50 protein-coding genes, 4 pseudogenes and 1 riboswitch (1 of these 55 only partly in view) are annotated in these 50,732 nt (G+C 35.7%); of the genes and pseudogenes, 39 read left to right on the plus strand and 15 right to left on the minus strand.

All coding sequences use genetic code 11. The features are described 5' to 3' along the window. On the plus strand, positions 1 to 829 hold the final stretch of the coding sequence (gene pflB, locus HMPREF1117_RS04330; RefSeq protein ID WP_000260650.1) for a formate C-acetyltransferase. Its footprint begins 1,496 nt before the window's first position; the window shows 829 of its 2,325 coding nt (coding positions 1,497-2,325); the start codon falls outside the window, past its left edge; it ends in the stop codon at positions 827 to 829. 242 nt (positions 830 to 1,071) lie between these two features. Here the strand turns inward: pflB and HMPREF1117_RS04335 are convergent, their stop codons facing one another. Together HMPREF1117_RS04335 and trkA are read right to left on the minus strand one after the other, a co-directional pair. Continuing rightward, positions 1,072 to 2,511 carry a TrkH family potassium uptake protein gene (locus HMPREF1117_RS04335; protein ID WP_001043424.1) on the minus strand — a complete coding sequence of 480 codons (1,440 nt, stop codon included), beginning with the start codon at positions 2,509 to 2,511 and terminating at the stop codon, positions 1,072 to 1,074. A 3-nt stretch (positions 2,512 to 2,514) separates the two neighbouring features. Then, positions 2,515 to 3,864: a Trk system potassium transporter TrkA gene (trkA, locus tag HMPREF1117_RS04340; protein ID WP_000691704.1), complete on the minus strand. Its 1,350-nt coding sequence runs from the start codon at positions 3,862 to 3,864 to the stop codon at positions 2,515 to 2,517. Positions 3,865 to 4,051: 187 nt separating this feature from the next. On the opposite strand from trkA, the gene HMPREF1117_RS04345 reads away from it, so the two are divergent. The 16 genes and pseudogenes from HMPREF1117_RS04345 to rpsI all read left to right on the plus strand — a co-directional run bounded on the left by HMPREF1117_RS04345 (position 4,052) and on the right by rpsI (position 19,010). After that, positions 4,052 to 4,900, plus strand: coding sequence for an SAM hydrolase/SAM-dependent halogenase family protein (locus HMPREF1117_RS04345; protein WP_001063606.1), 849 nt, complete (start codon positions 4,052 to 4,054; stop codon positions 4,898 to 4,900). 15 nt (positions 4,901 to 4,915) lie between these two features. Next, positions 4,916 to 5,461, plus strand: a complete 546-nt coding sequence (locus HMPREF1117_RS04350; protein WP_000795926.1) for an ECF-type riboflavin transporter substrate-binding protein — start codon at positions 4,916 to 4,918, stop codon at positions 5,459 to 5,461. Between the two features lie 169 nt (positions 5,462 to 5,630). Further along, positions 5,631 to 7,313 carry an ABC transporter ATP-binding protein gene (locus tag HMPREF1117_RS04355; protein WP_000656514.1) on the plus strand — a complete coding sequence of 561 codons (1,683 nt, stop codon included), beginning with the start codon at positions 5,631 to 5,633 and terminating at the stop codon, positions 7,311 to 7,313. Then, a complete protein-coding gene (locus HMPREF1117_RS04360; RefSeq protein WP_001148095.1) occupies positions 7,298 to 8,128 on the plus strand; it encodes an energy-coupling factor transporter transmembrane component T family protein in 831 nt (276 codons plus the stop codon). Before HMPREF1117_RS04355 ends, HMPREF1117_RS04360 begins: the two co-directional genes overlap by 16 nt. A 192-nt stretch (positions 8,129 to 8,320) precedes the next feature. Next, a complete protein-coding gene (locus tag HMPREF1117_RS04365; RefSeq protein WP_000181369.1) occupies positions 8,321 to 8,824 on the plus strand; it encodes a tRNA (cytidine(34)-2'-O)-methyltransferase in 504 nt (167 codons plus the stop codon). A 53-nt stretch (positions 8,825 to 8,877) separates the two neighbouring features. Next, a riboswitch (FMN riboswitch) is annotated at positions 8,878 to 9,095 on the plus strand. 164 nt (positions 9,096 to 9,259) lie between these two features. After that, positions 9,260 to 9,823, plus strand: a complete 564-nt coding sequence (locus HMPREF1117_RS04370) for an ECF transporter S component (RefSeq protein WP_000185834.1) — start codon at positions 9,260 to 9,262, stop codon at positions 9,821 to 9,823. Next, complete coding sequence (locus tag HMPREF1117_RS04375; RefSeq protein WP_007556347.1) at positions 9,813 to 10,463, plus strand: phosphatase PAP2 family protein; 651 nt, start codon at positions 9,813 to 9,815, stop codon at positions 10,461 to 10,463. Before HMPREF1117_RS04370 ends, HMPREF1117_RS04375 begins: the two co-directional genes overlap by 11 nt. Positions 10,464 to 10,490: 27 nt before the next feature. Continuing rightward, positions 10,491 to 10,910 carry a hypothetical protein gene (locus HMPREF1117_RS04380; protein WP_000867288.1) on the plus strand — a complete coding sequence of 140 codons (420 nt, stop codon included), beginning with the start codon at positions 10,491 to 10,493 and terminating at the stop codon, positions 10,908 to 10,910. Continuing rightward, positions 10,885 to 11,364: a GNAT family N-acetyltransferase gene (locus HMPREF1117_RS04385; protein ID WP_000809631.1), complete on the plus strand. Its 480-nt coding sequence runs from the start codon at positions 10,885 to 10,887 to the stop codon at positions 11,362 to 11,364. The genes HMPREF1117_RS04380 and HMPREF1117_RS04385 overlap by 26 nt, the downstream gene beginning before the upstream one ends. 271 nt (positions 11,365 to 11,635) lie before the next feature. After that, positions 11,636 to 12,682 carry a phenylalanine--tRNA ligase subunit alpha gene (gene pheS, locus HMPREF1117_RS04390; RefSeq protein WP_000103749.1) on the plus strand — a complete coding sequence of 349 codons (1,047 nt, stop codon included), beginning with the start codon at positions 11,636 to 11,638 and terminating at the stop codon, positions 12,680 to 12,682. Beyond that, a pseudogene (locus tag HMPREF1117_RS04395) lies at positions 12,682 to 13,130 on the plus strand (GNAT family N-acetyltransferase). Before pheS ends, HMPREF1117_RS04395 begins: the two are co-directional and overlap by 1 nt. Positions 13,131 to 13,206: 76 nt before the next feature. Further along, positions 13,207 to 15,612 carry a phenylalanine--tRNA ligase subunit beta gene (pheT, locus tag HMPREF1117_RS04400; RefSeq protein ID WP_000961517.1) on the plus strand — a complete coding sequence of 802 codons (2,406 nt, stop codon included), beginning with the start codon at positions 13,207 to 13,209 and terminating at the stop codon, positions 15,610 to 15,612. Between the two features lie 235 nt (positions 15,613 to 15,847). Further along, positions 15,848 to 16,741 (plus strand): ABC transporter ATP-binding protein, encoded by an 894-nt coding sequence (locus tag HMPREF1117_RS04405; RefSeq protein ID WP_000895281.1) that lies wholly within the window; start codon positions 15,848 to 15,850, stop codon positions 16,739 to 16,741. Continuing rightward, positions 16,738 to 17,937: an ABC transporter permease gene (locus tag HMPREF1117_RS04410; RefSeq protein WP_001245387.1), complete on the plus strand. Its 1,200-nt coding sequence runs from the start codon at positions 16,738 to 16,740 to the stop codon at positions 17,935 to 17,937. Before HMPREF1117_RS04405 ends, HMPREF1117_RS04410 begins: the two co-directional genes overlap by 4 nt. Before the next feature lie 215 nt (positions 17,938 to 18,152). Next, positions 18,153 to 18,599: a 50S ribosomal protein L13 gene (gene rplM / locus HMPREF1117_RS04415; RefSeq protein WP_001044624.1), complete on the plus strand. Its 447-nt coding sequence runs from the start codon at positions 18,153 to 18,155 to the stop codon at positions 18,597 to 18,599. An 18-nt stretch (positions 18,600 to 18,617) separates the two neighbouring features. Next, positions 18,618 to 19,010, plus strand: coding sequence for a 30S ribosomal protein S9 (gene rpsI, locus HMPREF1117_RS04420; protein ID WP_000075976.1), 393 nt, complete (start codon positions 18,618 to 18,620; stop codon positions 19,008 to 19,010). Positions 19,011 to 19,141: 131 nt separating this feature from the next. On the opposite strand, the gene HMPREF1117_RS04425 is transcribed toward rpsI, so the two are convergent. Both HMPREF1117_RS04425 and HMPREF1117_RS04430 read right to left on the minus strand, forming a co-directional pair. Next, positions 19,142 to 20,296, minus strand: coding sequence for a tyrosine-type recombinase/integrase (locus HMPREF1117_RS04425; RefSeq protein WP_000022154.1), 1,155 nt, complete (start codon positions 20,294 to 20,296; stop codon positions 19,142 to 19,144). Between the two features lie 51 nt (positions 20,297 to 20,347). Continuing rightward, positions 20,348 to 20,866 carry a helix-turn-helix domain-containing protein gene (locus HMPREF1117_RS04430; protein WP_000181350.1) on the minus strand — a complete coding sequence of 173 codons (519 nt, stop codon included), beginning with the start codon at positions 20,864 to 20,866 and terminating at the stop codon, positions 20,348 to 20,350. A gap of 147 nt (positions 20,867 to 21,013) precedes the next feature. On the opposite strand from HMPREF1117_RS04430, the gene HMPREF1117_RS04435 reads away from it, so the two are divergent. From HMPREF1117_RS04435 to HMPREF1117_RS04450, 4 genes are all read left to right on the plus strand, one after another. After that, positions 21,014 to 21,295 (plus strand): hypothetical protein, encoded by a 282-nt coding sequence (locus HMPREF1117_RS04435; protein WP_000005472.1) that lies wholly within the window; start codon positions 21,014 to 21,016, stop codon positions 21,293 to 21,295. Positions 21,296 to 21,303: 8 nt separating this feature from the next. Further along, positions 21,304 to 22,143, plus strand: coding sequence for a phage replisome organizer N-terminal domain-containing protein (locus HMPREF1117_RS04440; RefSeq protein ID WP_001014722.1), 840 nt, complete (start codon positions 21,304 to 21,306; stop codon positions 22,141 to 22,143). Positions 22,144 to 22,502: 359 nt separating this feature from the next. Continuing rightward, positions 22,503 to 22,835: a hypothetical protein gene (locus tag HMPREF1117_RS04445; RefSeq protein WP_001220782.1), complete on the plus strand. Its 333-nt coding sequence runs from the start codon at positions 22,503 to 22,505 to the stop codon at positions 22,833 to 22,835. Continuing rightward, positions 22,816 to 23,010: a hypothetical protein gene (locus tag HMPREF1117_RS04450; protein WP_000469564.1), complete on the plus strand. Its 195-nt coding sequence runs from the start codon at positions 22,816 to 22,818 to the stop codon at positions 23,008 to 23,010. The genes HMPREF1117_RS04445 and HMPREF1117_RS04450 overlap by 20 nt, the downstream gene beginning before the upstream one ends. 460 nt (positions 23,011 to 23,470) lie before the next feature. On the opposite strand, the pseudogene HMPREF1117_RS12075 reads toward HMPREF1117_RS04450, so the two are convergent. Then, positions 23,471 to 23,833, minus strand: a pseudogene (locus HMPREF1117_RS12075) (hypothetical protein). Positions 23,834 to 24,084: 251 nt separating this feature from the next. After that, the gene (locus tag HMPREF1117_RS11965) at positions 24,085 to 24,258 is read right to left on the minus strand and encodes a FanG protein (protein WP_071788300.1); all 174 of its coding nucleotides are present in this window, start codon (positions 24,256 to 24,258) and stop codon (positions 24,085 to 24,087) included. Positions 24,259 to 24,286: 28 nt separating this feature from the next. Here HMPREF1117_RS11965 and HMPREF1117_RS04455 point away from each other — a divergent pair, with 28 nt between their 5' ends. Both HMPREF1117_RS04455 and cadX read left to right on the plus strand, forming a co-directional pair. After that, complete coding sequence (locus HMPREF1117_RS04455) at positions 24,287 to 24,901, plus strand: CadD family cadmium resistance transporter (protein WP_000615750.1); 615 nt, start codon at positions 24,287 to 24,289, stop codon at positions 24,899 to 24,901. An 11-nt stretch (positions 24,902 to 24,912) separates the two neighbouring features. Next, positions 24,913 to 25,251 carry a Cd(II)/Zn(II)-sensing metalloregulatory transcriptional regulator CadX gene (cadX, locus tag HMPREF1117_RS04460; protein ID WP_000711088.1) on the plus strand — a complete coding sequence of 113 codons (339 nt, stop codon included), beginning with the start codon at positions 24,913 to 24,915 and terminating at the stop codon, positions 25,249 to 25,251. Between the two features lie 503 nt (positions 25,252 to 25,754). On the opposite strand, the pseudogene HMPREF1117_RS11500 reads toward cadX, so the two are convergent. Together HMPREF1117_RS11500 and HMPREF1117_RS04465 are read right to left on the minus strand one after the other, a co-directional pair. Then, positions 25,755 to 25,868 (minus strand): annotated as a pseudogene (locus HMPREF1117_RS11500) (site-specific integrase); the annotation flags it as partial. A gap of 48 nt (positions 25,869 to 25,916) precedes the next feature. Continuing rightward, entirely contained in the window at positions 25,917 to 26,213 is a 297-nt protein-coding gene (locus HMPREF1117_RS04465) for a hypothetical protein (protein ID WP_000611953.1), read from the minus strand. A gap of 837 nt (positions 26,214 to 27,050) precedes the next feature. On the opposite strand from HMPREF1117_RS04465, the gene HMPREF1117_RS04470 reads away from it, so the two are divergent. The 4 genes from HMPREF1117_RS04470 (at position 27,051) to HMPREF1117_RS04485 (ending at position 31,513) form a co-directional block, all read left to right on the plus strand. Beyond that, positions 27,051 to 27,395 carry a helix-turn-helix domain-containing protein gene (locus HMPREF1117_RS04470; RefSeq protein ID WP_000393504.1) on the plus strand — a complete coding sequence of 115 codons (345 nt, stop codon included), beginning with the start codon at positions 27,051 to 27,053 and terminating at the stop codon, positions 27,393 to 27,395. Between the two features lie 59 nt (positions 27,396 to 27,454). Further along, positions 27,455 to 29,092, plus strand: a complete 1,638-nt coding sequence (locus HMPREF1117_RS11880) for a phosphoribosyltransferase-like protein (protein WP_000353381.1) — start codon at positions 27,455 to 27,457, stop codon at positions 29,090 to 29,092. A gap of 194 nt (positions 29,093 to 29,286) precedes the next feature. Continuing rightward, positions 29,287 to 30,246, plus strand: coding sequence for a retron St85 family RNA-directed DNA polymerase (locus HMPREF1117_RS04480; protein ID WP_001104602.1), 960 nt, complete (start codon positions 29,287 to 29,289; stop codon positions 30,244 to 30,246). 409 nt (positions 30,247 to 30,655) lie between these two features. Continuing rightward, positions 30,656 to 31,513 carry an ImmA/IrrE family metallo-endopeptidase gene (locus tag HMPREF1117_RS04485; protein WP_025171570.1) on the plus strand — a complete coding sequence of 286 codons (858 nt, stop codon included), beginning with the start codon at positions 30,656 to 30,658 and terminating at the stop codon, positions 31,511 to 31,513. A gap of 182 nt (positions 31,514 to 31,695) precedes the next feature. On the opposite strand, the gene HMPREF1117_RS04490 is transcribed toward HMPREF1117_RS04485, so the two are convergent. Next, on the minus strand, positions 31,696 to 32,916 hold the full coding sequence (locus HMPREF1117_RS04490; protein WP_000073887.1) for a DNA cytosine methyltransferase: 1,221 nt from the start codon (positions 32,914 to 32,916) through the stop codon (positions 31,696 to 31,698). Between the two features lie 116 nt (positions 32,917 to 33,032). On the opposite strand from HMPREF1117_RS04490, the gene HMPREF1117_RS04495 reads away from it, so the two are divergent. Then, positions 33,033 to 33,797, plus strand: coding sequence for a hypothetical protein (locus tag HMPREF1117_RS04495; RefSeq protein WP_000957119.1), 765 nt, complete (start codon positions 33,033 to 33,035; stop codon positions 33,795 to 33,797). Positions 33,798 to 33,864: 67 nt separating this feature from the next. On the opposite strand, the gene HMPREF1117_RS11510 is transcribed toward HMPREF1117_RS04495, so the two are convergent. Both HMPREF1117_RS11510 and HMPREF1117_RS04500 read right to left on the minus strand, forming a co-directional pair. Next, on the minus strand, positions 33,865 to 34,062 hold the full coding sequence (locus tag HMPREF1117_RS11510) for a hypothetical protein (RefSeq protein ID WP_007556348.1): 198 nt from the start codon (positions 34,060 to 34,062) through the stop codon (positions 33,865 to 33,867). 184 nt (positions 34,063 to 34,246) lie between these two features. Next, entirely contained in the window at positions 34,247 to 34,609 is a 363-nt protein-coding gene (locus HMPREF1117_RS04500; RefSeq protein WP_000732926.1) for a hypothetical protein, read from the minus strand. Positions 34,610 to 34,769: 160 nt separating this feature from the next. On the opposite strand from HMPREF1117_RS04500, the gene HMPREF1117_RS04505 reads away from it, so the two are divergent. Further along, positions 34,770 to 35,465, plus strand: coding sequence for an ADP-ribosyltransferase (locus HMPREF1117_RS04505; RefSeq protein WP_196793356.1), 696 nt, complete (start codon positions 34,770 to 34,772; stop codon positions 35,463 to 35,465). 466 nt (positions 35,466 to 35,931) lie between these two features. On the opposite strand, the pseudogene HMPREF1117_RS04510 reads toward HMPREF1117_RS04505, so the two are convergent. Beyond that, positions 35,932 to 36,245: pseudogene (locus HMPREF1117_RS04510) on the minus strand (tyrosine-type recombinase/integrase); the annotation flags it as partial. 716 nt (positions 36,246 to 36,961) lie between these two features. Here HMPREF1117_RS04510 and HMPREF1117_RS04515 point away from each other — a divergent pair. From HMPREF1117_RS04515 to HMPREF1117_RS04525, 3 genes are all read left to right on the plus strand, one after another. Then, complete coding sequence (locus HMPREF1117_RS04515; RefSeq protein WP_007556393.1) at positions 36,962 to 37,252, plus strand: CFI-box-CTERM domain-containing protein; 291 nt, start codon at positions 36,962 to 36,964, stop codon at positions 37,250 to 37,252. A gap of 231 nt (positions 37,253 to 37,483) precedes the next feature. Then, positions 37,484 to 38,908 carry a hypothetical protein gene (locus HMPREF1117_RS04520; protein WP_000924802.1) on the plus strand — a complete coding sequence of 475 codons (1,425 nt, stop codon included), beginning with the start codon at positions 37,484 to 37,486 and terminating at the stop codon, positions 38,906 to 38,908. Continuing rightward, positions 38,909 to 40,024, plus strand: a complete 1,116-nt coding sequence (locus HMPREF1117_RS04525; protein ID WP_000586841.1) for a hypothetical protein — start codon at positions 38,909 to 38,911, stop codon at positions 40,022 to 40,024. A 105-nt stretch (positions 40,025 to 40,129) separates the two neighbouring features. Here the strand turns inward: HMPREF1117_RS04525 and HMPREF1117_RS04530 are convergent, their stop codons facing one another. Continuing rightward, on the minus strand, positions 40,130 to 41,083 hold the full coding sequence (locus HMPREF1117_RS04530; protein ID WP_000686777.1) for a hypothetical protein: 954 nt from the start codon (positions 41,081 to 41,083) through the stop codon (positions 40,130 to 40,132). A 167-nt stretch (positions 41,084 to 41,250) separates the two neighbouring features. Here HMPREF1117_RS04530 and HMPREF1117_RS04535 point away from each other — a divergent pair, with 167 nt between their 5' ends. Next, a complete protein-coding gene (locus HMPREF1117_RS04535; RefSeq protein WP_000836982.1) occupies positions 41,251 to 42,315 on the plus strand; it encodes a DUF6287 domain-containing protein in 1,065 nt (354 codons plus the stop codon). A gap of 297 nt (positions 42,316 to 42,612) precedes the next feature. Here the strand turns inward: HMPREF1117_RS04535 and HMPREF1117_RS04540 are convergent, their stop codons facing one another. Further along, on the minus strand, positions 42,613 to 43,821 hold the full coding sequence (locus HMPREF1117_RS04540; RefSeq protein ID WP_001106635.1) for an ATP-binding protein: 1,209 nt from the start codon (positions 43,819 to 43,821) through the stop codon (positions 42,613 to 42,615). 972 nt (positions 43,822 to 44,793) lie between these two features. Here HMPREF1117_RS04540 and HMPREF1117_RS04545 point away from each other — a divergent pair. The 6 genes from HMPREF1117_RS04545 to HMPREF1117_RS04570 all read left to right on the plus strand — a co-directional run bounded on the left by HMPREF1117_RS04545 (position 44,794) and on the right by HMPREF1117_RS04570 (position 50,103). Then, positions 44,794 to 46,203, plus strand: a complete 1,410-nt coding sequence (locus HMPREF1117_RS04545; protein WP_442852124.1) for a peptide MFS transporter — start codon at positions 44,794 to 44,796, stop codon at positions 46,201 to 46,203. 262 nt (positions 46,204 to 46,465) lie between these two features. Next, positions 46,466 to 47,152, plus strand: a complete 687-nt coding sequence (locus HMPREF1117_RS04550) for an XRE family transcriptional regulator (RefSeq protein WP_000284883.1) — start codon at positions 46,466 to 46,468, stop codon at positions 47,150 to 47,152. 3 nt (positions 47,153 to 47,155) lie between these two features. Further along, complete coding sequence (locus tag HMPREF1117_RS04555; protein ID WP_000119797.1) at positions 47,156 to 48,571, plus strand: Y-family DNA polymerase; 1,416 nt, start codon at positions 47,156 to 47,158, stop codon at positions 48,569 to 48,571. Next, positions 48,568 to 48,933, plus strand: a complete 366-nt coding sequence (locus HMPREF1117_RS04560; protein ID WP_000567205.1) for a hypothetical protein — start codon at positions 48,568 to 48,570, stop codon at positions 48,931 to 48,933. The genes HMPREF1117_RS04555 and HMPREF1117_RS04560 overlap by 4 nt, the downstream gene beginning before the upstream one ends. Further along, a complete protein-coding gene (locus HMPREF1117_RS04565) occupies positions 48,926 to 49,219 on the plus strand; it encodes a DUF5960 family protein (RefSeq protein ID WP_000196994.1) in 294 nt (97 codons plus the stop codon). The genes HMPREF1117_RS04560 and HMPREF1117_RS04565 overlap by 8 nt, the downstream gene beginning before the upstream one ends. A gap of 95 nt (positions 49,220 to 49,314) precedes the next feature. Further along, positions 49,315 to 50,103 carry an ADP-ribosylglycohydrolase family protein gene (locus HMPREF1117_RS04570; RefSeq protein WP_000899998.1) on the plus strand — a complete coding sequence of 263 codons (789 nt, stop codon included), beginning with the start codon at positions 49,315 to 49,317 and terminating at the stop codon, positions 50,101 to 50,103. A gap of 139 nt (positions 50,104 to 50,242) precedes the next feature. Here HMPREF1117_RS04570 and HMPREF1117_RS04575 read toward each other — a convergent pair. After that, positions 50,243 to 50,732 (minus strand): LPXTG cell wall anchor domain-containing protein (locus tag HMPREF1117_RS04575; RefSeq protein ID WP_000316417.1); only part of this gene is annotated, 490 nt, incomplete at its 5' end.

Consider the following 50,732-nt stretch of genomic DNA (forward strand, 5'->3'; position numbering starts at 1 on the left):
CCACTACATGACTGATAAGTACAACTACGAAGCTGTTCAAATGGCCTTCTTGCCAACTAAACAACGTGCTAACATGGGATTCGGTATCTGTGGATTTGCTAACACTGTTGATACATTGTCAGCTATCAAATATGCTACAGTTAAACCAATCCGTGATGAAAATGGTTACATCTACGATTATGAAACAATCGGTGAATACCCACGTTGGGGTGAAGATGATCCACGTTCAAACGAATTGGCAGAATGGTTGATCGAAGCTTACACAACTCGTCTACGTAGCCACAAACTTTACAAAGATGCAGAAGCTACAGTTTCACTTTTGACTATCACATCTAACGTTGCTTACTCTAAACAAACTGGTAACTCACCAGTCCACAAAGGTGTATACCTCAACGAAGATGGTTCTGTGAACTTGTCTAAACTTGAATTCTTCTCACCAGGTGCTAACCCATCTAACAAAGCTAAAGGTGGTTGGTTGCAAAACTTGAACGCACTTTCTAGCCTTGACTTTAGTTATGCAGCTGATGGTATCTCATTGACTACACAAGTATCACCTCGTGCTCTTGGTAAGACTCGTGATGAACAAGTTGATAACTTGGTAACAATCCTTGATGGTTACTTTGAAAACGGTGGACAACACGTTAACTTGAATGTTATGGACTTGAACGATGTTTACGAAAAGATCATGTCTGGTGAAGACGTTATCGTACGTATCTCTGGATACTGTGTAAACACTAAATACCTCACTCCAGAACAAAAGACTGAATTGACACAACGTGTCTTCCACGAAGTTCTTTCAATGGATGATGCATTGGATGCCTTGATCTAATCAAGTTCTTGAATAATGAAATAAGTAACCCTCGGTCTATTGATTGAGGGTTATTTTTATAATATTAATGGATAATTTTAAATAAAGTTACTATCTTTTTCATAAACATTATCAGTTTTTTTGAAATTGTTAGCTATATTTTTAGTTTTCTAGGGTAAGTATTTTAGAAGGTTATTAATTATATTGATTTGCTAAACTGTATAAAAAATACCACACTGCAATAAGCCAGTGTGGTTATATCATTATCTCTTAGACCAAGTTCTCTTCATAAACAGAAGTAAAATGGGATAAATCTCTAAACGACCTGCAATCATAGCGAATGAAAGGAGAAGTTTTGAGATAGGACTAAAGATTGAAAAACTGGATGTTGTTCCTAGGATAGGTCCTATGTTGTTGAAACAGCTAAAGACAGCACTAGTAACAACTAGAAAATCATTACTGTCGAGGCTAATAATAAATATTAGTGAGAGTAAAATCATCGCATAAATGACAAAGTATTTTAGAATTTTGTGCTGAGTATCCTTATCAATCACTGTCTTATTAACATGGAGAGTTAATACTCGGTGAGGTGATAGAATAGATAAAATCTGATTTTTGGCAATTTTTGATAGAATCAGTCCCCGAATTACTTTAAGACCACCAGCAGTGGATCCGGCAGAACCACCGATTCCCATGAGGAAGAGGAGGATAAACTGCGAGAAAAGAGGCCAGTTGGTAATATCTCCATAGCCAAAGCCGGTTGTTGTAATGATGTTTGAAACTTGGAAGAGAGCCATCTCAAAACTTTTAGAAAAACCTTGATAGAGATGGAGTGTATTGAGGGCAATTAGACCGGTAGATACTAGTACGATAAATACATAAGTTCTTAGTTCTTCATCTCCAAAGAAGGCTTTGACTCGTCGGAGCATCAGATAGTAGTAGAGGTTGAAGTTGACACCAAAAACTAGAACTCCGATACTAACCAGATAGGTAATCAGTGAGCTACCATAGTGGGCAATTCCGTCGTTATAGACTGTGAAACCTCCTGTGCCTGCTGTTCCCATAGCGATAACAAAACTATCAAACAAGGGCATGCCAGCGAGATAGTAGATGACCACAAAGAGGGAAAAGAGTCCTAGGTAAAGCAGATAGAGAATCTGGGCAGTGTTTTTCAACTTGGAAACAACCTTACCAAAGACAGGACCTGGGACTTCAGCCTTCATAACTTCGAGGTGACTGTTTTTAGCGTTGTCCATAATGGCAAGGGCAAAAACGAGTACCCCCATACCGCCAATCAAGTGGGTGAAACTTCTCCAGAAAAGGAGGGATCGACTGAGAACAGAAACGTCGGTTAAGATGGTTGCACCAGTCGTTGTAAAACCCGAACTGATTTCAAAGAAGGAGTCGATTATGCTAGGGATTTGTCCTGAAAATACAAAGGGTAGTCCTCCGAAGAAGGACCAAAGAATCCAACAGAGGGAAACGATTAGGACCCCTTCTTTAGCATAGATTCGCTGGTTTTTTGGTTTTCGTAAGACACCAAAACCACCAAGAAGAAGTAAAATTCCAATCGTTTTAAAGAGTGCTGTAAAAACTTGACTAGATTCTTGATAATAAATTGCTATGCTAACAGGGACTAAGAGGAGGACAGCTTCAATTAAGAGAAGCTTCGAGAGGAGATAACGAATCATACTTTTATTCATATCTTACCTCTCAATCAAGTCGTAAATCTTTGTGATATTTGGTAGTAAGGTGGTTATGAGCAAAGTATCTCCGACTTCAAGCATATCTTCTCCAGTAGGGAAAATAGTCTTTCCTTTTCTTATAATAGCTGCTATTAAAATTCCCTTCTTTAATTTAAGATGAGAGAGAGGTTTAGCAGTCATTTTATTGGCTTCCTTGATATGGAATTGCAAAGTCTCAATCTGGCCATTGGCTAGATGGTGCATGGCTTGAAGATCAGAGTATTGAGCATTTACCCGACCTCGAATGAAATGCATAATGGTATCCACTGCGATAATTTTTGGAGTGATAATACTTGAAAAATCGGGTGCATGGATAATTTCCAAGAGGCTAGTCCTATTTACCTTAGTGATGTTTTTCTGGACTCCAACACGATCAAGAAACATAGAGGTGATGATGTTTTCTTCATCAACTCCAGTTAAGGTTGCTACTGCGTCATAGTGTGGCGCACTCTCTTCAAGCAAGATATCTTTTGCAGTACCATCGCCTTGGACAATATAGAGATTAGGAAATTTTTCGCTAAAGAACTGAGCTCTTTCCGGATTGATTTCAATGACTTTGGTATCGATGCGACTGTCTTTTAGAATACCAAGTAGATAATAGGCGATTCTACCTGCACCTATAATTAAAAGACTTTTGATTGCACGAGACTTGAAATAATTATGGAAGAGCATCATATCAACCCTGTTTCCAGTCACAAAGATTCGATCTTTATCTTGGATGGTCATGTCTCCGCTTGGAATCATGAGTTGATGATTTCTCTCCATTGCACAGACAATGACATTCCCAAATTTTTTACGGAACTCAGAAATCGGCATGTGACACAGACCGCTAGAAGATTTGACGACAAATTCCATCAAGCTAACCCTTCCTCCAGCAAAACGTTCGACAGATAGAGCGCTTGGGAAGTCTATGATATTTCCAATTGCACGGGCCGCTAAGAGTTCGGGATTGACGATAAGAGAAAAGCCAAGTATATTCTTTTCTTTAAAATAGGAATTGGAATATTCAGGATTACGCACCCGAACGATGGTCTCTTTAGCTCCCATTTTCTTAGCTAGAACGGCCGCAATCATGTTTACTTCATCGTACTCAGTCAGGGCGATAAAGATATCACAATCCTGGACACTGGCTTGCTCAAGGATGGTAAAATCAGCCCCGTTACCAAGTATACCCATGATATCAAAGCGACTGACAATATGATTGAGGACGGCTTCGTTTTGTTCAATTAGCAAAACATCGTGCTTTTCTGCAACCAAGGAGCGACAGAGGGCAGAACCAACTTTCCCCCCTCCGACAAGGATAATTTTCATAATAAAACCTACTTCTTCATTATGTAACTATCATACCTTTTTTCAAGAAAAAATGCACCTACTAGCTAATAACAAGAGCTTTTAGTAAAATTTTGCTATAAGGTAAAACTATACCCTAAGCAATTAAAATAGCTATTAGCGACTTTCTCTGAAATATGGTATGATAAAAGATATATAAGGAGATAAAATGAATAATAATTTACTTGTATTACAATCAGACTTTGGTCTGGTTGATGGTGCGGTATCGGCTATGATTGGAGTGGCTTTAGAAGAGTCTCCAACCTTAAAAATTCATCACTTGACGCACGATATTACGCCTTATAATATTTTTGAGGGGAGCTATCGTCTCTTTCAGACGGTGGGTTACTGGCCTGAGGGAACGACTTTTGTATCGGTTGTCGATCCAGGTGTCGGCTCGAAACGTAAGAGTGTGGTTGCGAAGACTGCAAAAAATCAATACATTGTCACACCAGACAATGGAACGCTTTCTTTTATTAAGAAACACGTTGGTATTGTAGCCATTCGTGAGATTTCTGAAGTCGCAAATAGACGTCAAAATACGGAGCATTCTTATACCTTCCATGGTCGTGATGTCTATGCCTATACGGGTGCTAAACTGGCCAGTGGTCACATTAGTTTTGAGGAAGTGGGGCCAGAGCTCAGTATTGATCAGATTGTAGAGCTTCCAGTCGTAGAGACTATCATAGAAGATCATCTGGTTAAGGGAGCCATTGATATTCTGGATGTGCGTTTTGGTTCGCTTTGGACTTCTATTACGCGAGAAGAATTTTATAAATTGGTGCCGGAATTTGGCGACCGTTTTGAAGTGACTATCTATCATGCAGATATGCTGGTCTATCAAAATCAGGTTGTCTATGGCAAATCATTTGCAGATGTGAGAATTGGGCAACCAATCCTTTACATCAACTCTCTCTATCGTTTAGGTCTGGCTATCAACCAAGGTTCCTTTGCCAAGGCCTATAATGTAGGTGTCGGTCCATCTTGGACCATTGAAATAAAGAAAATAGAATCATAAATTAGGAGAATATAGATGAAAAATCAATCAATTAAACAAGTTGTTGCAATCGGTGTTGGAGCTGCGCTCTTTGTTGTCATCGGGATGATCAGCATTCCGACACCCGTTCCAAATACAAGCATCCAGCTTCAGTATGCGGTACAGAGTCTCTTGTCTATCATTTTTGGCCCTCTAGTAGGACTACTTGTTGGTTTAATTGGGCATGCTGTTAAAGATTCTATTGCAGGCTATGGTCTTTGGTGGACTTGGATTATTGCTAGCGGTCTCTTTGGTCTAGCTGTCGGTCTTTTTAGAAAATACATTCGAGTAACTCAGGGTGTTTTTGAGTTGAAGGATATTGTCTTCTTTAACCTCATTCAGATTATTGCAAATGCTCTTGTTTGGGGTGTTTTGGCACCACTTGGAGATGTTGTGATTTATCAAGAAGCGGCAGAAAAAGTATTTGCCCAAGGGATTGTTGCGGGAATTGCTAACGCTGTAACTATAGCTATCGCAGGAACTCTTCTCTTGCTAGCTTATTCACGTACGCAGACTCGTTCAGGAAGTTTGAAAAAGGATTAATATAAGGGAAAAGGCTGGACAACCAGTCTTTTTCGATGTTTATTGATTAGTTAGGCAAGCAAGCTAGGATAGGACTCTTTTTGACGCTAAGATTTTAAGAGCAGAGTCTGCAAGAAGGGGTTAATTTATGATAAAATAGAAGTCTAAGAAACGAATAAAGAGACATGAAATGAAAGAAGCAATAATTGAGTGGAAGGATTTCTCTTTCCAGTATGAAACACAACAAGAACCGACCTTGCAAGGGGTGGATTTGACTATTTATAAGGGAGAGAAAGTCTTAATTGTTGGCCCATCTGGGTCAGGCAAGTCTACCTTGGGTCAGTGTTTGAATGGAATTATTCCCAATATTTACAAGGGTCAGATGTCTGGAGAATTTTTGATCAAGGGGCAAGCAGCCTTTGATATGAGCATCTACGATAAATCTCATCTGGTCAGTACAGTTTTGCAAGATACAGATGGGCAGTTTATCGGCTTGTCCGTGGCAGAGGACTTGGCTTTTGCTCTGGAAAATGATATGACAGGCTTGGATGAGATGAAGTCTCGTGTCAATAAATGGGCTGATAAACTAGATCTACTATCATTGTTGCGACAAAGACCGCAAGATCTTTCTGGTGGACAAAAGCAGAGAGTCAGTTTGGCGGGTGTATTGATTGATGAAAGCCCTATCCTCTTGTTTGATGAGCCACTTGCCAATCTAGATCCTAAGTCAGGTCAGGATATTATCGAATTGATTGACCAGATTCATAAGGAGGAGGGGACGACGACTCTTATTATCGAGCACCGTTTGGAGGATGTTCTGCATCGCCCTGTGGATCGGATTGTCTTGATAAACGATGGTTGTATCCTCTTTAATGGAAGTCCTAATCAATTACTGGAGACTGATTTATTGACACAAAATGGAATCCGGGAACCGCTTTATCTAACTACTCTCCGTCAATTGGGTGTGGATTTAGCCAAGGAAGAACAATTAGCAGATCTGGATAATATGTCTATCTCAAAAGGTCAGATTCAGTTGCAGAATGAACTGGCAAAAGGAACCCCAGAATTGCAGTCACTCTTTAAATTAGAGGATGTGTCTTTTTCTTATGATGATAGACCGATTTTAAAATCCATTTATTTAGATATTAAAAAGGGTGAAAAGATTGCTATTGTCGGAAAAAATGGAGCAGGGAAGTCAACCCTAGCCAAGGCCTTAAGTAGCTTTATTCAGACTGAAGGTCGCTATCTTTGGAAAGGACAGGATATCAAAGGAGATTCTGTTGCAGAGCGAGCGGAACGAGTAGGCTATGTGCTACAAAATCCCAATCAAATGATTTCAACCAATATGATCTTTGATGAGGTGGCTTTAGGACTTCGTTTGCGAGGTGTAGATGAAGAAAAGATCAAAGATCAAGTTTATGAAACTTTAAAAGTTTGTGGGCTTTATGAATTTCGGAATTGGCCTATTTCTGCCCTGTCATTTGGTCAGAAAAAACGTGTCACCATTGCTTCAATTTTGGTCTTGGGGGCTGAAATTATCCTCTTAGATGAACCAACTGCAGGTCAAGACCAGAAGAACTATACTGAAATTATGGACTTTCTTGAAGAGTTGCATCAAAAAGGTCATACCATTGTCATGATTACCCATGATATGCAATTGATGCTGGATTATTCTGATCGTGCTCTTGTCATGGTAGATGGGGAACTGATTGCAGATACTGATCCAGCCAGTCTGTTGAGCAATCCTGAGTTGTTAGTAAAAGCCAATCTAAAAGAAACCTCTATCTTTAACTTGGCCAAGAAACTAGACGTGGATCCACTTGCTTTAACGGCATTTTACAAAGAAAGGAGAGAAGAATGCAAGCTAAATTAATTGGTTACCAGCATAGAGATACTGTGATTCATCGCTTGTCAGGAGCTGGAAAACTTCTCTTTTTCATCCTCGTGTCATTGGCGGCCATGATTAGCTATGATACCAGACTGCTTGTTCTGATTGCCATCTTTTCGGTATTGCTCCTCTATTTGTCAGAAATCCGTTTTAAAGATGTTTCCTTTGTGGCCGTTTTTGCGACGGTATTTGCCGTTTTAAACGTCTTGATGGTCTACCTCTTTTCTCCCGAATATGGGGTTGGACTTTACGGAGAGAGAAGTGTGATTTGGCAGGGAATCGGTACCTACACTCTGACCAGTCAAGAGCTCTTTTATCTGCTAAATTTGGCTATTAAGTACCTTTGCACCATTCCTCTGGCTATTATCTTTTTGATGACAACCCACCCTAGTCAGTTTGCTTCCAGTTTAAATCAAATTGGTGTGCCTTACAAAATTGCCTATTCAGTCAGCCTGACTTTGCGCTATATTCCAGATTTGCAGGAAGAATTCTTTACCATCAAGATGTCTCAGGAAGCGCGTGGGATGGAATTATCCAAGAAAGCTTCTCTTATGCAACGAATCAAAGGCAATCTGCGCATTATCACTCCCTTGATTTTTAGCTCGTTAGAACGCATTGATACCATCGCGACAGCCATGGAACTTCGCCGCTTTGGAAAAGAGAAAAAACGCACTTGGTATAGTTATCAGGCTTTTAAAAAAGGAGACTATCTTACCTTGCTCTTGGCAGCCTTGTTTTTAGTAGCTAGTTTACTACTTATCTTGCAGAATCAGGGACGATTTTACAACCCTTGGAAATAGCTTGAAAAAATTGAAAAAATCAAGTCGTTTCTATTGACAATGATTCTGAAAGTGTTATACTAAGAAAGTAGTTTCGCTGATTTACTTCAAACCTGTTGTGAGGTAAGTTAACGATGCCTTAACCACGCTGTTTGCTGAGCTTGACTCCGGGCAGTGTGGCTATTTTTTTGCAATGGTAAAAGGAAGCAAGTCATGACAAATCACATTGTATTATTTGAACCCCAAATTCCACAAAATACAGGCAATATCGCGCGTACTTGCGCTGCGACCAATTCTCCCCTCCACATCATCAAACCAATGGGCTTTCCTATTGATGACCGCAAGATGAAGCGGGCTGGATTGGATTATTGGGATAAGCTAGAGATTTATTTTTACGACAGTTTAGAAGATTTCATGTCTCAGATGAAGGGCAAACTCTATCTGATCTCGAAATTTGCTGAGAAAGTGTATTCTGAGGTGGATTTATCGACTGATGAGGACCATTATTTTCTCTTTGGACGTGAAGACAAGGGCTTGCCTGAGGACTTTATGCGAGAACATCCTGAAAAGGCTCTCCGTATTCCCATGAATGATGAACATGTCCGCAGTCTCAATGTGTCTAATACCGTCTGCATGATTGTCTACGAGGCTCTTCGCCAGCAGAACTTTGTAGGTCTTGAGCTCGTTCATACCTATGAAGTGGATAAATTGAAATAAAAAATGAAAATGAACAAAATGCTTGCGCTTGCAAGCGTTTTTTGTTATGATAAAAGAGTCTTCAGGGCAGGGTGAAATTCCCGACCGGCGGTAAATTTGACTATCTATTTTAGCTTTTTCGTCGTTGTATTGTCTTGATATACTTAAGTATTATCTTCGACTGCGACGCCTAGATTAATCCAAAATATCTTAGCCAAATAAGTCCGCGAGCGCAAGCTGATGTGGTGAGATTCCACAACCGACAGTATAGTCTGGATGGGAGAAGACGAAAGAATAGCTTTGTCTGTTCTGATAGATTTATAGCTAAACTGTAACCGCTTGCTTTTGTTTTCTTTAATAGAGTGAGAGGGAACTTTTGGGATATAAAAAGTGAGAATAGATAGAGGAATCCTTTCTAACTTCTTCTGATTTTATAGAAAATTGGAGGAACCTGTTATGACAAACACACGTCGACTTTCGACCATTGCGATTTTATCAGCCATCTCATTTGTGCTGATGTACTTTGACTTTCCGCTTTTACCAGCGGCGTCCTTCCTCAAGATCGAATTTAGTATCTTGCCAGTCCTTGTGGGCTTGGTGGTCATGGATTTGCCTGCTGCTCTAGGAGTTCTCTTGCTTCGCTCACTCTTGAAACTGCTTCTTAATAGCCAGGGAGTGAATACTTACATTGGTTTGCCAATGAATATCGTGGCTTTGGGAGTTTTTGTCATCGTATTTGCTTTGATTTGGAAAAAGGAACGGACAACCCTTCGTTTCCTACTAGGTTCTCTAGCTGGAACTATTGGTTTAACCGTGGCTATGTTGGTTCTCAACTATGTTTACGCTGTTCCTTTGTACGCTAAGTTTGCTAACTTTGATATTGGAAAAATTTTGGGACTTTCCAACTACCTAATGACTATGGTGTTGCCTTTTAACTTGATTGAGGGTGTAATCTTTTCCGTTTCATTCTGGTTGTTGTATGTTCTCTTGAAACCAACCTTAAAACATTATGAGAGATAAACAAACATTTTTAATGAAGGGCAGTTTTGCCCTTTTACTTTTCGTTATTCTTGGCTACATGGTCAAATTTTACCCTGAAACGCTGGTCGGTTTTGACCAACCGATTCAGACTGCCGTTCGAGGAGACTTGCCAGATTACTTGACTATTCTTTTCCGAGCCATCACACGCTTGATTGATATTCCAGTGATTATCACTTGGGTTGTCATTACAGCTTTTGTCTTTTATCGTAAGCGGTGGAAGATAGAAAGTTTCTTCATGCTGGGAAATCTGGCTTTGGCAGGTCTTTTAATTGTGACCTTTAAAAACATCTATCAGCGCCCACGACCAGCTATCTTACATCTAGTCGAGGAGAAGGGATTTTCCTTCCCAAGTGGGCATTCTTTGGCTGTGACGCTGATGGTAGGGACTTTGATTGTTATTCTTAGTCAGCGGATTAAAGATTCGGTCTGGAGAAAAATCGTGCAAATCGTCCTTGCTCTTTACCTAGTCAGTGTGCTGGTATCAAGGGTCTATCTGGGAGTTCATTACCCATCAGATGTCCTTGCCAGTCTCTGTGTGGGCTTGGGAGTCCTATTTATTGAGTTTCCCTTCTATGACAAACTCCGCTTCCAATGGCGATTTAAAGGTAAGCAGAAGTGAGTATCAAATTCCCTTGAGAAGAAAGAAATGAAAGTCAATATAGCAGATCTTCATCCGACTCAACTATACTTATCAGAAAAGAAGTTACAAGATATCCATATGCTTTATCAGTCGGTAGAACTAAACAATGTTGATCCAATTAGTATTCTTGCATTTGGAAATTGCTTGTTGATTACAGATGGGCATCACAGGGCTTATCAGGCTTTATTGGCAGGTCGGGATACGATTTCTGCTGAGTGGGATAGAGATGGTGGTGATGAACTATATCATCTCTATGCGCAAGCTTGTGAGGAAAGAAAAATTTACTCTGTTCTGGATTTGAAAAATCATATCTTACCTCAAGATGAGTATGAAGCAAAATGGTATAACTGGTGTGAGGGTTTTAACCAAGCAGCAATTCTCTTATTGAAAAGGAAAGCTGATGAAACAGATTTTACAAATAGATAATTCACTACGTCTCGTTCCTTATTGTAAGGTCAATCATTGTGAGGAAGCTTTTGCTTGGTATCAGGATATGAACTTGGTTTACCTCGTAGATGGTATGAAGAGACCTTACAGTCAAGAAACTTTGGAAGCTATGTATTCCTATTTGGATCAGCATGGTGAGCTTTTTTGGATTGAAGTCAAGGAGAAGGGTGAATGGTTTCCAATTGGGGATGTTACACTATCTCAGGATAATCTCCCCATTGTAATTGGAAATCCCGCTTACCAACATCGAGGACTTGGAAAAAAGATCCTAAGTACTTTGATTGAATTGGCTCGAATAAAAGGATGGAAAGAATTGAGAGTCAAGGAAATCTACACTTACAATCATGTATCTAGGCGCTGTTTCAAGTCGCTTGGATTTATGGAAAATAGAGCAACAGAAAAAGGAACGAGTTTTGTATTGAAATTAGTCTAATCTAACTTGTTTTTTAACTAAAAATCTGATAAACTAAATAGTAATTGAATAGAAATCTGCAAGACTAGTAACTCAAGGGAAGTATATCAGGGAGGAGAGCCGTGACTGCAAGCTCTCTATATGAAATCTGGGTGAATTCACTTGCGCATGGATTTAGAAATGAAGGTCTGACTTGTCAGATGAAAACGGATGGTACCGCGTGTCAACGCTCCGAGTGGAGTTTTTGGCATGTGGTTTTCTTTTTGTCTGATAAGCTACTGATGGAGGAATTATGTCAACTATTGAAGAACAATTAAAAGCGCTTCGTGAAGAAACGCTGGCTAGCTTGAAGCAGATTACTGTTGAAAATGAAAAAGAGATGCAAGATTTGCGTGTCTCAGTCCTTGGGAAAAAGGGTTCACTTACTGAAATCCTCAAAGGGATGAAAGATGTCTCTGCTGAGATGCGTCCAATCATTGGGAAACACGTCAATGAAGCTCGTGATGTCTTGACAGCAGCCTTTGAAGAAACAGCTAAGCTCTTGGAAGGAAAGAAAGTCGCTGTACAATTAGCTAGCGAGAGTATCGATGTGACGCTTCCAGGCCGCCCAGTTGCGATTGGTCACCGTCATGTTCTCACACAAACCAGTGAAGAAATCGAAGATATCTTCATCGGTATGGGTTACCAAGTCGTGGATGGTTTTGAAGTGGAGCAAGACTACTATAACTTTGAACGTATGAACCTTCCAAAAGACCACCCAGCCCGTGATATGCAGGATACTTTCTATATCACAGAAGAAATCTTACTCCGTACTCACACGTCTCCAGTTCAGGCGCGTGCCATGGATGCCCATGATTTCTCTAAAGGTCCTTTGAAAATGATCTCACCAGGGCGTGTCTTCCGTCGTGACACAGACGATGCGACTCACAGTCACCAGTTTCACCAAATCGAAGGCTTGGTAGTTGGGAAAAATATCTCTATGGCAGACCTTCAAGGAACCCTTCAGTTGATTGTGCAAAAAATGTTCGGTGAAGAGCGTCAGATCCGTCTGCGTCCATCTTACTTCCCATTCACAGAACCATCTGTTGAGGTGGATGTTTCTTGTTTCAAGTGTGGTGGAGAAGGCTGTAACGTATGTAAGAAAACGGGTTGGATCGAAATTATGGGTGCCGGTATGGTTCACCCACGTGTCCTTGAAATGAGTGGTATCGATGCAACTGTTTACTCTGGTTTTGCCTTTGGTCTTGGACAAGAGCGTGTAGCTATGCTCCGTTACGGAATCAACGATATCCGTGGATTCTACCAAGGAGATGTCCGCTTCTCAGAACAGTTTAAATAATGATTAGAAAAGTAGAAATGACAGATGTTGAGGTGTTGGCTAAAATAGCCAAACAAACCTTTCGTGAAACATTTGCGCATGATAATACGGAAGAGCAGTTACAGGAATACTTTGAAGAGGCTTATAGTCTGAAAACTTTGTCAACTGAGTTGGAAAATCCTGACTCTGAAATCTATTTCATTATGCATGAAGAGGAGATAGCCGGTTTTCTCAAAGTCAACTGGGGAATTGCTCAAACTGAGAGAGAATTAGAGGACGCTTTTGAAATTCAACGCCTCTATGTGCTACAAAAAATAGTTTTTCTTGGGCTTGGCTAGGTGTTTGGGAGCATAATACAAAAGCTCAAGAGTTTTATAATCGATATGGTTTTGAAAAATTTAGCCAACATCATTTTATGGTTGGTCAAAAAGTAGATACGGATTGGTTACTGAAAAAGAAATTAAGGTAAGAAGAGGATTCTTCTATTGAAATGATAGGAAAGGAAAAGAACTAGAGTGACAACTGTCATTCTGGAAAACTAAATTATGCTTGTATCTTATAAATGGTTAAAAGAATTGGTGGACATTGATGTGCCATCACAAGAGTTGGCTGAGAAAATGTCAACTACAGGGATCGAAGTAGAAGGTGTGGAATCGCCTGCTGCTGGTCTCTCAAAAATTGTAGTTGGTGAGGTCTTGTCTTGTGAAGACGTGCCAGAAACTCACCTCCATGTTTGTCAGGTTAACGTTGGCGAAGAAGAAGCCCGTCAAATCGTTTGTGGTGCCCCAAATGTGCGTGCAGGCATCAAGGTTATAGTGGCACTTCCAGGAGCTCGTATCGCTGACAATTACAAAATCAAAAAAGGAAAAATCCGTGGTTTAGAGTCACTTGGAATGATTTGTTCACTTGGTGAATTGGGAATTTCTGACTCTGTTGTACCAAAGGAATTTGCAGATGGCATTCAAATCTTGTCTCAAGATGCAGTGCCAGGTGAGGAAGTCTTCTCTTACCTAGACTTGGATGATGAAATCATCGAACTTTCAATCACCCCCAACCGTGCAGATGCCCTTTCTATGCGTGGGGTGGCTCACGAAGTGGCAGCCATCTATGACAAGGCAGTCAACTTTAAAGAATTTACTCTTTCAGAAACTGACCAAGCTGCAGCAGATGCTCTTTCTGTGGGCATTGAAACAGACAAGGCACCTTACTATGCAGCTCGTATCTTGGACAATGTGACTATCGCACCAAGTCCACAATGGTTACAAAATCTTCTCATGAACGAAGGAATCCGTCCAATCAATAACGTAGTGGACGTGACCAACTACATCCTTCTCTACTTTGGTCAACCTATGCATGCCTTTGACTTGGATACCTTTGAAGGAACTGACATTCGTGTGCGTGAAGCGCGTGCTGGTGAAAAATTAGTGACTTTAGATGGTGAAGAACGTGACTTAGACGTGAATGACCTAGTCATCACTGTCGCAGACAAGCCAGTAGCCCTTGCAGGTGTCATGGGCGGGCAGGCTACAGAAATCTCTGAGAAATCTAGTCGTGTCGTTCTTGAAGCTGCAGTCTTCAACGGAAAATCAATCCGTAAGACCAGCGGTCGCCTGAATCTTCGTTCTGAGTCATCTTCTCGCTTTGAAAAAGGCATTAATGTGGCAACTGTTAACGAAGCTCTTGATGCGGCAGCTAGCATGATTGCAGAACTTGCAGGTGCGACGGTGCGTAAAGGAATCGTTTCTGCGGGTGAACTTGATACTTCTGATGTGGAAGTTTCTTCAACTCTTGCAGATGTTAACCGTGTCCTCGGAACTGAACTTTCTTATGCTGATGTAGAAGATGTCTTCCGTCGTCTTGGTTTTGGTCTTTCTGGAAATGCAGACAGCTTTACAGTCAGCGTACCACGTCGTCGTTGGGATATCACAATTGAAGCAGACCTCTTTGAAGAAATCGCTCGTATCTATGGTTATGACCGCTTGCCAACCAGTCTTCCAAAAGATGATGGTACAGCTGGTGAATTGACTGCGACACAAAAACTTCGTCGCCAAGTTCGTACCATTGCTGAAGGGGCAGGTTTGACAGAAATCATCACCTACGCTTTGACAACTCCTGAAAAAGCAGTTGAATTCACAGCTCAACCAAGTAACCTTACAGAACTCATGTGGCCAATGACTGTGGATCGTTCAGTCCTCCGTCAAAATATGATCTCAGGTATCCTTGATACCGTTGCCTACAATGTAGCTCGTAAGAACAAAAACTTGGCCCTTTACGAGATTGGAAAAGTCTTTGAACAAACAGGTAATCCAAAAGAAGAACTTCCAAATGAAATCAATAGCTTTGCCCTTGCCTTGACAGGCTTGGTTGCTGAAAAAGATTTCCAAACAGCAGCAGTTCCAGTTGATTTCTTCTATGCTAAGGGAATCCTAGAAGCATTATTTACTCGCTTGGGACTAGAAGTGACCTATACAGCGACATCTGAAATCGCTAGCCTTCATCCAGGTCGTACAGCTGTGATTTCACTGGGTGAGCAAGTTCTTGGTTTCCTTGGTCAAGTGCATCCAGTCACTGCCAAGGCTTATGATATTCCAGAAACTTATGTAGCTGAGCTCAATCTTTCAGCCATCGAAGATACGCTTCAATCTGCTGCTCCATTTGTGGAAATCACGAAATTCCCAGCAGTCAGTCGTGACGTTGCCCTTCTCCTCAAGGCAGAAGTGACTCATCAAGAAGTTGTAGATGCTATCCAAGCTGCCGGGGTGAAACGTTTGACAGATATCAAACTCTTTGACGTCTTCTCAGGAGAAAAATTGGGACTTGGTATGAAGTCAATGGCTTATAGCTTGACCTTCCAAAATCCAGAAGACAGCTTGACTGATGAAGAAGTCGCACGTTACATGGAAAAAATCCAAGCGTCACTTGAAGAAAAAGTCAATGCAGAAGTGCGTTAAAGTATCAATCCATCCTTCGGGGTGGATTTTTGCTTTTTGAATAACAATTCAAGATCAAAAATGGACAGTTGAGGAACAGAGAAGATAACTTGGAGTTTACCACTGTATAATGTACTTATAACCAAAAATACTCCAAGATTTTTTACCAAAATGAGGATAATAAAAATGGACAAAAATCATTGTAAAGGCTATCAAAAAAGAGTATAATAAGTGCAACATATTTCGGAGGTGAAAGATGCTAGAAGTAAGAAGTCTAGAGAAAAGTTTTGGACCCAAGCAAGTTTTGTTTGGTATTGACTTTCAAGCGCGACCAGGTCGTATTTTGGGATTAGTCGGGAAAAACGGTGCTGGAAAGACAACGATTTTTCACAGTATTTTGAAATTCCTAGAATATCAAGGAGAAATCAGTTTGGATGGTCAGGATATTCGTCAGGAGACCTATGCTCGGATTGGCTATCTGCCTGAAGAACGCAGTCTCATGCCTAAATTGACAGTCCTTGAACAAGTTCGCTACTTGGCGACTCTAAAAGGTATGGATGCCAAGGAGGTCAAGGAAAAACTCCCTCAATGGATGAAGATGTTAGAAGTGAAAGGAAAACTGACAGATAAAATCAAGAGTCTGTCAAAAGGAAATCAGCAGAAGATTCAGCTCATTATTACTCTGATTCATGAACCAGACTTGATTATCTTGGATGAACCTTTCAGTGGTTTGGACCCAGTCAATACAGAATTGCTCAAGCAAGTCATTTTTCAAGAAAAAGAGCGCGGAGCAACTATTATCTTTTCTGACCATGTCATGACCAACGTCGAGGAACTTTGTGACGATATTTTGATGATTCGAGATGGCCGTGTGGTCTTGCATGGACCAGTCCAGGATGTCCGCAATCAATATGGGAAAACGCGTCTCTTTGTTTCAAGTGAACGAAGTAAGGAAGAATTGGAAAACCTTCCTCATGTCAAACAGGTGAGATTGACCAAGCAAGGCAGTTGGAAATTAATCCTAGATGATGAGAGTGCTGGAAGAGAACTCTTCCCAATCTTGACTCAGGGGCAGTATATCGCAACCTTTGATCAACAAGCGCCAACAATCGATGAAATCTTTAAACTAGAATCAGGGGTGGAAGTATGAGAAATATGTGGGTTGTAATGAAAGAAACCTATCTTCGACACATCAAGTCGTGGAGTTTCTTCTTTATGGTGATTTCACCATTCTTGTTTATCGGTCTATCTGGGGGAATTGGCTATCTCCAAGGCTCATCAATGGCTCAGAGTGGCAAGATAGCAGTTATTAGCACTGTACCAGCTGTGACAGAAGGTCTCAAATCTACCAATGGTCTCAATTTTGACTACAAGGATGAAGCAAGTGCTCAAGCTGCTATCAAGGATGAAAAATTAAAAGGCTTTTTGACCATTGATCAAGAGGATAGTGTCTTGAAGGCAGTTTATCATGGCGAAACTTCCCTTGAGAGTGTTATTAAGCTAGGAGTGACGAGCAAGTTAAATGAGCTTCAAGCTCAACTCAATCGTTCGGCAGCTAATTTGTCGCAAGAGCAGGAAAAACGCTTGGAACAAACAGTTAACTTTACGGAGAAAATTGATGAATCCAAGGAAAATAAAAAAATGATTCAAACAATCGCGGCTACAGCGGTTGGAGCATTTCTCTATATGATTTTAGTTACCTATGCTAGTGTCACTGCCCAGGAAGTGGCTAGCGAGAAAGGAACCAAAATCATGGAGGTGGTCTTCTCCAGTATTCGAGCCAGCCATTATTTCTATGCTCGTATGCTTGCCTTGTTGCTTGTGATTTTGACTCATATCGGCATCTATGTTGTGGGTGGTCTCGCTGCCATTCTTCTCTTTAAAGATTTGCCATTGCTAGCTCAGTTTGGTATTTTGGACCATTTGGGAGATGCTTTCTCTCTAAATACCTTGCTTTTTATTTTAGTCAGTCTCTTTATGTACGTAGTTTTAGCAGCCTTCCTAGGTTCTATGGTTTCTCGTCCTGAGGATGCAGGAAAAGCCTTGTCACCTTTGATGATTGTGATTGTGATAGGTTTTGTTGGCGTCATGTCCTTAGGCTCTGCAGGGGATAATTTGATCTTGAAAATCGGTTCATATATTCCCTTTATTTCGACTTTCTTCATGCCATTTAGAGCTATTAATGGCTATGCAAATGGGTTAGAAGCTTGGGTTTCGCTTGCGATTACGATTGCTTTTGCAGTAACTGCAACAGTCTTTATCGGGCGTATGTATGCTAGTCTCGTTCTGCAAACAGATGATTTAGGTCCTTGGAAAACCTTTAAACGTGCCTTATCTTATAAATAGAAGAGCCTCGCGAAAGCGAGGTTTTTTAGAGATAAAAAGAGCGGAATTTAGAAAAATATTTTTCATATCTATTGACTTTTAGGGGTGAAATTTGATATGATAGTAGGCGGTATTGTTTACCCCATTTGAAAGGCCCCGGAACCTTCCAAATACTTTTCGATGGGAAGGAACACCCATCACCGTAAACAAAAATCGAACTATATATAGGAGAAATCATGAACAAAACAACATTTATGGCTAAACCAGGCCAAGTTGAACGTAAATGGTACGTAGTTGACGCAACTGATGTACCACTTGGACGTCTTTCTGCAGTAGTTGCTAGCGTACTTCGCGGAAAAAACAAACCAACATTTACACCACACACTGATACAGGTGACTTTGTGATTGTTATCAATGCTGAAAAAGTTAAATTGACTGGTAAAAAAGCAACTGATAAAATCTACTACACTCACTCAAACCACCCAGGTGGATTGAAACAAATCTCTGCAGGTGAACTTCGTTCTAAAAATGCAGTACGTTTGATTGAGAAATCAGTTAAAGGTATGCTTCCACACAATACTCTTGGACGCGCTCAAGGTATGAAGTTGAAAGTATTTGTTGGAGCTGAGCACACTCACGCTGCACAACAACCAGAAGTTCTTGATATTTCAGGACTTATCTAAGGAAAGGAACAATAAAGTATGTCACAAGCACAATATACAGGTACTGGACGTCGTAAAAACGCTGTTGCACGCGTTCGCCTTGTTCCAGGAACTGGTAAAATCACTGTTAACAAAAAAGATGTTGAAGAGTACATCCCACACGCTGACCTTCGTCTCGTTATCAACCAACCATTCGCAGTTACTTCAACTGTAGGTTCATACGACGTTTTCGTTAACGTTGTAGGTGGTGGATACGCTGGTCAATCAGGAGCTATCCGTCATGGTATCGCTCGTGCCCTTCTTCAAGTAGACCCAGACTTCCGCGATTCATTGAAACGCGCAGGACTTCTTACACGTGACTCACGTAAAGTTGAACGTAAGAAACCAGGTCTTAAGAAAGCTCGTAAAGCATCACAATTCTCAAAACGTTAATCAATACGATTATATCAACGTTTCAAAGCACTTTGCAAAAATTTTGCAAAGTGCTTTTTTGTCGATTTTTGAGCTCAAATAGCTTTGTGATAACCTTCTGATAACCTCTTCTAAATTTTTAAAATCATGATTTATTTTGCTTTATTGAGATAGTCTGCAAATTTGTCAATAGAGTTTTTCTCACCAGTTTTTGTGGTGTGAGTATAGACATCTAATGTCACCTGACTGCTTGCATGACCGAGACGTTTTGATGTATTAGAAGGATCGATTCCAATTTCAGACATAAGTGTTGCATGTGTATGTCTAAACCCATGTGGGCTAATTGGTTTTAATTTATGCTTTTTAATAATTCGATTCAGTACGTTATTAATGTAATCAGCATGCAAAGGTTCAATTTTGTCATTACTTGATATGTAAGAGAACATATATTCATCACTAATATTCAGATTTGTAAGAGGAAGCTGAGATTGTTCTTTCAGATAGAAATTTCTCCATTGCTTAATAATATCGATTGTCTCATCATCAAGATAGATTGTACGAACTGAAGATTCATTCTTTGTGCTCTTTTCAATCGCTTTACCGTCAATTCTTCCTAGACTTTTATCTATGTTTAAGAGATTGCTATCAAAGTCAATATCAGCCCATTTTAAAGCGTATAACTCTCCTTTTCGTAGTCCACTAAATGCAAGAAGTCTAAATAAAGCAAAATGTTTAAATGACTCAGTTTCTTTCACTATATCAAGGAAATGATGTAATTCCTCCAGTGACCAAAAATTATCTGATCTTGTCTTTTTGATTTTAGGCATGATAACATTCTTCATTGGATTGCGATCAATGTAGTTCATATTGATTGCAAAATCAAAAATTTTTGAGGTATAGGATTTTATCTGCTTGATATTTTTGAAAGTCTGAGATTTTTGTGTAATAAAATTTTGACAGTCTAAAGGACTGATTTGGTCAACACATTTATCGCCAAATACGGGTAGAATATGTATTCGATAGATATTCTTTGTTTGGGAAGAAGTTGTTTCTTCGACGGTACCAACATAGGCATTAAACCATTCTTGATAAAGTTCTTTATAAGTGACTTTGGGGTTAGGTTTGTCGGTACTTACTGTGGGGGCAACGACACCAGCTTCTAAACGAGCTTCGTACAATTTTGCCTCTTTTTTGGTTTTGAACCCTCTCTTTAAGTGCCTTTTTTTCTTTCCATAAGCATCTAAGCCAATGTAAAAGCTGACATAGTATAGGATTCCTTTTTTTGTTTTGTATTTGTGTATAGACATTTTTTCTCCGTATCTAAGTTTTCGGAGCTTATGTAATTGAGAAATGAGTGTCTATCTATTTTTTCTATCTTCTTGGCGGATAGCGTATTCGTCTGTTTTAATCCAGCTCTGCCAAACTTTAGAATCTTTATTTTGGTGATTCATATAATCTATAAACTCAGACATAAAACGTTTGTTTTTCTCAGCTAGATATTCTGAGAATATATGACGAAATTCATCTGAAAAACTATCATCAAGTGGTAGTGTTAATGCCCTTTCGCCAAATTCGATGCTCTTCTTTAACTTCTCCATATCGCTTTTAAAAGGTGTCACAGAACCAATTTTAGATGTTTTGAAACTATCTGTAACAATTTTAAGATTTGATGGAGCGTGTGGGTTGCTATCAAGTCCCATAATGTAAGCGACGGAAACATTAAAGTATTTTGCCAATTTTTCAGCATTATCTTTTTTAGGTTTGCGGATTCCTTGATTGTATCCAGAAAGTGTAGGATAGGCTATATTTGTAGCTTCGCTAATTTCTGTCAATTTTTTTCCGCTATTTTCTATCAGTTTAGTAATATGATTCGTCATAAGAACCTCCTTTTTATCATTATAACACATTTTATTCTTTTTGAATAAAAAAGCTTGACAAAAATTCAAAAAGGATATATAATTCAAAATGAATAACAAATTAAATGGTTTCGGAGCTTATTTAATTTAGAAATGAGGTGTGAATTTATGTCGGAAACTACTTTAGTTGTCCAGCTTCCTAAAGAATTAGAGAAGCAATTACGTGCTCACTATGATGAGATGATTTCAAATGCTGTAGCAAGAGTATTTGAAGATAAAGAACTTTATAAACCTATGGTTCGTATGTCAGGTTTGTCTAGGTGGTTAGATGTATCTACGACAACAATCCAAAAATGGACGAAAGAAGGAATGCCAACCATGGTGATTGATGGAGTGACTTTATACGATAAAAGAGCAGTAACACGATGGTTGAAGCAATATGAAAGATAGGTACTCGTATGAATGGTGTTCAGTGGATCAAGATAACAACAGATATATTTGATGATGAAAAAATTCAGCTAATAGAATCAATGCCAGAAGGAGATACTCTTATTGTAATATGGTTTAAAATTCTGGTGCTTGCAGGAAAGAAAAATAATAGTGGCATATTAAGTCTAGGGAACAAGGTTTATTACACAGAAGAGATGCTTTCAACAGTGTTTAGACGAAAGGCTACATCTGTAAAATTAGCTCTCAGCATGTTTGAAGAATTTGGCATGATAGAAATCATAGATGGCGCTATTACCATTCCAAAATGGGAGAAACATCAGAATATAGATGGACTAGAAAAGATTAGAAAACAAACTAGGGAACGTGTTGCTCGTCATAGACAAAAACAAAAAGCACTAATTACAGGCGAGCCACAACTCGTTTTAGACTGTAACGTTACAGTAACGGATGAAAATGATAATGTAACGCAAGAGATTAAGAACAAGAGTAAGAATAAGAAAGAGATTGAGAATATACTGGATAATAGTTCTAGAAAGCCTGAAACTTATATTCCACCCAAATATTATTCTTTGTTAGAATCCATTTCTTATAAGTACAATGATAGATTTTTGTATCCTAACAATTACACTTTAACACATGCTCAGAAGATGAAGATAGGCGAGTATTTGGCTAGTGGGTATGTAACTAGTGATGAAGTCATTAGCATGATTGAACGGATTCCTGAGGATGCGACGTCTCCTTTGGCGTATTTATTTAAGTCTATGGAGAATTTAAAGCAGGAACGTATGCTGGAGTGCAAAGCTATTGCCCATGAAAATGTCCGAAAGAAGTATATGATAAATGAGTAGATATAGGACTGTTCTAAAGAAATGTTACATCACTGAGGAGCAAAATGAAATAGTGAATAACTTGATTGAAATGACAAATCATCTAAGTTTTTCCTCTTATGCCAGAAAAATGTTATTTAAGAGCTCGCCTATTTATCTTCAATTTGATTTTGAATCTTATCATGACTTTATATTTCAAGTTAGAAGAATTATCAATAACTTACGTCAGTTAGAAAGAATAGCAGAACAAAGTGAGGATTTGGATAATGTAAGGATATTTCACTACTGCGTTGAGCTGATGATAGAATATGAAAAGAAGACAAGTAAACAAGTGAAAGAACTTGTAAAACGACTAAATAAGAAAACGAGGTGATAGGACCATGAGAATAAAATCTGTGTTGAAACAGGTGTTTTTGACGGAAGAAGAAAATAAAAAATTAAATGATTGCATGAGGAAGGAAAATATTCGTAATTTTTCTGAGTTTGCTAGACAAAAATTAATACGAACAGATTTGAACATCCAAAAAGTCTCTTTTGAAGGTTTAGTTCCTTTAACAGAAGAGTTGGAACAAGTCGGAAAGAATATCAATTCTATAGCCCGTCTTGCAACTGTAGTTGGGAGAATAAGCTATGAAAACAAAATGGATATGTCTATTTTGATGCAAAAAATAGTTGATGTGATGGAGGAAAAAGATGTTTATTTTCAAAAGTAATATGGATAAGGATTTTGATCAGATATGTGAATACATATTGAAATTAAAGCGAGCAGAATTATTTCTTCATGGAATTAAACAACAAGATAAAACGAAGGCTCGTTTGTATCATGCGATGCTGGAATACTATGATGCTAACCATAAAAAAGAAAGACATATGAGAATTTTAAAATAAGGAAACGCTGTTAAAAATTTTGCAGCGTTTTTTATATATCTTCTTAAAATATTTGTACACACAAATGACAGTCAAATTGATTTTTGGGATTATTTTATCGAGAAGGAAAGATTTCTCATAATATGACTTTGCGAGCTCAGAGTCTGTATACACACACTCCCAAAATCATCCTAAAATTTGTATACACAAAGTGTATGTACTTTTTGGGATGATTTGAATTTTGGGGAATCCCCAAACCCCTGATGAATTATACGAGCAAAAAAATTTGGGAGTAAGTTTTAGAAAGAACTATTCTAAAGTATTTAAAATCTGACTTTAAGTAAATTTTTTATTATGTGACTATTAGCCTGTCTCACTCCGCTAGGTGCGAGACAAAAAAATACCCGCTATGCGGGTGTGTACTGACCCCCAAAAGTTAGACAGAAAAAATCTAACTTTTGGGGTCAGTACAAAAGCGTTTTTATTGTATAAAGAATATCAAATAGTTTGAGGGTTTTACTTGTCGCTGTATTTCTTCACTATCCTTTTTGTAATACTCCTGCTTTGTTCCTGAAATATCTACAGTGAATACGTCATCCTTGAAGGTATAATTCTCTTTTCGGTTTATGATATTAGAGCCAGTCGGTTCGATTGTTGCACTGTCTTTATCAATTGTAAAGGTGTCGGCCTCTCCTTTGTTACCTGAAATGGTAAAGGCAACTTCATTTCTACTCTCGTTTATTCAACGGTATTCGCCATCTAAAGAATTGCTTGATTGGTTAGAGCATGCAATTAATAAAATTGTAGATAGAGACACTAAAAGTAATGTGATAAATCTTTTCATTTACATACTTTTTATTTCTATATTATATTAAAGAAACATTACATAAGTAAGACAGTAATTTTTTAGGTTGATCTCTTTCTTTCGGGAAAATCATTATGTTTCGGAAAGTCAAGATTTTGTTATTATTTATGATATACTGGTACCGTAATTATATCCTTACAGAGGTTAAGTAAGGGTTTCAGTACACGTCAATAGATGTCAAAATATTGATTTTAAGCGATTTTTGATTTTTGGAAACTCATTATATCGCACTACAAATCAATAAAAACTGTACCTTTTTTAGATAAATATATTATCTGGATATTGAAGTTAAGCCCTGCTGTCATTTCGATGGCAGGGCTTTTTAATATTTGGTACACTAACTTCTTATCTATATTTTGGTGGATTTTAAGTTGACATCTACAAAGTTTAATGTTAGAATACATTCAAAAATATATTTGAATGAGGTATTTTATGATTCAAAATGTTGTTACTTCAATAATCCTGTATTCTGGGACAGCCGTAGACTTACTTATTATCCTAATGTTATTTTTTGCCAAAAGAAAAAGCAGAAAAGACATCATTAACATCTATTTAGGACAATTTCTAGGCTCTGTTAGTCTAATATTGCTAAGTTTGCTTTTTGCATTTGTCTTAAATTATATTCCTAGTAAAGAGATTTTAGGTTTACTCGGTTTGATTCCAATTTTCCTAGGTCTCAAAGTTTTGCTTTTAGGAGATTCTGATGGAGAAGCTATTGCCAAAGAAGGTTTGCGCAAAGATAATAAAAACCTGATATTTCTAGTCGCTATGATTACTTTTGCAAGTTGTGGTGCTGACAATATTGGTGTCTTTGTTCCATATTTTACTACCTTAAATTTAGCAAATTTGATAGTAGCTTTACTTACCTTTCTAGTCATGATTTATCTCTTGGTTTTTTCTGCCCAAAAATTGGCACAAGTCTCTTCTGTTGGAGAAATTTTGGAAAAATATAGCAGATGGTTTATTGCCGTTGTTTATTTAGGATTGGGGATATATATCCTGATTGAAAATAACAGTTTTGACATACTATGGACTATATTAGGCTAGGAGAAAATATTATGAAAAAAGATAGTATCTGCCAAGTGAATGTTATAAATCAGCAAAATATTACAACCGCAACGAACTACCTTGAAAAGGAAAAAGTCCAAAAATCACTTCGCATTTTAACAAAATTTACCGATAATAAACAGATAAATATCATCTTCTATCTTCTTGCTGTTGAAGAACTCTGTGTCTGTGATATAGCCTGTTTACTAAATCTCAGTATGGCATCTACTTCCCACCATCTTCGTAAACTAGCCAATCAAAACATCTTGGGCACTAGAAGAGAGGGGAAAATTATATATTATTTTATAAAAGATGAGGAAATCAGGGATTTTTTTAATCAACTAGGATAACAACTATTTTTACTACTTTTCCATGATTCTAGGGAGCTACTCTATGAAATTTTTTGATGAAAATTACTCACAAGAAATAATATATAGAACTGTTTAAATATCTTCAGGATAGAAAAAGAAATTGTCCAGGCACGAAGAAACTGTATATTTGTTGCTAAACTGTACATCATCTTTATGATACAGTATTTCGTATTTCTCAACTACATAAGCTCCGAAAACTAAAATGTGATAACCCTTTGATAACCTCTCGATTTTCAAAAGGATTATATATGTAAATATTGAGGATTTATCTCTTAAAATTACTTGATTTTAGTGATAATTTACCATAAATATCATAATGTAGAAAAAACCAGGTCTTAAGAAAGCTCGTAAAGCTTCACAATTCTCAAAACGTTAATCAATACGATTATATCAACGTTTCAAAGCACTCAAGAGTTTACCTCATGGGTGCTTTTTTTATGTTTTTTTGAAAAGTTTAGTTCAAAGTTCACCTTATTTTTACCTTATTGTTTTAGAAACTTTAAAGCAAATTCACCAACTGCTATAGGAACTACATTAGAAGTGTTGACATAAGTCTTTGTTGTAATCGTGTCACTATGCGTTAGTGCTTTATAGATTCCATAGTTTAATCCAGTTTTAGCCATTTCATTTTCTCCTTTATTTTGTTATTTCTTGAGCACTAGCTTCTCAGCAAAAACGTTGAGTGCAGGTGCGACAGAATTTCCATTCAACGAAGTATCCGATAAGAAAATAGGATTAACTGCTTCAACTAGAGCATCTTCTGGGAAGACAGTGGTTGAAGCAGGTGTAATAATGTGGAAGGCTCCATGAGTTTCACTATTTAGAATATGTCTTTGGTACTTTCCTTCTTTACCAAAGACATAACGAGGAGCATTCCCTAATTTTTCGTAGTAGGCTGGACCGATAAATTCTGGTTTCATTTTTAAAGTTTCTGGGATCATAAGTTTTTTCCTTTCTGATTGTAAAATAAAAAGAGTTAAGCTGGTAGCTTCACTCTTGAGTAGTAGTGAGAAGAGAGTTTACGTTTAAACATTCTAGTATAGAATTCCACTTCAGCATGAGAAAATTCTGTGATGAGTGATTTCTTTGCTAAAGAATCTAAATCATTCAAAACTTGAGTGTATAGCTGTGAGGTTAGTTTATCAGATGAACTAAATATTCTATATGTAAATGTGTAATTATTGTAAAGTCGTTTACATTGTAGTGCGAAAAAAGTTTGTCATAGTTTTCTCTTTTATTATAAAAGTAAAAAAGCTACTAAGAAAAAGAAAGACTTAGTAGCTTGAGAGTAAGTCTATCTTATGAGGATAGACAGCAGTAAAGAAAAGTTATTTGATTGAAGAATCCCTCCTTAACGGTGGTAACGTTTAGCAAGGTGCTTTGCATGAATTACCATCGCTTTCCCATCCAATCTCAAAAGGTAGTTACTATCATACCTCATGTATTCTCTTACGCCCTTTGGCGAAACCAGTTCACTTTACCATACGGAAAAGTGGCGAAAGTCCGAAATGCGTGGAAGCCCACAAAATGTTTTATATCTTCACTTCAACCATAAAGAGACTTGACTTTCCTTTCCAAAACATTTACAATAAAGGTACGAAGTTTAGTGTAGTTTTGGCAATCAGTTCTCTGGTTGTCAGACGCACTTTTTATTAAATTTTCAAAGATCGTGATTTAGCCTTGAAGATAAGGTTATTATTTTCAATTGCTATACAACTATTAGTTGTTGATGTCAACGGTTTTCTGCAAAAATTTAAAATATTTTTTTGAGGTCACATATGGAATTCGCAGAACGCTTGAAAACACTAAGGAAACAAGTAAAACTAACACAGACTCAAATAGCTGAACAATTAGATATTTCCCAACAAGCATATGCTTCATGGGAACGTGGAGCAAAAAAACCAACACAAGAAAATCTTGTTAAGATTGCACAAATTTTAAATGTGTCCGTTGATTATCTAGTTGGAAACTCAGAAGAAAAATCAGATGAACTAGATAATATTGAATTGCTTTTCCGTATGAACTCAAAAGGCTTAACTGATGAGGAGAAGAAAGTTTTTAAAAAAGAGTTGATTGAGTTTATGGGTGAAAGGAAGAAAATTTTCGAGAAACAGAAAAGGTGAATTTAAGTTTTTTTACTTGAATTTTTATCAGTAAACAGTTTTTTAGTAAGAATATAGTTATGGATATATTAAAAAGAATAGATTTATTTTTGAAAAAAGTTGAATTACGAAGAGTTGAAAGAAAATTTAGAAAAAACAATAATATTCCAAAAGGCACGGATGAACCTTATATAAAATATTTTAGGAGAACTTTAGGGCATTTTGTAGCAGGAAATAAGTTATTAGATACTTCTCCAAATATTAGAAAATTTCTTTTAAATGTTATAAAGAATAATTTTGTTTATTATTCTGAACAATATATTGATGAATACCTAAAGGACATTTATAGAGAGCTTAGCCAATTTCTTGATGGAAAATGCAGATCAATTAACGATTGTTACATTTCATCTATTCCAAATAAAGATGTAGAGATCAACAACAGTTCAAAGGAATTAATGGTAAAATTTAAGGCATTAAATCATCTTCCTAGAAATTTGACAAGAACAATTGAAGCTTGTATGGAAAATGAAGTGAAATACACTAAATCTATGGAAGAGCTAAATGAAGAAATAAAGAAAAACCCTTTTAATAAATATTTAGAGCCTAGAAAAAGAAAAATAGAAAGAGACTTTAACGCTAGGAAAATAGAAATTTCTCAAGAACTAAGCGAAAAATTAAAGTCAAAAAAATATCTAATTTTTATCGATGATTTTAGTGGTAGTGGTAGAACTATTATTGATTACTTTAAAATACTTGAGCAATATATTGAAATAGACATAGGCATAATTATTATTTGTCTTCACTCTATGGTAAATGCTGAGAAGAAAATAGAGGATTATTTTGATAGGTCAAAATTTAAGGAGTTTTATTTTTTTACGAATAGAGAAAATCCTGAATCGAGAAAAAAATACTTCTCAAGAAGGAAAGATGAATTAAAAAAAGAAATTCGTAAAATGAAGACAGCGGAGAGGAAAGTAGGGAAATATCTTGAGAGTTCAAAATTAGAGAAGTTTTATTTTTTTTCGAATAGAGAAAATCTTGAATTTATAAAGAAATACTTCTCAAGAAGGCAAGATAAATTAAAAAAAGAAATTCGTAAAAAAGATGAATTAAAAAAAGAAATTCGTGAATTTGAGACAAAAAATTTTGAGCAACAATTTGCATTAGGATTTCAAGCTACAGAAAGTTTGGTTGCAACATATGATTCATGTCCTAATAATACGTTTTCTAGTTTTTGGTACTCAGAAAATGATGCTTGGTCACCACTATTTAAACGTTCCCGGAAGCAATCAAATGCACTAGATAATTTAAACGTAGATAGAAATAGTTTTGTAAATGAAGTTAAGACAGGATTAAAAATAAGAAAAGTAGCGGATAAAGATATTTCACTTATTATTATCCTTTTGTGTGTTAAATTAAAGAAAAATGATAATACAACGAGAGTAGCTATTGAAATCGAAGATAAATTTTATTACAATATAGATACATTACAGGAATGCCTATCAAACAAATATATTAAAATTATAAAAAATGGTGATGGTCTTCCAAGTTATTCTTTAACCTTAAAAGGTAAATCAAAACTTAAAGAATATAAAATGTCATATATGACATTTGAAGGGTTAGTTAAAATTGCTAATCTGTATAAAGCGGAGGATTCAATTTCAACTGATCATATTTCTTCATATGAGATTGATTTATTGAACAAGAGTGCTGAATAAGCGAGTCGCTATTCAAAGAAAATGTTCCGTATAGCATGTTAGATTTTTGACTCTCGTAGTATCGTCAAAGTGTTTTATTCGCAATAAAATTTCATTTTATTGCGAATAATAATCTAGCTACGAGCCGTAGCTAAATTATTATTATATGTATACTCAAGTGGATTGAGGATAGTTGTTAATAGGTTGAAAATATAATGAATTGGACAGAAGAAAATATTACCAATTATAAAAATAGATTGATTGAAAAAGGTGTTCCTGTAATTTTTGATATTGAACATTTTAGAAGATTGTTAGGTATTAAAAAAAGTTACTTTTATAAATTGTTTTATGGGCTCAAGTATCAATATAAAGAGGTGGAAATACCAAAAAGAAAAATTGGAGAGTATAGGAAGCTTACGGTACCATCTAAAAATATAAAAAAAATACAACGATGGATACTTGAATTTATCTTATATTCTAACTTATGTGACGATTGTGTGACTGGTTTTATTCCTACAAAATCTATTGTAGAAAATGCTTTACCACATATTGGACACGATTATATATACAAGTTTGATTTAAAGGATTTTTTCCCTTCAATTCCTCGTTCAAAAGTCTTCTACTTGTTTAAGGATTTAGGTTATACAGCTGAATTATCAAATTATTTGGCTTCGTTTTGTTGTTATAATGATTGTCTTCCTCAGGGGGCACCAACTAGTCCATATATTGCGAATTTGGTTTGTAAACGATTAGATAAAAGGTTAAAGATTCTATGTGAGAGGAATGGGTTTACCTATACAAGGTATGCAGATGATATTACAATTTCTGGAGATTTTAAGATAGTACACTTTAGAAATCTTTTTGAAACAATCATTGAAGATTCTGGTTTTATAATCAATGAACTAAAGACAAAGTTAATTCGAAATGGTCAGAGAAAAATTGTGACTGGAGTTGTAGTTAATGAAAAACCAACGATTTCAAGAGAATATGTCAGAGAATTAAAAAAAGAGATTTATTTTATAAATAAATTTGGAATAGAGAATCATATGAAACGGATTGGTGAAGCCGGCTCAGTAAAAGATTATCGTAGGAAAATCTATGGTAAAATAAATTTTGTTAAAATGGTAGACAGAGAATTAGGACTAGAACTTAGACGTAAAGTCAATTCGTTTTAATCTAATAGAGTTTGTATTTATAAATATCATTTTATTTTTACTCTTTCTCATTAGTATTTCATTTTAAACATTTTCAGTTTTTTTGTTATATCTTCTTTTGCATGCAAGAATATTTTGGTTTCGGTATCTATTAGTGACTGGTTTTATTTTTAATATTGATAGTTTCTTTGTACCACTTGATAATAATAGATAGGGGGGAATGTTATAGTATTTTTGTCTATTTTGAACTTAATTGAGCAAGTAATCAAAATAAGTTGTACATGTTAGATTTTAAAGTTAATTTCAGGAAAAGTATTATTGGTTAGTAACTAATTTTTGGTGGACATTCGTCCACTTTTTTTTGCACAATATACTCAATCAAATTGGTTTAGTTTTTTGGAAAATTGTGATTTAGAGGAGGTTCTGTATGTTGGATGAATTGTATTCAAGAGTAAGTAAAATCACAAAACAAGCCCTCTATTTTTTTATGAAAAAGGAAGAAGTTTCAATACTGAACTATCACTTTCGCTATTATTTTGACCATTGTATTGATCAGAATCGGATTCAAGTTATCAGTCATCACTTTTCAAATCATAAGATCGAAGGTTTGACGATTATTGATGAACTTGGCACCACTTTTTCATATGAAGAAGATAACCCTGAAACTAAACGCCACTTTACCTTGTGTCATGAGTTGGGCCATTTTATTTTAAAATATGACGGATCTTTTTTTACAGAGTCGGTGGATAATCAGGAATCAATTTTAGAGAGAGAAGCCAATGTGTTTTCAGCTATTATACTCATGCCTGATATAGTGTTATTATCCAAGATTTTCTATGCATGCGATTCTTTCCAAAAGGTAAAAGAGGATCTAAAAGTTTCAAAGCAGGCCCTTTATTTTCGTTTAATTGACTTGTTAAGGCTCTATGAAGTAGATACTGAGTCAGCTATTAAACAGGCAGTTGGAGAATATAGAGAAGGTCGGAATGCTTCTATTCATCAGTATTTCCATAAAGTAAAAGAAATTTTAATTGGAGAGTTTAATCAATTTCAGCCAACACTGTTAGTGCGGTTAGAAAAGAGAATAAAGCAAAGGAGCTTTGCAACTAGTCAGGAATTTCCAGAATTACTCGATCAATCAAGATGGGATGAAATTAAGCAACTTAAACCATTCAAAGTATGGCTTGTTTACAATAAGGGGAAATCCTTAGCTTATGTGTGGGATAGTGAAAAATTATCAGATGCAGAAGCTAGAAGGAAAGCAGAGTTACAACTACTGTTAATTTAAAAAAATTATATTAGGTTTAGGACAAAGGTTAAAGACTTTTTTGTTAATAATCAGACTATTAAAATAAGCCTACGGATTTTTAATAAATTAACGTGGTGTAGTTAGTATTTTCCCAAAGTACAATAGATAGCAATTTTGTGTATCAAAAAAGAGTTCATTTTGAACTCTTTTTTTCTATTCGACTATTTAAGATAAGGTTCAATTTCAGAAGCAATCATTTCTGCAAGTTTTACGGGCACGGCATTTCCAATTTGTCTATAGAGTGAATTTAGACTCCCATAGAATACAAAATCATCTGGGAATGTTTGTAAAATTGCACATTCTCTTGCTGAAAGTCGTCTAGTTTTATTGACGTGAATTTCAGGAGAAGTTGCAGTAATAGTATCACTTGGTCTATCCCAATTTGTGATTCTTAATGATTGCTCAAAACGAATAGGTTTTTCTACAAGTGTTGTAACCACTTTATCATACTTATCATCAAATTTAAGAATTTCTTTAAGTTTCCACCAGTCACTCGGTTTAGGAATGCTTCCGGAATTGTTATCTTTCCTAAACCAGTGGCCTGCTGTATGTTTATAACCAAAGTAATCGTCAATTTTTTTAGTTGTCCAATTAGATTTATCTCGATAGTATCTTAAGTAATCACAAATTTCGTGTTGATTTACAGGATATTTTCTTCCAAAGAAAGTATCCTGTACTTTAGTAGATGCAATATGATTATAAACCTTTCTCCCATCAACAACAATATGATCAGCCACTTTCCCATTTTGTAATTCTACGTCTGATAAAAATCCAATTGCCTCTTCTGTGGTAATTGCATTAGGTAAATCAGGAAAAAGATTTAATTCATTATCAACTATGATTTTATGGGTTGGTTTTGGAAATGGATTTTCTATTCCTAGTCTATTTCCTATAATTATTACACGTTCTCTTGCTTGAGGAACTCCGTATTCAGCTGCGTTTAGTAATCGATAGTCGACCTTATATCCTAAGGACTCAAAATCTTTAACTATCATATCGATTACTTTACCTTTTTGCATAGATAATAAACCTTTTACATTTTCTGCAACAAAAAATTTAGGTTGCTTATCTTTAATTACTCGAAGTAATTCTAGGTAGAGGAAATTTCTATGATCTTCCATATTTCTTTTGCTGTTGGCAATACTAAATCCTTGGCATGGAAAACCTCCAATAACGACGTCAATATCTGTCCCAGGTATTTCGCTTGAATCAATCTGTGTAATATCTCCAAGTACAATATGATCACCAATATTTTTTCTGTAAGTCTCGACAGCATCTTTTTGGAAGTCATTGGCCCATAATATATTGAAGCCTGCATTCTTAAAACCTAAATCCATACCTCCAGCTCCAGAAAATAATGAAATTAAATTATAATTACTCAATTTTGACCTCCTAAAGTAATCTAGATTTTAATTATATAATAGTTTTGAAAAAAATGCAACTAATGCATTTGATAGAAAGCGTTTTCTTTGTTATAATCCTATTGGAGGTGTATTTTATGTTAACAAATTTTGAGATTGAAGAATTAGAAAATAAATATTTGAAAAAATTCTTCTATTTTTTGAAGTATGTTGAAGATGAAATGATTGAAGGTTTCAATTCAAAGGAGAAAATCCGATCTGATTGGGCCCATTTGTATGGTACGGGAAATGGAGGTATTTCTGAGTTCGCAGTTGGTGCAGAAAGAATAGTTTATTCTTTGTTAAACGGGAGAGCATTTGGGACTCCAAATTCTAATCCTGTATCGAGTGATATGTTCTTTGAGGTTGAAGATGCATATATTCATCTGGATATGAAAACAGTAGTAACTGATAATATCGGGGATATAAAAACATCAATATTTGTTGGTGAAAATCAAAATTCCTATGTGGGTGATATAGTTAAAAAAGGAGGAAATGTAGAACTCTATACTCCAAATCTTCCTCAATATTATTCATTAGGGAGCCCTGATGAAAAAGTATGTTTGTCTTTTTTTGTAGTAATTTTATCTAACTCGACAACTCAAGAAGTTGAAATGGTATCAATAATGTCAATGCCAAATGGCCAATTGGAGCAGCATTATGGAAGCAGAGTTTTGGCGGCAGGAAAAAATCCAGGAAAAGCAAGATTTAAATTTTCCCAATGTAATAAATTTGAAATTTTAAATAGAAATGATTCTAGAATAAAAGTAACATATGTAAATCCACAAATTTCAGCCAATACTACAAATTACCTAAACTTCTTCTTTGATGCTAATGGTATTTTGAAAGCCCAATTTACTTAGTTTAAATAGATTTGAATTGTTATTTTGCTAATCTGAATTTTGATTGAATAGTTCATAATGGTTAATTTTACAAAACTTTTTCCCTGTCCAAATTTGGATAGGGTTTTTCATCATTGAAAATTCGAATTAAAATTTCAACACTTGCTTTTAAATGAAATAGTTCAGCTGTTATATCGCTGTTAGAGTGGTTGTTTTCTATATGATAACAATGGCGTTTGATATGCCATAACGTTTTTTGAATGTTATTTTCTTTTATATTTTTCATGGTTATATCATATCAAAAGAAATTATATGATTACTCTATTAATTCTCAAATGATTAAAAATAACTCTGAACTGTATATACAGATTATAGTCAAGTATTTTAAAATATATTACTGATACAAAAAAGAACACTCGAGTATAGTGTTCTTATGAATTAAGCATAGTTTTCTTTATTTTTCGAGTATATTATTGATAGCCATACTTTTTTAAAGCTTCTTGATATGCCTTGCTATCTTTTTTATAATAGTCGTGCTTCATACCTGAAATATCTACAGTAAATACATCATTTTTAAAAGTATAACTTTTTGTAAGTTTAATGATATTTTCTCCCAATAATTGAATGGTCGATTTTTCTTTGTCTATAGTAAAACCTTCGGCCTCTCCATGTTTAATAGTTCCCGTATCACCAGTTATAACAAAAGCTACTTCATTTCTATTTTCATTGATCCAGTAATATTCTCCATCTAAGGAGATATTTGATTGTTTAGAGCAGGCCATTAGCAAAAATGCAGATATAGACACCAATAATAATACGAATAATTTTTTCATCTTATCTTACTTCCTCCTTTCAACATTATACCAAATAAATATCACAAGTATAATATAGATGTTGTCAGCTACTATTAAAGATCTTTCGAGAAAATACTTATTTTTCAGAAAGAGATTATTTTCTTTGAGTTTCTATATAAAAAATAATATAATATTTGGTATGAGTTTAATTAGATTACATAAACGAGTGTTTTATCGCTGTGTAGAAATTATAAAGAAAATTGGCGATAACTGGGAGAATGAGATTGCATATGGAGATCAGTACTCTTCAGGTGAGTTGGATGATAAATGGGATGAAAATTATAAAACAAGACTTAGAAAATTTGCAAGAAATAGATTATCGCATTACATAGAAGTAGATGATTTTGAAGGAAATATATATACTACTCAAAACAATAAGAAAGATTCTCCTGAAAACACTGATTTTATTATTCAATTCTGTTCATCAGGCCAAGACTATAGTTGGATGTTAAGAAAGGGTTATGATGATAGTTTATTAAAAGATGTTAGTGAATATATCTCTCAATATCCAATAAAAAAAGAAATTATTGTTTACAGAGGTGTTGACGAAGGTGTTCTTAAAAATAATATAGAGGCTGCTAAAGGTTTTAAAAACGTTGATTTGTATGATAAGGGTTTCTTATTTACATCCTTAACTAAAGGAGGTATTGCAAATTATCATCATAAATTGAGAATTTATTTACCTCAAGGTACTTGTGCTATATATACAGGAAATGTAATGAATCAAGAACAGAGATATCAAGAAGTCGTAGTTCAACGTGGTGCTAAACTTAGGATTTTATCGAAGGACAAACATTTTTATAATTGTATATTAGTTGAAACAGATAGTGAGTAATTATCGAAATAGGATTATGAAGCATAAATAATCAAAAATTTAAAATACACAATCTCCCTCTCTCAGAAATACACATTTATATTTTTTGAAATTGAAAATGAATAGGGAGACTTCAAAATATTGATATTGAACTATTCTAAAATTATTCAAACCAGTACTTATCAAACCAGGTCTTAAGAAAGCTCGTAAAGCATCACAATTTAGTAAACGTTAATTCGAAAGAATTACGATACTTACAGAGAGCACCTTTCGGGGTGTTCTTTTTTGTAATTTCTTACTAAATTGGTGCAATTGACACAGTTGTTGCGACTTTAGTCGCTTACAAATGTGGCTGCAACCTGACGAAGTCAGTTGCCTCAAAACGTTAATCAATACGATACTATCAACGTTTACAGACATTCAAGAATTTTCTCTTGGATGTCTTTTTTTGTCTAAAAATCAAGAGTTCACCCCCAAATTCACCCCATCATTTTTTTAGACTACGAAATGCAGTATCTCCAACAGTCTGATTTACAGTATCTTTTGTGTTGACATAAGTCTTAGTTACTTCTTTATCACTGTGAGTTAAAGCTTCTGAAATAGCTTCGAGTGAAAGTCCTGCTTGTTTTGCAAGTGTCGCTCCTGTATGTCGTAATTTATGAGGTGTAGCATGTGCCAGCTTTTTATGAAGGCATTTGACTGACTTAATTTTATTATTGAGATAATAAGCATGTAAGGGACTGTTCACGTTGTCTTTCGTATATCTTTAAATAATTCTATATATTTTGTATTTGATTCGATTTAGATATCGATGAATATTTTTATTTACCCCACCACATTTGTTAGGAGCCTTTTATTTTTCCCTTAAAATCTTTTTTTATTTATCGTTTTTATAAAGTAAAATTTTTTCTTTTTTTCTCACTCGTATTAGTTAAATGTTCTTCAACAAAATAAAAAGATTCAAAGTGTGATTATGAAAATGTAATCTGACTTTAAATCTTGTATTCATTTTAAAAATTAAAAACGGTTTTTCTCATATGTGAGACAGTGCCGTAAACTGCTGATAGAAATTTTGTTAATTTATCACTTTAACAAAAAATAAAGTTTATAAGTATTATATCATAAGTAGTTACAAAAAAGTAAAATCCGTAATATATAGAATACGACTTAGTTCTATTCTATTTTTTAGGAAAAAAGAGCGTAAATGTTCTGTATTAAAAAGGAAATAATGGTAAACTAGATAAGAAGTTAAAAACTAAAATTTGTTTAACCAGAGTATAATACATGCACTATTTGAGGGCTTTAATAGAGATTATAAATTTGCAACAGAAAACTGCTGTCTGTTTAAACACTTTTATTAATAACCTTTTTAAGTTGTATCGTTTATGATGGACTTTCCAGCTATGAAGAATTATTAAATATTGTAAGATAGGGAGGAAAAAGAAATAGAATTTGTTGTATATCGTAAGGGAAGAGAAGTAGCTATTTTCCAATGTAGGAGTGATGCAGAGAGATTTGTGCGCTCTAAAACAGGATTTTTTGGTGAACCGGATGCTTACTATCATATTGAACAAAGAGGTTGTTACCTGACAGAAGCAGCGGTAACATACAAAGGATTGGCAGATGATTGTGATGAATTGATGACTTTGAGAAATTTTAGGGACTCTTATCTAGTTTTGAAAGATGGTGGTCAAGAAGAAATTAAAACATACTATAAGATGGCTCCTCAAATTGTTACCAAGTTAGAAGAACATCCAAATCGTGAGGAAATACTAGAGTCTATCTGGTCAGAACTTGTGTTACCTTGATTAAAACAGGAGAAAATCAAGCTTGTCATCAACTATATAAATCATTTACATTATATTTATATGCCAACATTTTATAAACTACCTAAATTAATTAGTATGCCATGAGTTAGATAGAAATAAATATGACTTGTGGTGTGCTTTTTTCCGGAAAAGACATATGCTGTTGGTAAAAAAGAAGTGAACCTATAGACTACTATAGTTGATAAGAAAGAGAACGAAGAATTATTGGTTATGCTATTAAAATTGGATATTAATCAAAAAGGATATGCATTTGCTGCAAATTTAGATGAAGTATTAGCCGATGCCGAATCGGATCTTTCATCTATTTTGAGTAAAATAGATGAAAATACTCACACAATAAATAAAATGACTGCTGACTGTGATAATATAGACTACATCTTATCTGTTTGTAGTGGCGTTTTGTGTGGAGTAATAGATATATTTCTTATAGGGAAGCCAGGAGATTCACCAGTTGGAAATATTACTGATAAATGGTTTGAAGATCGTACAGTAGCTTTTGCAAAAATGTGCGGTTGGAATGGGACAAAGAATAGCTCTACTTCATCTGCGATAAAATATTTAGAAAAAAAGTTTAAGATTCCATACGATCAGACAGGCGCAGATGATGCCGCTAGTTGGGTATTTGATTTAAATCCGAAGAATCATCATTTTAAATCACTTGGACACAATCCTACATTATTGGGCTTGTTTTTTTCAATTCTGGATCAGTTTGCAAATACATCTCATTTTGTAACAGATGGTGAATTAATATCATTGCAGGAATCTGATGGGAAATGGGTATTACGGGGAAATAACATACCGAGTAAAATATTCTGTGGATTCATTAATTGGTTTGGACATATAGTATCAGATATATCGGGGTCTTCAAGCAGTAAAGGGCGTGGGATGGGAATTCCTTCCCCTTTCTGGGCATGGACCAATGATATAATTGCTATTAAGAAAAAGGCTAACATTCCTGTAACTGAATTTGATAAATCAATTAATGAATTGGCTCTGGAGATATTTAAGAAGGGTTATGATATTAGATTTCAGGTGGCGCAAACTATTCCAGTATTGATTAATGAAATGTTAGTGAGAACTATTTATTCCATACGTCGCATGGTAAGATATTTTAATACAGTTGAGAAAAAGATAAGGTCTTTTTCGTTATTATGGGAAACATGTGAGCCGTTTACAAATGCAACGGTTAAGAGAATGTTGACAGTAGCTCATGGGACTTTTTGTTTAGTTGATGCCAGTGATGTACTTGTACGTGGTATCATTTATGGTGGTGGAAGTTTAAATATTGCAGAGTCTATCATGCGTTTAAATATCATTGGTATTGGTAGGTTTACTATTTCATTGTATGGAGAAGTAACTAGAAGAACACAAAGAACTTCTTTAAAAGAAGAAGCAATTGTTCTTAAACGAGAAAAACTAATTCTTACAGATTACGTTGAAGGTTTACAGTATCTTTCTAAGATATATGATGATAATGAATTGTTACAATTTACAAAAGACTTACAAGGAAGTGAAATGTATATTAAGGCTTTTGAGAAAACAATTACTTTAGCTGAAAAGCGTAAAGTTCCAGAAGATAAAATATTAAAAAATAAAACAGAAATCGATTTCTACTTTAATGGAGGGAAAAGTTAAATGATAATTAGGAAGAGAACAAACCTCCAAATAGCACAAGATAAAGTTGAAGAGGTAATAAAACAAACCAATCAAGTAATAGAAGTCTTGGGAGAAAAAACATCTGATTTGTATGATATATTGACAAACATACAAGAATTATTTGATAAAATACGAAATGTTCCTAGCGATAAAAAACTGGTATATGAGGAAGTTAAGCAAGTCAGATTAAATTGGAAGCAGCAAGCAGATAAGATAGAAAAAGATTATCAAGGGGCTATTGTAAAAAATGCTGGAGCAGGTGTTGCTGGAGCGGGGCTAGGTGCTGCTGTTATTGCGATGGGGCCGACAGTTGCAATGGGCTATGCAACAACATTTGGAGTAGCGTCAACAGGTACTGCAATTTCCTCCTTGAGTGGAGCGGCTGCCACAAATGCGGCATTGGCTTGGCTTGGAGGAGGTACACTTGCTGCGGGAGGAGGAGGTATGGCTGCAGGAGAAGCTTTTCTAGCGTTATCAGGGCCAGCTGGATGGGCTATTGCAGGAATATCGTTACTTGTAAGTGGTTTACTATTATGGAAAAGTAAAAGTGATATAAAACGTTTAGAGGGAATATTTCTTGCAATTAGTTCTAGAGATTTAAAATCTTATAACCTTGCGATTGTAGAGCTAAATGAGCGTATTAGTCGAATAAAGATTGAAAAGGAAAAGCTAAATGAAGCGTTTGAAAAAATTCAGACATTCGGATTAGATTATAATATGATGACTGAAGCTCAACAGTATGAGCTTGGCTCCTATGTGAACTTAATGCTTTCATCAACTCAGTTATTAATCAATCCAATAAAAGGTCTTTTACCTAAATTTGTTGAAGATGATTATATACTGTGGAAAGGGAGTGAAGGAAGAACGAATATATATAACGAATACAAAGATGTTATTATCTTTCTTTCAAATCTACTGTATATGATTGAATTAGATGATCAAGATAAGACGCTTTTATGGAGATCGTTTAAAAAGAATAAGAAAATACTAAAATCAATGAGAATATCAAAGAAAGAATTTGATATAAATATTATGGACACAATTCTGGAAGTATTGCAGTATAAATATATAGTCATAGATAGAGATGCTGTTTGAAAAGGAAAAAATCCATTGTAGTGGACTTTAAGTGCACTACAATGGATTTTATTTTATAAAACTATTATTGAGAACAAGTGTTAGTCGGTAAATTAACTAGCTGACTTATCTGTTGCTTTCTAATTTAATGATATTTAATAAGGAGTACACGAATAGTCCTATGCCAAGGATGTAAAGAATATAGCCAAATCCTGGAGAACCATATTTAAAGACAGAGAAAGGATTCCAAATTACTATAGACATGATTTCGATAATGATGTACCGCTTGATGTTGCTTGTGTTTTCATTCAAGATACTATCCAGTAGGAGGAAGCCAATAATGCAAATAGCTGATGAGAAAAGTGGATGAGCAGCAAATGCAGGTGTTGGAAGTAAGGTGTTTATCATAATGTTAAACGGTATAAATTGAGACGCCATCACAAGATAAGTAGCTATTGACAGTAGCTTATTTTTAGAAAAGACGGCAATAAAATCATGATAGTTAATATTATTTACTTTAATTAGTTTTTCCTTTTTGTAAAAACGACGGTAAAGGTAAAAAACAAAAACAATAAGAGACAGCAAAAGAGCAAATCCAATGATATAGTAACCAAATAAACGTCTATCTGGTGAAATTCTGATTTGAGACGGATCGAGAGCACCTCCAAGCAATGTATTAAACCATCCTCCCGTTGCCATATTAAGTAAGGATGAGAAAACAGATAAACCGAACAAGGTTCCAGCTGCGGTTGATACTTCTGAGCGTGTAACAACATCTGAAATTTCCTTTAGTATTAGTAAGGTTAGGAAACTATTCAACAATCTCAAAGGGATAAATAGTTTTTCATCTTGATTGATAAGTGTAATGATCTCAAAAATTAAAAATATCAAGAGTACTGGAGCCAGTTTACTTTCTCCATATATGTTCAGATTACCATTAAAAACATTACTTACGTGGATATTTTTAAATATACTATCGAAAAATGTTGCTATAATGAGAAAAATTTGCGTAAACAAAAGAACTCTTGCTATGTCAAACTTCCTATTACTCAAGTTAAAATGTTTAAAATCGATTTTCATACTTTCCTCCAAAATGAGATCAAACTCTCCTATTCATTGAATAATTATAGCATAATCATTATGGGGCTTCAATGTAAAGAAAAAGGATTTTAAGCAATAGAAAGAATTGATAAAAATATTATTACATGCTACACTTTTTTGAGAAACTTTAATTTAAGGGAGTTATAATGAAAAGTAAAATTAGTTTTATGCTTGTATTGTGTTTAGGTATTTTATTAAGTGCTTGTTCACAGAAATCGATTAATGGTGAAGTAACGAAAGACAGTACACCACAGGCAACCAGCTCTAGTAGCAGTGAGGAAAAAATAAATCCAGAAAAGCAATACGCTGAAATTCTTGACAAGTATAAACAACTTTCTGTTGAAGGTTATGATGCTCTACATTCAGTAATAAATGGGGTGGAAAGTGAAGAAGCTATGGTGATGAATTTCATAGCAGATGGTAGCAAATATGATCGTAAAGTTCAGTACTCTTTTTATGACATTAATAATGATAAACAAGAAGAACTTATTGTTGGAACTCCAGATTTTATTTCATCCATCTATACTGTGAAAAACAATAAACCAGTATTTGTTAAAGGTGCAGGGATGCCATCAGTAGGAGCAATACGTTTAAGTCTATCTATTTATCAAGATGGCACCATAATGTTTATTTCTGGTTATGGCACAGATCCTAATTGGGAGGCATCATCTTATAAAATAAAAGATGGTGATATAGTAGAAATAGACAAGACTAACTTTATTTCTGGACAAGGTACAGATATTGCTAAATTGTTGAATATTACATCAGATAGAGTAGATTTGAAAAAAGCAATATGGCAAGATTTAAGAGACCTTAATCAGGGAGAAGACTCTAAGTCTACAACTGCTAGTTCTTCAACTCGAGCGGATGTAACTGCTATAATGAATGGCAATACATCAAGTATTGAGGGGACTTGGACGAATAGTAAAGGGGAAACAATTATAATTAAAAATGGTAAGATTTCAACCGGACGTTTCGAACAGGTAGCGTTTGAAATTACAACATTTACAAAACAGAAAGAATATCCTTTATTAGTATTAAATACGGGAGAGAATAATACTCTGGGTGATCCTTCTTTTATTTTAATTTCGGCTAGTGATTCTGTAAATCCTACCAATGATAGCTCTGATTCAACAAAGGATCGTTTAGTTCTCGGTTCTACAGTCGCACAAGCAGCTGTCATTACATCAGATAGCTATTTTTATCGATGATTTTGAATGGGCTCTCATACTTTTACAACAACTATATGATTTTCCTGCAGCTTGATGGAAATGATGATGTATTCCAGAATTTTGATACCATCTTTACTAGGTCTTTACCTGAATAATATTTTTGATTGCAGGGCTAGACATGATTATCTTATTTAATTTCTATTATTTTGGTGAAGGCTAAATTAGTTTCTACTGAATAAGCTTTTTCGGCCATAACAAAACACTCCTGTTCATAGTTTCACTAGATTTTGACAGGAGTGTTATTTTTGCGTCTCAATTTATGTGTTCAGTACTTATCTATTTTTCTAGTAACCAATCTATGATATTTTTCTTCTCAATACCATTGTAATTGGCTGTTGGTTGAATCGTATCCATTGTTAATAGATACTTGGGGAATTGATCTTTAATGGCTTCTAGTGGTCTAAGTTCTCTGTCTAGTGTTTCTGGAGCAAGTGTTGTTTCACTGACCTGATAATAAGCGTAGTGGCCAACATCAGTTACAACAACAAAATCAACCTCATACTTATCTAAATTACCAACATATACTTGTGAATATCTACGTCTCAATTCCAAATATACAATATTTTCCAAGATATGCCCAATGTCTTCTTTGTGGTCTGGTAATAAGAGATGTCGTAAACCTAAATCAACGGGATAATATTTTTCTAAGCGTTGCAATAATGCTCGACCTTTTACATCAAAACGTGGAACGGAATAAAAAAGTAAACTGTCTGTCAAAGTCGTCAAATAATTTTCCAAAGTATTATGGGATATTGAAACATTTTGGCTGACCAGGGTATTGCGAATCTTATTCGTTGATATTAAGCTACCTGTACTACTGAGAAGGGTTCGGACAATGCGCTCAATAATAGTAGGATTTGGATTTCCCAATCTAGTGACAATATCGTTTAACAGTATGGAGTTATATATTCCTCTGAGATAGTCAATTTTTTCAGCGTAAGATGATGTTTGCAATAAGTAAGGGAAAGCACTGAAGAGATAATTGTTAAAAATTTCTGTTGTATTCAGATTCTCTGAGAGAGATTGACCTGATAGGTATTCTTCAAATGACAAAGGAAGGACCTCTATCTCAACATACCGACCAGTCAAGTTTGTAGCTAATTGGCTACTCATAAAGTAGGCGTTAGATCCAGTCAAATAGAGGTCTACATTTGGCAAGATGAATAGACTATCTGCTACCAGTTCAAATTTTTCAACATGTTGAATTTCATCTAAAAAGATATAGTATGTTTTCTCCTCAACTAACCTCCCTTTTATATAAGCAAATAATGTTTGAAAATGTCGCAGTTCATAGTAACTCAAATCTTCGAAATTGATGCATATAATCTGATCCTCGTCTACTCCAGTTGCTAGTAACTCTTCTTTATAGAGTTGAAAAAGCACAGATTTACCTGCTCGTCTAACTCCACTCACAACTTTGATGATTTGGCGGTCACGATGTCTTCTTAAAAAGTCTAAATAATGTGGTCTTTTAATATAGTTCATAATAGTTACCTCAAAGATAGTATAATATAAATAGTAATTATTTTCAAATATTTAGAAATAATATTTAATTTATTTGATTATTTCTAAGTTTTTAGAAATAACATCTTGCACTATTTAAATATCTTCAGGATAGAAAAAGAAATTGTCCAAGAATGAAGAAACTGTACATTTGTTGTTAAACTGTACATCATCTTTGTGATACAGTAGTTCGTCTTTCTCAACTACATAAGCTCCGAAAACTAAAAGTGATAACCCTTTGATAACCTCTCAATTTTTAAAAGGGTTATATATGTAAAGATTGAGGATTTATCTCTTACAATTACTTGATTTTAGTGATAATTTACCATAAATATCATGATGTAGAAAAACCCAGGTCTTAAGAAAGCTTGTAAAGCATCACAATTTAGTAAACGTTAATTCGAAAGAATTACTATACTTACAAAGAGCACCTTTCGGGGTGTTCTTTTTATACTTTCTTACTAAATTGGTGCAATTGACACAGTTGTTGCGACTTTAGTCGCTTACAAATGAGGCTGCAACCTGACGAGGTCAGTTGCCTCAAAACGTTAATCAATTCGAAACTATCAACGTTTACAGACATTCAAGAATTTACTCTTGGATGTCTTTTTTGTTTCAAAAATCAGGAGTTCATACTTAATCCCTCTTTTGTTTTTGAATGTATTCAAGAATAGAATATCGATTGTTCGATAATATAATTTTATAGATAAGTATGCCACTAATTTGCTAAATCAGTAATGGAATATCTATCTGCTATTTTTTATTAAGAGATAAAACGGAAACCTATCTAAATAGATTTTTTCAGAGAATTTTCTAAAACAAACATGATTTGTTTGACATTTATTTGAAAATTCTGTAAAATGAATTATTATATTTCAAAGGAGAATATATATGGAAAAACAGAAAACATTTTTTGGACATCCTATCGGCTTGTCCACCCTCTTCTTTACAGAGATGTGGGAACGCTTTTCTTACTATGGGATGCGAGCTATCCTACTTTACTATATGTACTATAGTGTGCAAGATGGTGGATTGGGGATGGATAAGACCACAGCTGCATCGGTTATGGCGATTTATGGCTCGCTGGTATTCTTGTCCTCGGTTATCGGTGGTTTTGTCAGTGACCGTATTTTAGGAAGCCGTAAGACTGTCTTTTACGGTGGGATTCTGATTATGCTAGGGCATATTGCTTTGGCAACACCTTTTGGACAAGTGGCTCTCTATCTTTCTATTGCCTTGATTATCTTTGGAACTGGATTTTTAAAACCCAATATCTCAGATATGGTTGGGGGAATTTATGAGAAAGAGGATGATAGACGGGATGCAGGTTTTAGTATCTTTGTCTTTGGGATTAACTTAGGTGCCTTCGTTGCCCCTTATTTGGTGGGTTATCTAGGTCAGGAAGTCAATTTCCATCTAGGATTCTCATTAGCTGCCGTTGGGATGTTCTTTGGTTTGGTGAAGTATGTGATGGATGGGAAGAAATACCTTCCTGAATCAAGTCTTTACCCCACTGATCCACTTTCACAGAAGGAGCAGCAGACCTTGATTAAACGCTTGCTGATTACACTGGTCATGGTTATTCTGGTGGTTATAGGCTTGGTCTTTACTCACCAATTTAACGTGGACATGATTGTGAATATCTTTACAGTGATTGCGGTAATCATTCCAATCTACTATTTCTTCAAAATTTTATCTAGTCAGAAAATAAGTGCCACGGAGAAATCCCGAGTATTTGCTTACATCCCTCTATTTATTGCTGGAGTACTCTTCTGGTCTATTGAGGAGCAAGGTTCTGTTGTTCTCGCTCTATTTGCGGATGATCAAACTCGACTTTACTTTAATGTATTTGGGAACCAGATTCATTTCCCATCTAGCTTTTTCCAAAGTATTAATCCACTTTTCATTATGATTTATGTACCAATTTTTGCTTGGTTGTGGGGGAAAATGGGTAAAAAGCAACCGTCCTCTTCTAAGAAATTTGCTTACGGCTTATTTGTTGCAGGTTTATCCTTCTTGTGGATGATGTTACCAGGGATGCTCTTTGGGACAGATGTTAAGGTCAGTCCTTTCTGGTTGATTATGAGTTGGGCTATTGTGATTGTGGGTGAAATGTTGATTTCGCCTATTGGTCTATCAGTTACTAATAAGCTAGCACCAAAATCTTTCCAAGCACAAATGATGTCTATCTGGTTCTTGAGTAATGCTGCTGCCCAAGCTATCAATGCTCAAATTGTAAAATTTTATACAAACGAAACGGAAGTTGCTTATTATGGAATTGTTGGAGGAATTACGATTGTATTCAGTATTATCTTACTCTTCTACGTTCCACGTATTGAAAAACTAATGTCTGGTATCAAATAGAGAAAAACTGGAATTTCTGTAGGGATTCAAAAAGTTAGAACAATCAGTTATCCAAAGGATTTAGTTCTGTATTGTACAGGGCTAAGTCCTTTTAGTTTGATTAAAACTCAAGATGTTTCTGATATTCCTAGTAGACATTCGTCTAGTTTTTTTATATAATAAAACTAAACCAAATTGGTTGATTTTTAAAAAATGACTCAACTAAAGATTAGTTTTCTAAGGAAAATCATTCAAGATAATGTTCTATACCAGGAGGTGAATCATGTACCAATCAGAAAAATTAAAGACTCGTAGGAAAGAGTTAAAACTAACACAGAAGGAAATTGCAGAGCAACTTGGGATTAGCTTCCAGGCTTACTCGGCTTGGGAACGTGGAATCAAGGAACCGTCCAAGAAGATGGTGGCTCAGCTAGAGAACATTTTAAAAGTACCCAAAGGTTATTTCACTGAGATTGAGCTTGTCCGTCTCTACAATACTTTATCCTCTCAAGGACAGGAAAAAGTGGTTGTTTATGCTCGTAATTTGCTTCAAGAAGAGCAAGTTAAAAAAGTGAGCTTCATACCAGAAAAACTTTACGAATATCATGTTTATGAACGAATGTCAGCGGGTATTGGGGCTTCGATTTATGGGGATCAGAATTTTGACACCGTCTACTTTAATGAAGAATTGGCTCATGACTTTGCGTCCTGGGTGTCTGGTGATTCCATGGAGCCTAAATATCAAAATGGGTCTGTGGCTCTAATCCGGGAGACAGGATTTGATTATGATGGGGCTGTCTATGCAGTGGTTTGCAATAACCAGACCTATATCAAACGAGTTTATCGAGAAGTAGATGGATTGCGCCTTGTATCTATCAATCCCAAGTATAAGGATGTTTTTATTTCCTACGAGGAAGATCCTCGAATTGTGGGGATTATCGTTGGGAACTTTGTACCCATGGAGGGTTAGTCGATGAGCTACTTTGATTATTCCAGAGAGCCCAAAAGTGATATTGCCTTTGTCGATATGAAGTCCTTTTATGCCAGTGTTGAGTGTGTAAAGAAGGGTCTGAATCCGCTCAAGACTTCGCTTTGTGTTATGAGTCGAGCAGACAACTCAGCAGGATTAATCTTAGCTTCTTCCCCTATGTTTAAGAAGATTTTTGGGAAGTCAAATGTTGGACGTGCTTACGATCTCCCCTTTGATATTAAAACCCGTAAATTTTCTTATTACACTGCCAGAAAGCAGGGCTTGCCTACAGATTCGGACTATGTGCGCTATATTGAAGATTGGGCACAAGTCACCTTAATTGTTCCTCCTCGGATGGATGAATATATCGCTGTCAATATGGAAATACAAAGAATCTTTCAAAACTATGGCAGTCCAGAGGATATTTATCCCTACTCTATCGATGAGAGTTTTATTGATTTGACCAGCTCACTCAACTACTTTATTCCAGACCAGAGGTTCTCGCGAAAAGACAAGCTAGATATGCTTTCTGCTCGTATCCAGAGGGATATTTGGAGGCAGACAGGGATTTACTCTACAGTGGGGATGTCCAATGCCAATCCCTTACTGGCCAAGTTAGCCCTAGATAATGAAGCAAAACATACTCCGACCATGCGGGCCAATTGGTCCTATGAAGATGTAGAAGAGAAGGTCTGGGCCATTTCCAAGATGACAGATTTTTGGGGGATCGGCAGTCGTATGGAGAAACGCTTGCATAATCTGGGAATTTTTTCGATCAAAGAACTAGCTACTAGCAATCCCGACCAGCTAAAGAAAGCTCTTGGTCAGGCTGGGCTCTGCTTGTGGTTTCATGCTAATGGAATTGATGAGAGCAATGTTCATAAGCCCTATAAACCAAAATCCAAAGGTTTGGGTAATTCTCAAATATTACCTAGAGATTATGTGAAGCTACGAGATATAGAAATTGTTCTTAGAGAAATGGCAGAGCAAGTGGCAGTGAGACTTCGCAGAGCAGGTAAGAAGACGACGCTTATCTCTATCTATCTTGGTTTCTCTAAACATGACGCTAAGTCTTCAATTCACACACAAATGAAGGTGGAACCCACCAATAATACGGCAATCTTAACCAATTATGTTTTGAAACTATTTCATAAGAAATACACTTCGGGCGCAGTCAGAAGTATAGGAGTCAACTATTCAGGGTTTGTGAATGAGTCCTTTAGCTTGATTTCTCTTTTTGATGATGTTGAGCAAGTAGAAAAAGAAGAAAGGCTCCAGACGGCCATTGACTCCATTCGGGAACAATTTGGTTTCACTGCTCTCTTAAAGGCCAATGCACTGGAAGAAGCCTCTAGGAGCCTTGCCAGAAGCAAGCTGATTGGGGGACATTCTGCTGGAGGATTAGATGGATTACAATGATTGATCGTTCGTATTTACCTTTTCAATCTGCGCGAGACTATCAAGATCCTGGCATGCAGAAGTGGATGGGTTTTTTCCTATCGGAACACACCAGTTCATTAGCTGCTGAAAAATCTTGTGTGGATTTATCAACAGATTTAAGTGTAGTTGAAAAATTAGAGTTGTTATCTCAGCTTTATGTCGGTCAACTAAAGGGATGTTTTGTGGTCAAGGAAAAGAATCAGAAAACGATAATCATTGGTGAGGTGAGCGAATTATCCTCAAAGGATCTATCTATCAAAACAAGTAGCCAGGGATATAGGCGGATAGAGGTTTCAGATATTTTAAGCATTCAACTGTGGGAGGAAGGAGTCTATGACTAGAAAAGAACTGTATGAAAATAAACTGCAGATGGATTATTTTTCAGATAATTATATTCGTTTTGAAGAGGATTTCCAAAAGTATTCCTCCATGAATGTCCCCTTAACCTTTCTTATTGATGACATCCTACGAACCATGGCTATTAACCAAAAAAACTACTTTGTCTTGAACAAAGAAAATACCAAGGATGGGAGAGAACATCAATTTTATTTTAGAGTGGAGACAGACAAGGATTATCCTAGAAATCGCAGCTATATCTACACAGGGGATAAAAATGGTTATCAGTAGATTTATTAGGAGTTGATCTAAATATTGTATAATAAAAGTACTCATTACGATTAATAGGGTTATATCTTATTAAAAAAGTTGGATAGGAGAAATCTATGTTAGGAGCAATTATTGGAGACATTGTCGGTTCTCGGTTTGAATTGGACAATCATAAAAGCAAAGATTTTGAATTATTCACTTCAGAATGCTTTCCCACGGATGATAGTGTGATGAGTTTAGCGGTTGCCAAAGCTTTATTGGAAAGCAAGTCAGACTGGGCTCAACTTTCGTATAATGCTGTGAGGTGCATGCAAGAGGTTGGGAGGTGTTACCCTAATTGTGGATACGGGGGTCATTTTTTCTATTGGATTTTATCTGATAATCCTCAACCGTACGGAAGTTATGGGAATGGTGCTGCGATGAGAATCAGTGCTGTTGGTTTTGCTGCAGAGAGTATGGAAGAAGTAAAGATTTTGTCACGAGCCATAACAGAGGTGAGTCATAACCATCCAGAAGGATTCAAAGGAGCAGAAGCAGTGGCGATTGCTATATTTTTAGCTCGAAAAGGTTATAGTCTTCTTGAAATCCGAAATTATATCGAAAGACACTACTATGCCATGGACTTTACCTTGGATCAAATCAGGGAGACTTATATCTTTGATGTGACCTGTCAAGGTTCTGTTCCTCAAGCTTTCCAAGCATTCTTTGAATCAGAAAATTTTGAAGATGCTATTAAAAATGCCATTTCTATAGGAGGAGATAGTGATACTATTGCTGCTATCTGCGGTGGTCTTGCAGAAGCGTACTATGGTATTCCTGATAGTATAAGACAAGAGGCGCTATCCTTTTTAGATGAGCGTTTACTTGAAATCGTAGTTGAATTTGAAAATATTTATCCTAAATAATCATTGTGCTTTATATATACAAGGCGTTCATATAAATTTATGGATGCTTTTTAATTTATAGATAGAAAAAGAGAAGACCATTTGGTCTTCTCTATGGGGGAATCAAGAATCATTGAAAAGAATAAGTTAAAGAGTTCTATTAGTCTTTAAAATCCTTTTGGAAGATGAGGAGAGATAAGATAGACGTAATAGCTGCTAAGAATAGAAAGGCAGTTGCATCCTGCTCTCCAGTTGCTGGGAGTTGTTTTTCCTTATCTTGTTTGACAGTTGCTGTTTCGTCAGAAGTCTTCTCATCTTTGGCTGCTGAATTTTCCGTTACGACTACAGTTGCTGGTTTTTCAGTATTTTTTGGTAGAGTGTACTCAGGAAGAGTCACAACTGGTGGAACTTCTACTCCCACAGAACTTTCTTTAGTCCCAATTTCAATAATTCGATCTTGAGCTGGAGTCGTTTCTGTATGAAGGATCTTACGACTGAGACCATCGACTTCAATATATTCAACAACAAGACCATCTTTTCCTTCCACTAGGACTTTCTCTTTACCTTTGTCTAATTGTGGATTTTCACGGCGAATAGTCTTATATACTACCACTTTTTTGACACTTTCCAAACTTGGTAGTTTGAATGTT

This window comes from Streptococcus sp. SK643 (genome assembly GCF_000259505.1).
Lineage (GTDB): Bacteria > Bacillota > Bacilli > Lactobacillales > Streptococcaceae > Streptococcus.

Excerpts from the sequence above, each read along its gene's own strand:
- HMPREF1117_RS04335 (WP_001043424.1), bottom strand. The coding sequence starts at position 2,511 with ATGAATAAAAGTATGATTCGTTATCTCCTCTCGAAGCTTCTCTTAATT.
- trkA (WP_000691704.1), bottom strand. The coding sequence starts at position 3,864 with ATGAAAATTATCCTTGTCGGAGGGGGGAAAGTTGGTTCTGCCCTCTGT.
- HMPREF1117_RS04345 (WP_001063606.1), top strand. The coding sequence starts at position 4,052 with ATGAATAATAATTTACTTGTATTACAATCAGACTTTGGTCTGGTTGAT.
- HMPREF1117_RS04350 (WP_000795926.1), top strand. The coding sequence starts at position 4,916 with ATGAAAAATCAATCAATTAAACAAGTTGTTGCAATCGGTGTTGGAGCT.
- HMPREF1117_RS04355 (WP_000656514.1), top strand. The coding sequence starts at position 5,631 with ATGAAAGAAGCAATAATTGAGTGGAAGGATTTCTCTTTCCAGTATGAA.
- HMPREF1117_RS04360 (WP_001148095.1), top strand. The coding sequence starts at position 7,298 with ATGCAAGCTAAATTAATTGGTTACCAGCATAGAGATACTGTGATTCAT.
- HMPREF1117_RS04365 (WP_000181369.1), top strand. The coding sequence starts at position 8,321 with ATGACAAATCACATTGTATTATTTGAACCCCAAATTCCACAAAATACA.
- HMPREF1117_RS04370 (WP_000185834.1), top strand. The coding sequence starts at position 9,260 with ATGACAAACACACGTCGACTTTCGACCATTGCGATTTTATCAGCCATC.
- HMPREF1117_RS04375 (WP_007556347.1), top strand. The coding sequence starts at position 9,813 with ATGAGAGATAAACAAACATTTTTAATGAAGGGCAGTTTTGCCCTTTTA.
- HMPREF1117_RS04380 (WP_000867288.1), top strand. The coding sequence starts at position 10,491 with ATGAAAGTCAATATAGCAGATCTTCATCCGACTCAACTATACTTATCA.
- HMPREF1117_RS04385 (WP_000809631.1), top strand. The coding sequence starts at position 10,885 with ATGAAACAGATTTTACAAATAGATAATTCACTACGTCTCGTTCCTTAT.
- pheS (WP_000103749.1), top strand. The coding sequence starts at position 11,636 with ATGTCAACTATTGAAGAACAATTAAAAGCGCTTCGTGAAGAAACGCTG.
- pheT (WP_000961517.1), top strand. The coding sequence starts at position 13,207 with ATGCTTGTATCTTATAAATGGTTAAAAGAATTGGTGGACATTGATGTG.
- HMPREF1117_RS04405 (WP_000895281.1), top strand. The coding sequence starts at position 15,848 with ATGCTAGAAGTAAGAAGTCTAGAGAAAAGTTTTGGACCCAAGCAAGTT.
- HMPREF1117_RS04410 (WP_001245387.1), top strand. The coding sequence starts at position 16,738 with ATGAGAAATATGTGGGTTGTAATGAAAGAAACCTATCTTCGACACATC.
- rplM (WP_001044624.1), top strand. The coding sequence starts at position 18,153 with ATGAACAAAACAACATTTATGGCTAAACCAGGCCAAGTTGAACGTAAA.
- rpsI (WP_000075976.1), top strand. The coding sequence starts at position 18,618 with ATGTCACAAGCACAATATACAGGTACTGGACGTCGTAAAAACGCTGTT.
- HMPREF1117_RS04425 (WP_000022154.1), bottom strand. The coding sequence starts at position 20,296 with ATGTCTATACACAAATACAAAACAAAAAAAGGAATCCTATACTATGTC.
- HMPREF1117_RS04430 (WP_000181350.1), bottom strand. The coding sequence starts at position 20,866 with ATGACGAATCATATTACTAAACTGATAGAAAATAGCGGAAAAAAATTG.
- HMPREF1117_RS04435 (WP_000005472.1), top strand. The coding sequence starts at position 21,014 with ATGTCGGAAACTACTTTAGTTGTCCAGCTTCCTAAAGAATTAGAGAAG.
- HMPREF1117_RS04440 (WP_001014722.1), top strand. The coding sequence starts at position 21,304 with ATGAATGGTGTTCAGTGGATCAAGATAACAACAGATATATTTGATGAT.
- HMPREF1117_RS04445 (WP_001220782.1), top strand. The coding sequence starts at position 22,503 with ATGAGAATAAAATCTGTGTTGAAACAGGTGTTTTTGACGGAAGAAGAA.
- HMPREF1117_RS04450 (WP_000469564.1), top strand. The coding sequence starts at position 22,816 with ATGTTTATTTTCAAAAGTAATATGGATAAGGATTTTGATCAGATATGT.
- HMPREF1117_RS11965 (WP_071788300.1), bottom strand. The coding sequence starts at position 24,258 with ATGTATTCTAACATTAAACTTTGTAGATGTCAACTTAAAATCCACCAA.
- HMPREF1117_RS04455 (WP_000615750.1), top strand. The coding sequence starts at position 24,287 with ATGATTCAAAATGTTGTTACTTCAATAATCCTGTATTCTGGGACAGCC.
- cadX (WP_000711088.1), top strand. The coding sequence starts at position 24,913 with ATGAAAAAAGATAGTATCTGCCAAGTGAATGTTATAAATCAGCAAAAT.
- HMPREF1117_RS04465 (WP_000611953.1), bottom strand. The coding sequence starts at position 26,213 with ATGATCCCAGAAACTTTAAAAATGAAACCAGAATTTATCGGTCCAGCC.
- HMPREF1117_RS04470 (WP_000393504.1), top strand. The coding sequence starts at position 27,051 with ATGGAATTCGCAGAACGCTTGAAAACACTAAGGAAACAAGTAAAACTA.
- HMPREF1117_RS11880 (WP_000353381.1), top strand. The coding sequence starts at position 27,455 with ATGGATATATTAAAAAGAATAGATTTATTTTTGAAAAAAGTTGAATTA.
- HMPREF1117_RS04480 (WP_001104602.1), top strand. The coding sequence starts at position 29,287 with ATGAATTGGACAGAAGAAAATATTACCAATTATAAAAATAGATTGATT.
- HMPREF1117_RS04495 (WP_000957119.1), top strand. The coding sequence starts at position 33,033 with ATGTTAACAAATTTTGAGATTGAAGAATTAGAAAATAAATATTTGAAA.
- HMPREF1117_RS11510 (WP_007556348.1), bottom strand. The coding sequence starts at position 34,062 with ATGAAAAATATAAAAGAAAATAACATTCAAAAAACGTTATGGCATATC.
- HMPREF1117_RS04500 (WP_000732926.1), bottom strand. The coding sequence starts at position 34,609 with ATGAAAAAATTATTCGTATTATTATTGGTGTCTATATCTGCATTTTTG.
- HMPREF1117_RS04505 (WP_196793356.1), top strand. The coding sequence starts at position 34,770 with ATGAGTTTAATTAGATTACATAAACGAGTGTTTTATCGCTGTGTAGAA.
- HMPREF1117_RS04520 (WP_000924802.1), top strand. The coding sequence starts at position 37,484 with ATGCTATTAAAATTGGATATTAATCAAAAAGGATATGCATTTGCTGCA.
- HMPREF1117_RS04525 (WP_000586841.1), top strand. The coding sequence starts at position 38,909 with ATGATAATTAGGAAGAGAACAAACCTCCAAATAGCACAAGATAAAGTT.
- HMPREF1117_RS04530 (WP_000686777.1), bottom strand. The coding sequence starts at position 41,083 with ATGAAAATCGATTTTAAACATTTTAACTTGAGTAATAGGAAGTTTGAC.
- HMPREF1117_RS04535 (WP_000836982.1), top strand. The coding sequence starts at position 41,251 with ATGAAAAGTAAAATTAGTTTTATGCTTGTATTGTGTTTAGGTATTTTA.
- HMPREF1117_RS04540 (WP_001106635.1), bottom strand. The coding sequence starts at position 43,821 with ATGAACTATATTAAAAGACCACATTATTTAGACTTTTTAAGAAGACAT.
- HMPREF1117_RS04545 (WP_442852124.1), top strand. The coding sequence starts at position 44,794 with ATGTGGGAACGCTTTTCTTACTATGGGATGCGAGCTATCCTACTTTAC.
- HMPREF1117_RS04550 (WP_000284883.1), top strand. The coding sequence starts at position 46,466 with ATGTACCAATCAGAAAAATTAAAGACTCGTAGGAAAGAGTTAAAACTA.
- HMPREF1117_RS04555 (WP_000119797.1), top strand. The coding sequence starts at position 47,156 with ATGAGCTACTTTGATTATTCCAGAGAGCCCAAAAGTGATATTGCCTTT.
- HMPREF1117_RS04560 (WP_000567205.1), top strand. The coding sequence starts at position 48,568 with ATGATTGATCGTTCGTATTTACCTTTTCAATCTGCGCGAGACTATCAA.
- HMPREF1117_RS04565 (WP_000196994.1), top strand. The coding sequence starts at position 48,926 with ATGACTAGAAAAGAACTGTATGAAAATAAACTGCAGATGGATTATTTT.
- HMPREF1117_RS04570 (WP_000899998.1), top strand. The coding sequence starts at position 49,315 with ATGTTAGGAGCAATTATTGGAGACATTGTCGGTTCTCGGTTTGAATTG.